Source organism: Enterobacter sp. PL_is514, from assembly GCF_055816715.1.
In genome coordinates this window covers 170,668-224,111 of the sequence record NZ_JBVPGN010000035.1, presented here as the reverse complement: position 1 = coordinate 224,111, position 53,444 = coordinate 170,668, and the positions used below count along the sequence as shown (strand labels likewise).

Here is a 53,444-nt window from a genome sequence, read left to right as displayed (position 1 = left end):
CTGCTGCGCCTGCCGAATGGCTGTCCGTTCCAGCCGCGCTGTCCGCACGCGATGGAAATCTGCAACAGCGCACCGCCGCTGGAAGAGTTTGCACCAGGCCGTCTGCGCGCCTGCTTTAAGCCGCAGGAGGAGCTGGTATGAACGCATTAGATGAAAAACGCAATGTGCTGCTCGAGATTGCTGACCTTAAGGTGCATTTCGACATCAAAGACGGCAAACAGTGGTTCTGGCAGCCGTCGAAGACCCTGAAAGCGGTGGACGGCGTCACGCTGCGCCTGTATGAAGGGGAAACCCTGGGCGTGGTGGGCGAGTCCGGCTGCGGTAAATCGACCTTTGCGCGCGCCATTATCGGTCTGGTGAAAGCCACCGACGGTAAAGTGGCCTGGCTGGGTAAAGATCTGCTGGGCATGAAACCCGACGAGTGGCGCGAGGTGCGCAGCGATATCCAGATGATTTTCCAGGATCCGCTGGCGTCACTTAACCCGCGTATGACCATCGGTGAGATTATTGCCGAGCCGCTGCGGACCTATCATCCGAAGATGTCCCGTCAGGAAGTGCGCGATCGCGTTAAGGCGATGATGCTGAAAGTCGGGCTGTTGCCTAACCTCATCAACCGCTATCCGCACGAGTTCTCAGGCGGTCAGTGTCAGCGTATTGGTATTGCGCGCGCCCTGATCCTCGAACCGAAGCTGATTATCTGTGATGAGCCGGTTTCCGCGCTGGACGTGTCCATTCAGGCGCAGGTGGTTAACCTGCTGCAGAAGCTGCAGCGCGAAATGGGGCTGTCGCTGATCTTCATCGCGCATGACCTGGCCGTGGTGAAACACATCTCTGACCGCGTGCTGGTGATGTACCTCGGTCACGCCGTGGAGCTGGGCACCTATGACGAGGTGTACCACAATCCATTGCACCCATACACCAGAGCGCTGATGTCCGCGGTACCGATCCCCGATCCCGATCTGGAAAAGAATAAGACTATCCAGCTTCTGGAAGGGGAATTACCCTCACCCATTAACCCGCCGTCGGGCTGCGTCTTCCGCACGCGCTGCCCAATGGCCGGGCCGGAATGTGCGAAAACGCGACCGGTTCTCGAAGGCAGTTTCCGACATGCGGTTTCCTGCCTGAAAGTAGACCCGTTATAATCGCAAGGGCTGACATGATGTCAGCCCTTATTTTTTGCGAGGTTACTGTGTCGCGTTTATTCACGTCAGCCCGTCGGCGGCTTTATCATGTTTTATTCGATCCTGAAACGGTATCCGGACGACGATTCGAAGGTCTTTGTGGGTTATTTGCGCTCCTCAGCGTGGTGGTCATTTTTATTGAATCGGGTGCCGGGACGCAATACCACCTGACGTTTGACGAATGGCATATCTTTGTCTGGCTTGAGCTGGCGATAACCCTGGTTTTTACCGCCGAATATCTGCTCAGAGTGATTGCCTGGCCCAACCCGGCCCGATATGTTTTCAGCTTCTGGGGATTTATTGATTTAGCCACTATTCTGCCTCTCTACGTCATGTGGCTGTGGCCGGAAATCAGCCTGAGCTATGTTTTTGCCTGGCGGGCGATGCGCGTGATTCGGGTATTACGTATTCTGAAATTACTGCGTTTTATGCCGTCATTACGCGTGTTCTGGAGTGCGATCGTCAGCGCACGGCATCAGCTTATTTTGTTCTACTCGTTTATTGCCATCGTCATGATTGTTTTTGGCGCGCTGATGTATTTAATAGAAGGGCCCAAATATGGCTTTACGACGCTCAATGCGTCCGTTTATTGGGCGATAGTAACCGTGACGACCGTGGGGTACGGTGATATCACGCCCCATACGCCGCTGGGCCGCATTGTGGCCTCAGTGCTGATTTTGATTGGCTATTCGGTCATTGCTATTCCGACCGGGCTTATTACCACGCACATGAGCAGCGCATTTCAGAGCCGCAAGCAGCAGCGCAAATGTCCGGCATGTCACCAGGGTGACCATGACCTTAACGCGCGGTTTTGTCACCGCTGCGGAAGTGCGTTGCCGGAGTAAATAAAAAAGGCTGCAATCGCAGCCTTTTTTATTATTCGCGCCAGAGTATATGGCACAGCTTATGGTCTTTCTCACGACAGAGCAGGACGCGGGCGAAAATATCGTTAATTTCGCCACCGTCTTCATCGGCCAGCCCGATGACAACTTCGGCAAAGAAGTCAGGATTCAGATCGAAATCCACATGTTCAGCCCAGTCTTCTGAAGGGTCGAACAGTTCGGCACCGCCGCGCTCTTCGAACTGCAGATTAAAGAGGATCACGTCTGCGGGATCGAGGTTATCAACCGCCAGTTCGAGAAAAATGTCATAGGCCTGCTCGAGCGTTTCGTCTTCGGTCAGGCGATTGTTCAGATCCATTTCCATGATGACTACCTGTTTAACATCGTTGGGCACGTTTTACAGCAACGGACTAAAGAAGTAAAACAGTCGTTCGGCAATTCTCTGCCACAGCGGACGTTTTACCCACAGTCTGGCATCCAGCAGCCGCGAGCGGGAGATATAATCATCCTGCACCGCGGCGAGATCGCCACCAAAGCCGGCATCATCAATAACCAGCGTGATTTCAAAGTTGAGCCACAGGCTGCGCATATCCAGGTTGACCGTTCCCACCAGGCTTAACTCGCCGTCGACAAGCACGCTTTTGGTGTGGAGCAATCCACCTTCAAACTGGTAGATCTTCACCCCTGCGGCCAGCAGTTCGCTAAAGAAGGCCCGGCTGGCCCAGCCCACCAGAAGGGAGTCATTTTTGCGCGGCAATATAATGCTCACATCGACGCCGCGCTGCGCCGCGGTACAGATCGCGTGAAGGAGGTCATCGCTGGGAACAAAGTAGGGCGTCGTCATGATCAGGTATTCACGCGCCGAGTACGTTGCCGTCAGCAGCGCCTGATGAATCAAATCCTCCGGGAAGCCCGGCCCGGAAGCAATGGTATGAATGGTGTGACCGCTGGCCTCTTCAAACGGCATAATATTGCCGTCCGGCGGTGGCGGCAGAATGCGTTTGCCGGTTTCTATCTCCCAGTCGCAGGAGTAAACGATGCCCATCGAGGTGGCAATCGGCCCCTCCATTCGCGCCATCAAATCCACCCACTGGCCCACGCCCGAGTCCTGCTTGAAGAAGCGCGGATCAACCATGTTCATGCTGCCGGTGTAGGCAATATAGTTATCGATCATGATCATCTTACGATGCTGGCGGAGATCCATCCGGCGCAGAAACACGCGCAGGAGATTGACCTTCAGCGCCTCGACCACCTCGATCCCAGCATTACGCATCATGCCCGCCCAGGGGCTACGGAAAAATGCCACGCTGCCTGCGGAGTCAAGCATCAGACGGCAGTGAATGCCGCGTCGCGCCGCGGCCATCAGCGATTCAGCGACCTGGTCAGCCATCCCGCCGGGCTGCCAGATATAAAAAACCATCTCGATATTATGACGCGCCAGCTGGATATCGCGGATTAATGCCTGCATGACGTCGTCGGACGAGGTCAGCAGCTGGAGCTGATTGCCCTTAACGCCACCAATCCCCTGACGGCGTTCGCACAGCTTAAACAGTGACGAGGCGACGCTGCTGTTCTCCTCGGCAAAGATATGTTTGCAGGCTTTAAGGTCGTTAAGCCACTTTGCGGTAGAGGGCCACATGGCACGGGCCCGCTCTGCGCGGCGTTTACCCAGATGAAGCTCACCGAAAGAGAGATAGGCAATAATTCCCACCAGCGGGAGGATGTAGATTATCAGAAGCCAGGCCATGGCAGAGGGAACGGCTCTGCGCTTCATCAGGATGCGTAATGTCACACCTGCGATTAACAGCCAGTATCCCAAAATGACCAGCCAACTCACCACGGTGTAGAAGGTTGTCATAGGTAAAAAAATCCTTTTGAAAGCGTATTGTTATGAGTGTACGCATCAGGATTCATCTGGCAAATAAAAACGCCAGGTAAAAGCGCTGGTTTGCCGCAGGGTTGGGTTTATAATGGCCTTTCTTTTAGAGAAAAAGTGTTAGAGAAAGAGTTGTAGACATGAAGCGCAGTAGAACAGAAGTAGGGCGCTGGCGCATGTTGCGACAGGTGAGTCGTCGCAAGGCTCGTTGGCTGGAAGCACAATCCCGCCGCAATATGCGTATTCACGCCATCAGAAAATGTGGAATGACCCGGCATCGCAACGCGTTGCTGTTCGCAGTCCAGGATATCTGAGTACCATGAGGGCACCGTAATGGTGCCCGCTGATTTTGTAGCGTCTGATTTTTAGGAGTAGCGTATTTGCAGCGCTATTCCTGCTGTATTGAGCAAAAGGAGGGAGAAGAAGTGTTTGCGGAGTTTGGCGTACTGAATTTCTGGACGTATGTTGTTGGCGCATTTTTTATCGTGCTGGTACCGGGGCCGAATACCCTGTTTGTGCTGAAAACCGGGATTGGTCACGGCGTTAAAAAAGGGTATCTCGCCGCCACAGGCGTGTTTATCGGTGATGCGGTTCTGATGTTTCTGGCCTGGGCGGGTGTCGCAGCATTAATCCAGACCACGCCGGTGCTGTTTAACATTGTGCGCTATCTCGGCGCCTTTTATCTGCTGTGGCTGGGGGGCAAAATGCTCTGGTCGGTGGTGAACCGTCAGAAAAACGCGCATGAGAGCGGCCCCGAACCTGCCAGTATGATCATGAAACGTTCGCTGGTATTGAGCCTGACCAATCCAAAAGCGATTCTGTTCTACGTATCGTTCTTCGTTCAGTTTATTGACGTGAACGCACAGAACACCGGCACCTCTTTCCTTATCCTCGCGACGACGCTTGAGTTGATAAGCTTCATGTACATGAGCTTCCTGATCTTCTCCGGTGCGTTTGTCACGCGTTATCTCAAAACGAAAAAGAAACTGGCAAAGCTGGGTAACGGGCTCATAGGGCTGCTGTTTGTTGGGTTTGCGGCGAGGTTAGCGTCGCTGCATTGATTGATGAAAGGCTCCTGCGGGAGCCTTTTTAATGTCTGACGTAACTGGAAAGCCGCGCCAGACAAGGCTTCACGTTTTACTACTAGCAGTCAAAAGCCATAAAAAGCGGCTAGGGTGTGGACACATTGTGGACACTCTGACCACCATTAGCACCCTTCAACGGGTTAAGCGAAATCGCGTCCTGCAGGTACTGAGGAGCGAAGTGCGCATAGACCATTGTCTGCGCAATTTTCGTATGACCTAAGATCCTCTGCAGTGTGATGATGTTGCCTCCGTTAATCATAAAGTGCGTCGCGAAAGAGTGTCGTAGCGCATGTGTTGCTTGTCCAGCCGGTAAATCGGGCTTAACCTCTTTGAGGGTTCGCCTGAAGTCAGCATAACTGGCCTCAGGAAACAGAAAACCTCGTGTTTTGCCGACTACGTAAGCCGCAACGTCATCAGAGATCGGGACCGTGCGCGGTGTGTTGGTTTTCGTCTTAACGAAAGACACCCGGTTATGAATCACATTCTCCGCCTTCAATCGCGCAGCTTCTCCCCATCTTGCTCCGGTACTCAAACACAAAACCGCAATTTTACGATTATCACCTGAGAGCGCAGCAAGTAAGGCGTCAATTTCCTCAAGAGTGAGATAGCCCGTTTCGGCTGTCTGCTCTTTCAGTTTTTTGAATCCCCTGAATGGATGCTCACCGTTATACAGTTCTGACTCAATCAGGGTTGTGAACATCCCACCTAGCGTGATCAGGTCGCGGTTGATGGTAGTTGGCTTAATACCTTCACTCCGACGTTGAGCACAATATTGCGTTATCAGGCTCTTGGTGATCTGGAAAGCGCACGGGTTTCCGGTCATCGTTTCGAAACGCTCAATTTTCCTGAGATACGATTGACCGTGCTCCTCATGTTTACCTTTCAGCTTCCACCATAACTCTTTCAGTTCCGACAATTGGCGTTTGTCCGTTGGTTTTGAAAGCCATTCCTTTGAGTGATGGTTATATTGAGTATGCTTTTCAAAAGCCATCGCCTCGCTTTTCTTGTCGAACTTCCGACGGATGCGTTTTCCGTTACGCCCGGTCGGTCTAATGTCCACTTCATATCGACCATCATCGAGCTTTTTAACAGACATAAAGCCTCCCGATGATGTTACTTCGTACTTCAATTTCCTGATTTAAATAGCAAAAACTCACTGTGCATTTACTGCACAAATAAGCGCCATAAATTGTTAGCCAGTTTTCTGGTCTGAGTGGGATGACGTTGTTGTCTGCTGCCCAAAGTGCGCGAGAGCCGGTGCAATCTGCCCAGCTTCAGGTGATATCGTCTCTGTCATGAACCACATAGTGTATTTTTTGAACTGAGGATGATTCAAAATCTTCATCACCGCCTGTATGCCCATATCTTTTACACCCTTCTCGTAACTCGAAAGAGAGCTGTATGGGACGCCTGTTAAGTCACTGAATTCTTTCCTATTCATACGTTCTGACTCACGCATGATCGCTAGCTTTTCATTTACGGGTATCATCGTAATTAACACTCCACTATTGATAGAAAAACGATAACGGAGTAATCTTCTATTCGTTATCGCAAACCAATGGCTCCAATATGGCAATTAATAGCCATTAGGAGCAATTAAAACACTAACGAGGAATACTCACAAATGAATAGGGTCATTGATAGTGTGAGCGACGCCGTTCCATACCAGGAATTCGCGCGCCTTATTGGTAAAACACCTGCAGCGGTTAAAGGCATGATTGAAAAGGGCAAGCTGCCTGTAGTCGAGATGACTGATCCACAGTCAACGAGTGGGCGCGCAGGGGAATATTGGGTCTACCTGCCAGCATGGAACAAAGGAATGAAGATGGCTTATGACAGCCGCCCTAAAGAGATTCGCGATGGTTGGTTGATGTGGCTCGGCTTAGGGCAACCTTCACGGTAATTAGATTCACCTATTTCATTCAAATTCAATCGAGAAATTGCATGTCAAAACCAATAAAACATGGCTGCATTCGTCATATCACTAATGGTATGCGGGTGCTGATCGACTTAAAAAGCGTGGCCGCTATCCGTGAGCGCACTGAAACAGCCGACAAAGTTGAGGTGCATCTTACGTCGGGAGAAGTTTTTGAACTTGATGTTGCCTATGAGGAGATTGCAGGTCTGTATCTAGAATTTTTAGCAAAAGAACGTGGGGTTATGGCAAACCCCACCAGTATTTGAGCTTAGTTGATATCTAAAAAGCTTTTATGCGTGACAGGCATTTTAGATTGAACTGCCTCTCTCAACTGGATTGACAGTTTGTTGATTTCCTCAGCCTTCTCACGATTAGAGATCGCATCAGAGGAAGAATTAACCAATGCAATGGCTGATTTTAGAGTGGCAATTAATTCATCATTTTGTTGATTAGTCATGAAATACCTCATGTGATTGGCTTGTTTTTGGCGATTCGATCCTATCACAAGGCCATGTGTCGGGCATGGTTAAAACCCGACTCCCTAAGGAGAATTTATGAAAGAGCCTCGCTGTATTGCACAGTTGCTTCGAAGAGAAAGCCCTAATCCGATCAACTTCACCATCACTCACGGTCGCGGCCGCAAGGGCATAATCATCCGAACCCGTAAGCCGGGCGTTATCGAGAAGGTTCGCCGTCTGGTCAAAAAGAGAGGACTGTGGTTATGACGGTAATGACACTGGACGTGATCCAGAAACAACCAACAGCGCTTCGCGGTCTGGTCTGCAAGTATCTGGCTCAGCCTCGCTGGCAGGACACTTGCGATTTTTACAATCAGATGATGGAGCGGGAGCGTCTTACGGTTTGTTTCCACGCTCAATTAAAACAGCGTCACTCTGTCATGCGCTTAGAGGAAATGACCGAAGCCGATCGTGAGCGTCTTGTTTGCGCGCTTGATGAATTGAGAAATGCATTCGCCCGGCACCGCCAACTTGGCGTGTCGAAAGCAACTTTCATCAGCCGCCTGACCGTTAGCCAAAGGCGATCACTGTTTCTTCATGCGGGACTGACAGAGCAGGAATTTATGATGCCGCACTGGCGTTTGAATGAAGAGGGCTGTTATTGGCGCGACAAACTTTTCCGCGCGCTGCGAGAGCTGTTTAGCCTTTTTGAGTACGCACCAACCATTTTAACCTCGGTAAAACCTGAGCAGTATTTACATTAATTAATCTGGATTCGATTTATTACGCGCCTTACAGCGTGGGGACTCCTTTTGTCCGGAGATAGGCAAATGCAAAAGCAAAATATAGCGCAGCGGGGGATGTATTCGGCACTTCTGGCGCAGGCAGTAAGCGAGGCACAGCGCGACGCGGCGACCCGTTTCTCTTCTCAGTTTGACGGGCTTATCGCGCACATCAGTAAGTCAGAACTTAATCGCACCGAGATTATCGAGTTATTAGGTCAGGAGTCGGAAAAGTTACACAACTCAATTTTCGGTAGAGCTGGCTAACCACTGTTAACTGGAAGCAAAAAATGAGTATACACATCGAGATTAATAACCAAAACGTCATCACCAGTGACCGCTATCAATTCATTTTGCAGGAAAAAAAGACCGCTACATCCGGGAAGAATGAAGGTAAGGAATGGTTGGACGTTGTGGGTTACTACCCAACTATCCCTAAGCTTTTCTCAGGCTTGGTATTGCATGATCTTTTGACCAGCGATCTTACTGGCTTCTCAGCTCTGGAAGCTCGGATTGAACGCTTGGGGAAGCTATGTCTGGACGCTTTTAAATAATATGTCCAACGAACCTCGGGGGCGTGTTGCCCCCTCGCCACCACCACCATTTTTGAAGGGCACCAGTGATTCATTCGTTGGTGCTTATCCCTGGAATAACGTCACCAAAGAGCCCGTTGGCCGCGACAGACTCCTTACACGTGCCGAACTCCGTCAGGTGCAAGGTGTTTTAAACCGGATTGACCGCCTGCCGTTTTTCCTGCAAACGCTGTTTACCTCGCGTTATAACTTCATCCGCCGCACAAAGAGCCCTTTGGGTGGGCTTTATTTCCTCAAAAACACGTTTGAGCGCAAGCTGCTGCCGCGTCTTGAGCGTGTTAATGAGCTGTGCGGGATGAATGAATCTGCCTCGATTGGGTTTCTGTCTGCGCGTGATGAATATGCACGCCTGCCGGATATGAACGACAAAGAGCTCAGGAAGTTTGCTGCCAGAATAGCCTCGCAGCTCTGGAGCAGATACGAGGAATTGAGCGACGCCTGGGCGCACGCGCACGGCGGTAAAGAAGCCCTTTTCACTGATGAGGCTCAGTCGCATCTATACGGGAAGGTTGCCGGCGTCGCGCGCGCTTTCAACTTCACCCCGATGTACTGGAAAAAATACCGTAAGGGTCAGATGACGATCCGCATGGCATTTTCCGCCATTTCACGTCTGATTAAGGATGAGTGGTGGGTTAACCAGCTCAAGGCGCAGCGGATGCGCTGGCGCGAGGCGCTGCTCATCGCTGCCGGTGAAGTCAATAAAGACCGTTCCCCCTACGCCAGCAAAATGGCGATCCGCGATGTTCACGCGCGCCGCCTGGCTAATCTCGAATACCTCAAATCATGCGAGCTGGAAAACAAAGTCACCGGTGAACGTATCGACCTCATCAGCAAGGTTATGGGGAGTATTTCTAACCCTGAAATACGTCGCATGGAGCTGATGAATACCATCGCCGGGATTGAGCGCTACGCGGCCAGCGCCGGGGACGTGGGGATGTTTATCACCCTGACTACACCATCCAAATACCATCCGACCAGACAGGTCGGCAAAGGCGAAAGCAAAACAGTGCAGCTCAATCACGGCTGGAACGACACCGCATTTACGCCAAAAGACGGCCAGCGCTATCTCTGCCGAATCTGGAGCCTGATGCGTACCGCGTTCAAAGATAACGATTTAGAGGTTTACGGGATGCGCGTTGTCGAACCGCACCACGACGGCACGCCTCACTGGCACATGATGCTGTTTTGCAAACCCGGTCAACGTAAAGCCATCAACGAAATTATGCGTCGTTATGCCCTCAAAGAGGACGGACACGAAAAGGGCGCGGCAAAACAGCGCTTTGAGTCCCGTCATCTTAATCAGGGCGGCGCGGCGGGTTATATCGCTAAATACATTGCCAAAAATATCGACGGCTACGCGCTCGACGGCCAGCTCGACCACGACACCGGCAAGCCCCTGAAAGATATGGCCGCAGCCGTCAACGCATGGGCGTCTACATGGCGCATCCCGCAGTTTAAACCGATTGGCCTCCCGACGATGGGCGCTTACCGCGAACTGCGCAAGCTCCCGCGCGGGGTGAGCATTGCCAGTGAGTTTGACGACAGGGTCGAGGCCGCGCGAGCGGCTGCAGATGCAGGGGAATTTGACCAGTACATCATCGCGCAGGGTGGCGCAAACATTAAGCGTGATGCTCAGGCCGTCAGGGTCGCCCGTAAGGTGACGGATGAGGTCAACGAGTACGAGGAAGATATCGAGAGGGTGGTCGGGATTTATGCCCCTCACCTCGGGGCTCATCGTGTCCATGTAACCCGAACAGCCGAATGGCGCATCGTTCCAAAGGTTTTGGCCGTTGAGCCTTTGACCTTGAAAAGCGGCTCTGCCGCGCCTCGGAGTCCTGTCAATAACTGTAGAAAGCTCACCGGCGGTAGCGATCCAGTTATGACCCCCACACCGTCTGAGCAAGCCGCAGCGGTGTTAAATCTGATTGAGCGCGGGGTTATCGGCTGGAATGAGCCGGACGTCGTGAAGGTGCTTAACGAGGCGTTAAAGGCTGGCGCACCGCGCAAACATCGGCAGCAAAGAAGCAATGCGCCGCTCAAAACCAGCGAGCAAGCGCCATCAGCCAGGATGACAAAACCCGAAAGGGATCGCATTGCAAAAATTCGTTTCGATTTAGCTCTGGAGGGCATTACCACGGAACGGTGGGATCTCGACGCGCTGGCGCGTGGGGCAACGGTGATTTATGGCGATAAAAAATTCAAATACGCGGCTGCTGATGGGTGGCTGGGATTTTCAATGCAAGAGGAGAGTAGTTAGAAACAACCATCGCCGATGTAGCTACATCAGTAATCCGAAATCATATGCGATCACATCGGTAAACATGGCGGCCACCACTGCGACTGTAAGAACAGCACCGGTGTTGAAACTCTCTTTCAGTGCCGGTGGTATTGAACAACGAGCCCGGCGAGGCGTTAGCATTTCGCCTGCATACTTGCTATAAACACTGTGTGTGTATACAGTGTTTATGCGGAGGGGCTATGGCGGGTCATGACTTGGATTTTCAGGTGGTCTATCGGGGTGAGACCTTAGAGCATTACTGTCCCGGAGGGTGGGTTTTCTTTCAGCGGCCTAAAGAGTGCGGCGGCGGGTACTGGCTGGGGCGCACTTTTGATGGTGTTTTTATGATTGAGTACGAGCGACCTGTATCGCTAAATGATGGTATGAATTTTCTGGCCTCAATGAAGAAAGTAGAGGCAAAAAGCGAGGAGTTTGACCCAAACTTTTCACTTTTCTAGTGGTGCACGCATCAGGTGCATGAGTTTGCATTCATTTTTGATTCCAGCGTTTGCGAGCCAGCGCCAGCGCAGGCGCGGCTCGGGGCTTCTGATGCACCTGCATGAAAAGCGACCCCTTAAGCGGGCAGGCGAGGCGGGGATAGCACTGCGCGCAACGTTATAAAACATTGCATATTTTTTATAAAATGGTATCCGTATATCTACTGCGCTCAATGCAATCAGATTGGGATGATTTTCTTATAAAAAAAGGGTTCTTATGTCTGTAAATTATGACGTTGTTATCAAAAGCGGGAATAGTTCGGTAGATATGGACTATGCTCTTGAGACTCTTTCGGGTGCTTCTGATGTGACATGCCTCTTGGCAGAAGCAATACTCAGAAAAAAGGTTATACAAAGACGCACTGCATCAAGTCCAGCCAGGGCCGTTTTGCATCAAAGTTTTAAAAGCTCGTATGGCCAAAATTTTGAATTGGTTATTGCCGACCCAAAGCTAAATGCTCGATTAACGGAAATGACGAATTCAGTCTTTACAGAGTTAATGAGTTTTTATATATCAGAAGCATTATATATACAAAACCCACCGTTAACTGCAAAAGCATTGGAGTATATTGAGGAGCTTGCAGACTTAGAGGATGACCTTGTTAGCAGGATTCGAAATCCACTTATTCAAATGCATAAGGTAAATTACCGATGCAAATGGGATGTTGAGTTTAACTACCATGGGGCGAACCAAAAAAGAAAGATTGTAAATTTAGATAATCGAACGGCATCTAATTTAACCTATACAGAAACAAAGCGCGAGCAAATTAATATTATTGCTGTTGTGACAAGGTTTAACTCCCGTACGGGGAATGGACGTTTAGTTCTTCAGGGTGAGGATGATACTGTTGCATTTGGGTTCTACGTTCCATTTGGAGTTGTACCTAGTGCTCAGAAAAAAATAATGTCACTAAATCTTCATAATAACAATGGAAGAAGAGATGATTTTACATTTCTTAGTATGGTGGTTAGTAGGGTTGTAATTAAAAGCGGTGACACTGTAAAATATTTAGTGCATTCAGCAAGAGTTCTGGAATAAGTATGAGTAGAATTAAGCAGTTATGTCTTGTGATACTCCTCATTACCTGGGGGGCATACTACTTCAATTTTGGTATTCACGGAGTACTTTCCGCCAAAACTGAGGTGTGGGGGCAATTCGGAGACTATGTTGGTGGGGTTGTCAACCCTATCCTTAGTTTTGTAACGATATATCTGCTTATTCAGTCGGTTAGCTTGCAGCGTGAGTCTAATGATAGCTTGATGAAGGAAATTAATCGCCAGGAAAAACTTGAGGAGTATAAAAAGTTTGAGTTGCGTTTCTTTCGCTTGTTAGAAACGCAGGAAGAGAGTTTTGACCGATTTAAAATAAGTATTGGTGAAACTGATGATGGCAATATTGAGGTGCTGCATGGCGTTGCTGCAGTTTCTTATATAGAAAATGAACTGTCTGTGCTTATTGATGCTAAGATTGAAAGGGAAAGGGTACAAGGTTGGCTCGATTCATTGGATGATGATGGGGCTTATTTTTCACTCACTAGAAGGTTTTATCTAATATTGAAACTGATTAATGATAATACTGCGTCTAGGAGTGAACGATTAGAATTGTATGAGATATTAATGAACTTGACTGATATCAAAGTGATTAGCATGATTGCTATTCTTAGTGTCTATTACGATTGGGATGTGATGAAGTATATCAAGTCTAGTGATATTTTAAATAGGGAAGGGTTGAAGGAGTTTGTGGAGCTTTATACTCCATAACTATTTTTAATCTCAGTTGATATATGTCGTAAAGCCGCCATTTGCGGCTTTTGATATTTTTTTAATCTTTATCGATACTGTAATCCTTAAAGCGGATCACCTCTATACCTAACCAGTCGTTTATCTCTTTGAAACGCTCCTGCAAAGGCGTCAGCTCGTTACGCACAAACACCCGCGCCACCTTCTCAATATCCCCCATCGAGCCAATATTTTCAGGCTTGCCGCCCATGAGCTGGAACGGCACGCGGTGCGCATCGAGCAGGTCAGCGGCGCTCACCTTCTTGATGTTAAAAAAATCATCCTTCGTGGCGACTTCACTCAACGGCACAATCTTGATGCCGTCTGGTTTCCCGTTCGGGGCGTAGAAAAACAGGTTTTTGAAATTCCCGAGCCCCTTCGAGTCGCGCATCGCGGAGCGCAGCGCCTCAACGTCGGTGCTGCTTTGCGCCGCATCGGTCACATACATGATGTAACCCGCGTGCGCGCCGTTCTGGTAATACTTGCGACGAAACAGCGTGGCAGATTCGTTCAGCCAGGCGGAATTAAGCGCGCTCAGATATTCTGGCATCCCGTAGAGCTCCTGATTGATATCGGGCTCAAGCAGATGGCACACCGAACCAGGGGCGAATTGGTGCGGGTTGGTAAAGCTCGAGACGTACCAGTAAATGCCATCCTCTACGCCACGGCGGGTGTATTTGGCCGGTGAGGTTTCCAGCTTCATGAGCTGGCCGGTCACGCTCATGCGCTTTTCGAGATAGCCGTTGGCAAACACCAGATAATCAAGCACAAGGCGGCTGAAGTCCTGACGGGACAGCAACGGGTGCGGGATAAAGGTGCTGGTCAGAATGTTGCGCTTTACATAAATCGGGGAGCTGTGGTGTACGGCGGCGCGCAGGCTTTTTGCCAGTCCCGAGAAGTTGACCGGCGGCTCGTACCATTTGCCGTTATTGATGCACTCGACATAGTCGAGGATGTCGCGGCGATCGAGTACAGGGGAAGGCTCGCCAAAGGTGAACGCCTCCATTTTCTGCGGAGCGCTGGCGGTCATGTTGATCGGTTGTGGCTGTTTCTTTTGGCGTTTTTTCATCTTAGTTAATATCCAGAATTGAACTTGATTGCATACCGCTACCGGCGGAAAGCGGCTCGTTTAACAGGGCGTGCATGGTCGCCCACGCGATATCCGCATGGCTGGCTTCCTCGCTGCGGCTGGCTTCATAGGTCGCGCTGCGGCCGCTGCTGGTCATGGTTTTGCGGATAGCCATAAATGACTGTGTGATGTCGGTTGCCCCGGCGTCGTATTCCAGACACCCGCGGCGAATGGTGTCTTTTGCTTTCAGCACCATTGCGGTTTTCATTTCCGGCGTGTAGCGGATGGCGCGCGCGGCCGGGAAGAATGAGCGCACGAGCTGGTAAACACCCTGACCGATACCGGTCGCATCGATGCCGATATAGTCGACGGTGTATTTCTCGGTCAGCGCCCGGATGGCCTCGGCCTGCGCGGCAAAGTCCATGCCTTTCCACTGGTGACGCTCAAGGATGCGGAACTTGCCACCGGCAACCAGCGGCGGAGCCAGAACCGCACAGCCTGCGCTGTCGCCGGTGTGTGACGGGTCATAGCCAATCCAGACCGGTCGCCAGTTAAACGGACGGTCGGCGAACGGCTCGCAGTCCTCCCATTCTTCCATCGCATCGACCATACAGCGCTGCAGCTCCTCGAACGGGAATACCGACGCCTTATCGTCAACGAACTCGCACATAAACAGGTTACGGAAGTCATCCGCGCTGTTTTCCTGCTTAAGCTGGTCGAGGTTAAACAGGGTGCAGCCACCGGCCAGCGCGTCCTCAATGGTGACAATCTGCCGCCACTGGCCGTCACCGCACAGCACGCCACCGGCGAGCGCCTGATGACTGATATCGATGTCGACACGTTCGTCGCGGTTGCTGCGGCCACGGTTAAACAGCTCGCCTGACCAGAACGGGTAAGCGCCGTGCGCCAGCGTCGACGGAGTCGAAAAATAGGTTGTGCGCAGGTGTGACTGCGAGGCCATGCCGGAGGCCACTTTGCGCAGCTTCTGAAAATTGGGGATCCAGAAAATTTCATCGACGTACAGGTCGCCGTTGTGGCTCTGCGCGGTGTTGGAATTGGTTCCGAGGAAAATCAGCTCAGCGCCATTGTTGCCGATGACGATCGGGTCGCCTGACAGGTCGACATCAACCAGACGGGCAAAGGCGATGATGTACTTACGGAACACGTAAGCCTGCGTTTTACTCGCCGACAAAAATATCTGGTTTTGCCCGGTCTTAAGCGCGCGCAGAAGTGACTCGCGCGCGAAGTAGAAGGTCGCGCCAATCTGTCGCGATTTCAGGATATGGCGGATTCGGTGCTCTAACCCCGCTTTATGCCAGCGGAGCTGATACTCAAACGACTGGTCGAAGAAAATCTCTTCCAGTTTTTCGATTGCCTCCTCGCTGAAATAATTACGTTTCGGCTTTTTGCGATCGCCTTTGTTGCGGCTCGCAATATTGGGGTTTAAATCCACCTCGTTTCCGGTCTGGCCGTAGCGGTTCACACGCGCGAGTCGCTCAATCTGGCGCGACAGGAAATCAGCGACTTTGAAGTCATGCGCGGTCAGGTCAGGCTTTGCGTAGAGCTGAATAAGCCGCGCCTCTAATGTCGATTCCACGCGGTTAATCGGCGCGGTTTCTTCCCATCCATCGCGCTGTTTCCAGCTCTGCACGGTCGGGCGCTTGAGCTGCAGCATCTCGCAGATTTGCGGGACGGCAAACCCCTGCCAGTACAACAGCCGCGCCTGTCGTCGCGGGTCATTTAACAGAGAAAGGTCAGTTGAAATGGTCATGCTTGCCTCGTTTTTGGTGTGACGTGGCAAGGCTAAGGAAATGGGGTGTTATTAGCGCTAAGTGCCTGTTGTATCAGATCTAACAGGAGCGCAAGCGGTGGCTGATAAGGGGCAGAGTCGGGAAACTAAACCCGACCCGAAAACCCAACATCAGGACACCTGAACAATGGCAAAGAAAGTTTCTAAATGGTTTCGTATCGGCGTCGAGGGTGACACCTGCGATGGCCGCGTCATCAGCGGCGATGATATTCAGGATATGGCCGACACGTTCGACCCGCGCGTCTACGGCTGTCGCATCAACCTCGAACACATCCGCGGTCTTATGCCTGACAGCCCGTTTAAACGCTATGGCGATGTAACCGAGCTTAAGGCGGAGATTATCAGCGATGGCTCTGCGCTCGATGGCAAAAAAGCGCTGTTTGGCAAAATCGCCCCGCTCGACGAGCTGGTCAGCATGGTTAAGGCCGGTCAGAAGGTTTACACCTCCATGGAGATCCGCCCGAACTTTGCTAACAGCGGTAAGTGCTATCTCATCGGGCTGGCCGTCACCGATGACCCGGCAAGCCTCGGCACGGAATACCTCGAATTCTGCAGCCGCGCCACGCAGAACCCGCTCGCCGGTAAAAAAGACCAGCCGGACGACGTTTTCTCTGTGGCCTCACTGGCTGAGCTGGAGTTTGAGGACGTCCCCGACACCATGCTCAACAGCCTGACCGATAAGGTCAAAGCCATTTTTAGCCGTAAGCAGGCCAGCGATGACGCCCGTTTCGCTGATGTGCATGAAGCGGTGACCACCGTCACCGAGCAGGTGCAAACCAATCTCAACGCTACCGACCAGCGCGTCACCGAGCTTGAGACCGCTTTTGCGCAGCTTAAGCACTACGTGACCAGCAAAGTCGATGAAAACGCGCAGGCGTTTACCTCCCTCAAAAGCTCCCTCGACAGCACCGAAAGTCAGCGCCAGCCGCGCCGCGAGCTTTCAAAAGGCGGTACGGGCGACGAGCTGCTTACCAACTGCTGATAACACGCCGGGCGTGCTGCCCGGCCTGAACTTTTTTACCCGAACAGGAAAAACCATGCGTAAAGATACCCGCTTCAAATTTAATGCCTACCTGTCCCGCGTTGCGGAGCTGAACGGCGTTTCAACCGACGACGTTGCGAAGAAATTCACCGTCGAGCCGTCGGTCACGCAAACCCTGATGAACACCCTGCAGATGTCATCCGCGTTTCTGACCAAAATCAACATCGTGCCGGTCGACGAGCTGAAAGGCGAAAAAGTCGGGGTAGGCGTTAACGGTACCATTGCGAGCACCGCCGACACCGCCGGTGATGATGAGCGTAAGACCGCTGACTTTACCGCGCTGGAGTCCAACAAATACGAGTGCGCGCAGATTAACTTTGACTTCCATATCCGCTACAAACAGCTAGACCTGTGGGCGCGATTCCAGGACTTCCAGACCCGTATCCGTGACGCCATTATCAAGCGCCAGTCCCTCGATTTCATCATGGCCGGTTTCAACGGTACTACCCGAGCGGAAACCTCGAACCGCCAAAACAATCCGCTGCTGCAGGATGTGGCCGTCGGCTGGCTGCAGAAGTACCGCAATGAAGCGCCCGCACGCGTGATGTCCAAAATCACCGACGAGGACGGCAAGGTCATTTCAGACGTGATCCGCGTGGGTAAAAACGGCGACTATGCGAACCTCGACGCGCTGGTCATGGATGCCACCGGCAACCTGATTGACGAGATTTATCAGGATGACCCGGAGCTGGTTGTCATCACCGGCCGTAAGCTGATGGCGGATAAGTATTTCCCGATCGTCAACAAAGACCAGGAAAACACCGAATCGCTGGCCGCTGACATCATCATCAGCCAGAAGCGAATCGGCAACCTGCCAGCCGTGCGCGTGCCTTACTTCCCGGCCAATGCCCTTATGGTGACGCGCCTCGATAACCTGTCTATCTATTTCATGGATGACGCACACCGCCGCGCCATCATTGAAGAGCCGAAAAAAGACCGCGTAGAAAACTACGAGTCGATGAATATTGACTATGTGGTCGAAGCTTACGCCGCCGGTTGCCTGATTGAAAACATCAAGCTCGGTGACTTCACTGCACCTGCAGCACCGGAAGGCGGAGAGTAAGCCATGACGAGTCCCGCAGCGCGTCACATGATGCGGGTCTCGGCCTCTGAAACAGCGCAGCGGGCTGCCGTCCCGCTGCGCAATGCAACTGCATATGAGCAGATGCTCGTTAAGCTGGCCGCAGACAACCGCACGCTGAAACAAATCCGATCCAATGAGCGAAAGGCAGACAAAAAGCGCGAGCTGCTGCCGTTCTATCTGCCGTGGGTCGCTGGCGTCCTCGCAAACGGCAAGGGCGCACAGGATGACATCGTCATGACGGTCATGCTCTGGCGTCTCGATGCTGACGATATCGCCGGGGCGCTGGAAATTGCCCGTTACGCGATGACCTATGGCCTGACCATGCCGACCGGGCGACGTCCGACGCCTTACCTGCTGGCCGAAGAGGTGGCACTGGCCGCGCAGCGCCTGCTTGCTGCTAAACAGCCAGTCGAGCTGGCGAACCTGCTCGACACCCTCGCGCTGACTGAGCGTGCGGATATGCCCGATATCGTGCGCGCGAAGCTGCACAAAATCACCGGCTACGTGCTGCGTGATGCGGAACAACTGCCGGAGGCGCTGGCGCACCTGCAGCGTGCGATCCAGTTAGAGAGCTCCATCGGCGTTCGAAAAGACATCGAACAGTTAGAGCGTCAGCTCAGGCCAAAACCCGAACCGGCACCGAAAATCCAAAAGACTAAACCGCGCACGCGCAAAGTCGCCGAAAAACCGGCGGCACGGCGCGGGCGTCCACCAAAGGCGGCAAAAGCCGCAGGTTAACCGAGCGCTCCCCGAGCCGGGCGGCACGCCGGTCAATGCGGGTATCAATTGCCCTGACTGCGACCGGCGTCCACCGCCCACCCATTACCCGAGGTTGTCATGACGACGCTGATTATTGAGCCAAAAAAAGAGCCGCAGGATGTGCCGGGCGTGGTGATACCGCCACCGGGCGTGAGCGAGCCGGTAATCAAAAACACCCCGTTTTTTCCTGACGTTGATCCAAAGCGCGTGCGGGAAGAAATGCGACTGGAGCAGACCGTTTCCCCCGTTCGCCTGCGCCGGGCGATTAAGACCGCCATTGCGGAGACTAACGCGGAGCTGAGCGACTGGCGCGAAATTCAGCTCGATGCCGGTTACGCCACGCTGGCGGATGTCCCGACCGACAAGCTCGACGGCGAGAGCGTGCGCGTTTTCCACTACTTCAACGCCGTGTGTTCGATGACGACGGCCACGCTTTATGAACGTTTTCGCGGCGTGGATGCGACCGCCAAAGGCGACAAAAAGGCTGACAGCATCGACAGCACTATCGATGAAATGTGGCGGGATATGCGCTGGTCTGTCGCGCGCATCCAGGACAAAGCGCGCTGCATCGTGGGGCAAATCTGATGAAAGCGTATGCGCTGCAGGGCGACACCCTCGACGCGATTTGCGCCCGGTACTACGGGCGCACTGAGGGCGTGGTCGAAACCGTCTTAGAGGCTAATCCCGGCCTGTCTGAGATCGGCGTTATCCTGCCGCACGGCACGGCAATTGAGCTGCCAGAGACCGAGAGCGCGGCCAGAACCGAAACGGTGAATCTATGGGACTGAGTATGGAAAAAATCACCACGTTTATCGCCTACTGGCTGGCCGTGGGGCTGGCGTATGTCGGGGCAATGTCCCCCGAAAAGATGGCGCTTTACGTGGGCGGCGGATGCGCCATTTTTACCGCGCTGACGAACTACTGGTTTAAGCGCAAGACGTACCTCTATCTGACATCGCTCGGACTCGATAAAGGGGCTATTCGTGAAATCAATCGTTAAAAAATGCAGTGTGGCCGCCGTGCTGGCGCTGGCAGCACTGATGCCTGACTTTCGTCTGCTTAACACCTCGCCGGAGGGGCTGGCGCTGATTGCCGACCTCGAAGGTTGTCGCCTGACGCCTTACCAGTGCAGCGCGGGAGTGTGGACGTCGGGCATTGGCCACACTGCAGGCGTCGTGCCGAAGGGAGAAATCACCGAACGTCAGGCGGCGGCGAATCTCGTTGCGGATGTGCTGAACGTCGAGAAACGTCTGGCCGTATGCGCGCCGGTGAAAATGCCGCAGCACGTTTACGACGCGCTGGTCAGTTTCTCATTCAACGTGGGAACCGGCGCGGCCTGCCGGTCGACGCTGGTCTCGTTTATAAAGCGCCAGCAATGGCCGCAGGCGTGCGACCAGCTCACCCGCTGGGTTTATGTGAATGGCGAAGTTAACAAGGGGCTGGAAAACCGCCGCGCGCGCGAGCGTGCTTACTGCCTGAGGGGGCTTCAATGAAAGTGATGTTGTTTTTACTGGCCGCACTGATGGCGGTTGTGCTCTGGCAACGTCATGAAAACGGCAACCTGACCCGCTCTTTTGAACGGGCGAACAGGGTCGCGGCCGAACAAAAAACCGCGATCGGAATGCTGAAAAATCAGCTTTCCGTTTCGCAGGGAATTGCCAGGCGAAATGAAACCGCGCAGGTCAGTTTACGCGGCGAACTGCTGGCCGCCGGTGCGATGGCCGTGCGGCGTGAAGAAACCATAACGAGGCTGATAAATGAGAATGAAACCTTACGCCGCTGGTATAGCGATAAGTTGCCTGATGTTGTGCGTCGGCTGCACACCCGCGCCGGTTGCGTCTCCGCCGGTCATTGTTTACAGCGCCTGCCCGAAGGTGAGCTATTGCCCGATGCCGGAAAGCGACCCGGTCACTAATGGCGACCTGAGCGCCGATATACGCAGGCTTGAGCACGCGCTCGCCGCCTGCGCGCTGCAGGTTGAAATCGTTAAAGACTGTCAGGATAAACTCGATGAAGAAAGCACGCAGCCTGCGCGAAGCACTGATTAAAGCCGTTCCGCAGCTTGAAACAAATCCGGAAATGATGCGCATCTTTGCCGATGAGGGCAATATCGATGCGCGTCTCGCGGCCTCGCTGTCGCATGAGAAAATTTATACACTGAATGTGATCGTGTGTGACTTTGTGGGCGACCCTGACCTGATTTTCGTGCCGGTGGCCGCATGGCTCAGGGAAAACCAGCCAGATATCTGCACGCTCGATGACGGCCGCAAAAAAGGCTACCGTTTCCAGATGGATTTAAACGACGGTGACAGCGTCGATATCAGCATCAGCCTGCAACTCACCGAGCGCACCCTCATCAAAGAGGAAAGCGGCGCACTGCATGTAAGCTATGCCCCTGAGCCGCCGCTGCCGGAGCCCGTCACCCGGCCAAAGGAGCTCTATATCAACGGCGAACTGGTGAGCAAATGGGATGAGTGAATTTAAGCCCTTTGACGACAGGCTCAATGGTCTGATTGCTGCCCTGTCACCGGCAGCGCGCAGGAAGCTGGCCGGGGAGATTGCAAAGGAGCTGCGCAAGGCGCAACAGCAGCGTATCAAACAGCAAAAAGCCCCGGACGGCTCACCGTATCAGGCGCGAAAGCGTCAGCCTCTCAGGGCTAAAACCGGGCGGATTAAACGGGCGATGTTCCAGAAGCTTCGCACGAGCCGCTACATGAAAGCCACTGGCCGTGAAAACAGCGCGGTGGTGGAATTTACCGGCAAAGTGCAGCGCATCGCACGAGTTCACCAGAACGGGCTGAAAGACCGTCCTAACCAGCACAGCCGCGACGTGCAGTATGCAGAGCGCCAGTTACTCGGATTCAGCCGGGAAGATAAACAGCTCGTCGAGACACTGATAATAAAACATCTTGACTGAAATATTGGCGATGACAGTCTTTACGTCATCGCCTTTGCAATAGTTAACTATGAACTCTGACCCATTTTCTTGATTTTCCAGAGGGTAATGCGTCTTTTAAACCAACTAAAAATGATTTGAGATACAACTTTCTTTTCTCGTATTTTTGTTTTTAACTGTTCTAATTCAGTAAAGGCAATGTATTGAAACTTCGATACTTCATTCCTACCGTTGTCTCGAAGTTTATCTATTAAATCAATGTCGCCACTTTTGTTGTAAAGGATGAAAGATGAAACGGCGCTCTGTAATTTGAAAGCATGTACTCGTATGAAATCATCAGATGTGATACTGATTTCATTATGCAGTCTTAAATAATCAAGGTAGTCGTCGCTACTACCATTACACTGTGTAAAAAGATATTTTTGCATCAACGATTGAGAAGTTGTTAAGAAATCAACGTACCTTTTTGTTTTGTCATCAATATCTTTATTAATTTGGGAAAAGATCTGTTTTTTATTTTCATGGTTCTGAGAGAGTTTAAGGGTGAGCCAGCTACTAGCAAGTGCGATCAGTGACCCTAGTCCAATTTTAACGGCATTATCTGTAACATCAATCCAAGTCAAAGCCATTTTCATATCCATTTTATGTCTGAGTTAGCGTGATTGTAAATCGAACTCTATATGTAAAAAAATGCGAGTCATTGGTACGGGCATGTTTCACAAGGTGCTTGTCGCAAGAGATACAAGGAAACCCCTTCTCATTGCTGCTGAACTTGTCAGGCGGCATCCTTTCCCCATGAGTAATCTCAACCCTCTGCAGGAAATCGCACACACGCTAGGAAACATTATCTTTCCTTCCTATGTGGCATCAGGATTGTTTATTATGCTTTCGGGGATATCATTGCTTTCGAGGGAGTTAAGAATATTCAAATGTGCATTACGTGTATCTCTCGCAAGATTAGCCGCAGCCTCAGTGTCTCTCATCATGTTACCAGCCCCGAGAAGTTCATTTCTGAGTTCATTCAAAATTTGTGTGTAAAAATACATGGTCAAATGAAAAACATGATTGTCGCCATATTGTTCAAAGCCCGCTAGAGATTGTGGGTGAAGTTCAATAATCATTGCTTTCATTTTTTCTTTATTAAATAGGTTGGGGTCAATTTTTAATCCGGGCAGTGACAGCACTTTCATGATTGTTACTGCATTGAGAATGATGGCCTCGTAAGCCTCAAAGGTTTTTATTGTGCGCTCGCTAAGGTATAAGTATGCGAGGGTTCTGTCGATTGCTTTAAAATTAACTAGTTTCTCGTCAATCTTAAATGGATCGATTAATGTTTTAATGAAGTTTGTTATCTTGGGGTCGGAGTTTCTTTTTATGATTTCATCGGTGTTAAGCATTATTAAATAATCAGCCAAACCTGAAAATTCTGCAATAAGTTGACGTGAGCGTAATAAACTTTCTGCCGCCTCGAAGCGTTTAGATTGTAGGGCTGAATCACGCTCTCTACGTGCAGAACTCATAAATGTTCTGATTTGTTCGAGCTCCTTTTCGTTGTCGCGTATCTCAGCCTTAAACTTTTCAAATTTTTTCTCGAAATGATGCTCCACTGACTTAGTGAAGAATTTAGCCAACGTTGAACGTGTTAGGAATGCAAGCAACGTAAGTGCCCCCGCAGATGTAATAATACTAATCATCCATCTAGAGATTTGTTCGGCCATTTTCTTTCCTGAATGTCTTTGATTTTATTCGAGAGGATTTGTGAGTTGCAGTAAAGATAATGTTTAACAATGAGAAATGCCAACAAAACTAGTAAGGTGAGCATTGGTTAAGCAGCGACGCTAGTGCATTTGTAGGTAAATATGTGTTGCTAAACAGCTCGTCGAGACGCTGATAATTAAACACCTCACTCTCTGAGCGTTGTCACAACAACCACAAAACACCGTTTCATTGCCGCTGGCCTTGCCCGGCGGCATCCTTTCCCCATGAATAACCTAAATTCTCTGCAGGAAATCGCACGCGCGATCCGCAACCTTATCCGCACCGGCATCGTGACCGACGTCGACCACGTCGAGGGGCTTTGTCGTGTCCAGACCGGCGGCATGGAAACCACCTGGCTGAACTGGCTTACCTGTCGCGCCGGTCGCTCGCGCGTATGGTGGGCTCCCTCCGTTGGTGAGCAGGTGCTTTTACTGGCTGTTGGCGGCGAGCTCGATACGGCGTTTGTGCTGCCCGGCATTTTCTCTGACGACCATCCCGCACCGTCTGCCTCCCCTGATGCGCTTCACGTGTCCTTTCCTGACGGGGCGGTTATCGAGTACGAGCCCGAAAACGGCGCGCTCACCGTATCCGGCATCAAAACCGCAGACGTCACCGCGTCGGATTCCATTACGGCCACTGTGCCGGTGGTGCTGGTGAAAGCGTCGAGCCGCATCACGCTCGATACGCCGGAGGTGGTTTGCACCAACAAGCTGACGACCGGCACGCTCGAAGTGCAGAAAGGCGGGAAAATGAGCGGGAACATCGAGCACACCGGCGGGACATTTAAATCAAACGGCGTGCAGGTGGATAACCACGCGCACGGCAACGTTCAGAGCGGCGGAAGCTGGACTAAGGGGACGCAATGACGGTGCGTTATCTGGGAATGAACAGTCAGACCGGCCTCAGTATCTCAGAGGTTGAGCATATCCGGCAAAGCGTGCGCGACATTCTGGTCACGCCGGTTGGCTCGCGCGTCATGCGTCGTGAATACGGCTCGCTCCTGTCGCAGATGATTGACCAGCCGCAGACCCCGGCGCTGCGCCTGCAGATTATGGCCGCGTGCTATTCCGCGATCCAGAAGTGGGAGCCCCGCGTCAGCCTGACGACCATCACCTTTGAACGGTCGGACACCGACGGCGGGCTGTATGTCGATATCACCGGCACGCGCTCAACCGGCGGCCAGCCTTTTTCCCTCACCATTCCACTGAGTTAAACGCTATGGCTATTGTTGACCTTAACCAGCTCGCCGCGCCCGACGTCGTGGAAGAACTGGACTATGAAACCATCCTGAGCGAACGAAAGGCGACACTCGTTTCGCTGTACCCGGAAGACCAGCAGGACGCTATCGCGCGCACGCTGGCGCTTGAGTCGGAGCCGCTGGTGAAGCTGCTGCAGGAAAACGCCTACCGGGAAGTTATCTGGCGACAGCGCGTTAACGAGTCCGCGCGCGCGGTCATGCTGGCCTATGCCGCCGGTGCTGACCTCGACCAGATAGGCGGAAATTACAACGTCCAGCGCCTTGTCATCACCCCTGCAGACGATACGACGTTACCGCCGACGCCTGCCGTGATGGAGTCGGACACCGACTACCGTCTGCGCATTCAGCAGGCATTCGAGGGGCTGAGTACCGCAGGCTCTACCGGCTCCTATCAGTTTCATGGTCGCAGCGCTGACGGGCGGGTCGCCGATATTTCGGTCATCAGCCCGGAGCCTGCGTGCGTCACGGTTACGGTGCTGTCACGCGAAAATAACGGCGTGGCGTCTGACGAGCTGCTCGCTGTCGTGCGCACCGCGCTCAACGATGAGGACGTCAGGCCGGTCGCTGACCGTGTGACCGTCCAGTCGGCGAACATAGTGGACTATAAAATCACCGCATCGCTTTACCTTTACCCAGGCCCCGAAAGCGAGCCGGTGCTCAGCGCTGCAAAAACTAAGCTGCAGGCGTATATCACCGCGCAGCACCGGCTCGGGCGCGATATCCGCAAATCGGCCATTTATGCCGCGCTCCACGTCGAGGGCGTGCAGCGCGTCGAGCTGGCCGAACCGGTGGCCGACATTGTGCTCGATGACACGCAGGCGTCATGGTGCAGCGACTACAGCGTCACCATAGGGGGTAACGATGAGTAATACCCGCCTGCTGCCGGTGGGCTCGTCACCGCTTGAGGTGGCGGCGGCGCGCGCCTGCGCAGAGATTGAAAATACCCCCGTCCCGCTGCGTCGCCTCTGGAGTCCTGACGACTGCCCGGCAAACCTGCTGCCGTGGCTGGCATGGGCGTTTTCCGTTGACCGCTGGGATGAGAACTGGCCGGAGGCCACAAAGCGGGATGTGATCCGCGCGGCGTGGTTTATCCATGCGCACAAAGGAACGATTGGGGCAGTGCGTCGCGTGGTGGAGCCGCTCGGCTATCTGATTAACGTGTCCGAGTGGTGGGAAACGAACGACCCACCCGGCACGTTTCGCCTCGATATCGGTGTGTTAGAGACCGGCATCACCGAGGAAATGTACTACGAAATGGAGCGGCTCATTGCGGATGCAAAGCCAGCCAGCCGCCATCTTATCGGCCTCAACATTATTCAGGATGTGCCGGGCTATCTCTACACCGGCGCGCTGACGTATGACGGCGACATCATCACGGTTTACCCGGATAAGTGAGAACATAATGACAGTAAAATATAAAACGGTCATCACCAAAGCCGGTGCGATTAAGCTTGCTGCAGCGACCGTCCCGAACGGGAAAAAAGTGAATTTTACGGCAATGGCCATCGGTGACGGTGGCGGCACATTGCCGGTGCCTGATGCCAGCCAGACAAAGCTCGTCAATGAAGTCTGGCGCTATGCACTGAACAAAATTAGCCTGGACAACAAGAATCAAAATTATGTGATCGCGGAGCTCGTCATTCCCCCTGAAACCGGCGGTTTCTGGATGCGCGAAATGGGGCTCTATGACGACACAGGCACGCTGATTGCTGTCGGCAACATGGCGGAAAGCTATAAGCCGGAGCTGGCTGAGGGGTCAGGACGTGCGCAGACCGTGCGTATGGTCATCATGGTAAGCGACATCGAGTCAGTCGAGCTGACGATTGACACCTCAACGGTGATGGCAACGCAGGACTATGTCGATGATAAGCTCGCGGAGCATGAGCAGTCCCGCCGTCATCCTGACGCCACGCTCACCGCAAAGGGTTTCACGCAGCTAAGCAGTGCGACAGACAGCGCGTCTGAGAGCGTCGCAGCGACGCCGAAAGCGGTCAAGGCGGCGTATGACCTTGCTAACGGTAAATACACGGCTCAGGACGCGACCACGGCGCAAAAGGGTATCGTCCAGCTGAGCAGCGCGACCGACAGCACGTCTGAGAGCGTCGCAGCGACGCCGAAAGCGGTCAAAGCGGCGTATGACCTTGCTAACGGGAAATATACGGCTCAGGACGCGACCACGGCGCAAAAGGGTATCGTCCAGCTCAGTAGCGCAACCGACAGCGCGTCTGAGTCGCTCGCGGCCACGCCAAAGGCCGTGAAGACGGTCAATGATGACGTTACAAAGCTCAAAAACAGCCTTGGTACCGCCGCGGGTAAAAATGTTCAGGAAAGCCGTGACGACATTACGCCGGGGCGCGTGCTGGTAAATGGCGGTGCGCTTGCGCTTCGGACTGTCGCAGCAGGAGCAGATAGAGAGATTAAAGACGCAAGCGGTCTGCCAGCTAACTCCGTGAGTTTTTGCTATGCCAGTGCGGCGTTTTCACCGGGCTATGAAGCCACCATTCTTGACGTGGGTGGTTTGGGCGGTGATGGCTATCGTGTGCAGTATGCCGCGTCCTATGCTGATGGCGGGAAGCGGCTTAAATTCCGCACCTTAAATGCTGATAACGGCTACTGGGGAGGCTGGACTAATGTTTTAACCCAATATGGCGGCAACGTCGATTATTTAGACGGCGCAAGTTACTACAAAACAAATCCAGCGGACTGGCCGGGTGTTGGCGCTTTTGCACATCAATACAGCAATCCGGTGGCACCGTTTACCATCCCGTTCGGTCGCTCAACGCCCAAGGGTGTATCTCAGTATCTTCCAATTATTAAAGGTATTTCCAGCACTCAGGAATATGGTTTTGGATCTGCTGTAAGCTTTGGAATTCTGCGCACAGGAAATAATGATTTCGGCTCTGCCGTCGTCCATATCATCGGTGACAATGGTTCCGGCGCTGTATATCAGTTTGATGCTAACGGTGTTTTTAATGCTCCGGGTCAGGTGTATAGCGGGGGGATTATTGGGGCTGCGGGGGATATTCGTTCTAACGGTGGCAGCCTGTATGCCGCCGGACAGGTTAGTGTGGGCGGGAATGTTGTCGCAGGTTCTGGCGTGTTTGAGTCAGGCGGCAATGTACGCGTTTATTCACCTAACAACCCCCCGCCGCGTGACCAGTACGCCGCGCCTAATACAGCCGGATTTAATGGTGCTGCCTTATGGTGGCGCTGCGGAAGTACAGGAAAAATGACGATGGCTGCTCAGGTCGGAGGGATACCAAACGGGGGGCGGGTTTACTTCCCAACCGCATTCCCGAATGTTTGTGCGTCAGTGGTTCCTACTCGTAATGAAGAGCCAGGAAACGGCGCTGCAATGCAGCCCTATAACGTTGACAGAACCGGGTTTAATTTGCGTATCTCTGGCGGTGGTACGGTCACACTGATGTATGTGGCGGAGGGATATTAAAAATGGGATATGTATATCGCGCCAGCACTGGCGGTTTTTATTGCGATGAACTGGAAGCCGTATATCGCAAGGCGGGAACGTGGCCGGGATTTTTCGTGCGTGTGTCGGATGAGGATTACCGCAACCTGATGGAAGGACTTTCACAGGGGAAAATGATTGTTCCGAACAAGCAGTGTTATCCGGTTCTACAGGAGCGTCCGGCTCCATCCCGTGACGAACTTATCGCAGAGGCGGAGGAAAAGCGCCGGGAGTTGATTGAGTCTGCGCTTCAGTCGATTTCCGTTATCCAGCTCAAGCAAATGAACGGGCGCAGTTTAACCGAAAAAGAAGTTACCAGGCTGAATGACGTGCTTGATTATATCGAAGCGCTTGAGGCGACCGAGACCGACCCCGCCCCGGATATTCACTGGCCTGAATTAGCCGCGTGACTTGAGCCCTCCACCCGGAGGGCTTTTGTTTGTTGTTTTATCCCTCCGCCAACGCCATTTCATCGCGCCTGCAGAATACACAACAGAAAATAGTCGCACCCCTTAACCACGGAGTTAAACAGATGGGCGACTATCATCACGGCGTCGAGGTCATCGAGATTAACGATGGCACGCGCACCATTTCCACCGTCTCAACGGCCATCATCGGCATGGTCTGCACGGCCAGCGATGCAGACGCAAAGACATTCCCCCTTAACGAGCCGGTGCTGATTACCAGCGTGCAAACGGCTATCGGTAAAGCCGGTAAAAAAGGCACGCTGGCAAAATCCCTGCAGGCCATCGCCGACCAGTGCAAACCGGTCATTGTGGTGGTGCGCGTTCCCGAAGGTATCGACGACCCGGACGACCCGGAAGCGGCGCAGAAAGAAACCATTTCCAACATCATCGGCACGACCGATGAGAACGGCAAATACACCGGGCTGAAAGCGCTGTTAACGGCGAAAACCGTCACCGGCGTTAAGCCGCGCATTCTCGGCGTGCCGGGGCTGGATACGCAGGAAGTGGCGACCGCACTTGCGTCAACCTGCCAGAGCCTGCGCGCGTTCGGCTATGTGAGCGCGTGGGGCTGCAAGACCATTTCCGATGCCATTAAATACCGTGAAAACTTCAGCCAGCGCGAGCTCATGGTCATTCACCCTGATTTTTTGGCATGGGACACCACGGCAAACGAAACCGATATTGCATGGGCGACCGCCCGCGCGCTCGGCCTGCGCGCCAAAATTGACCAGGAGACCGGCTGGCACAAAACGCTGTCCAACGTCGGCGTGAATGGCGTCACCGGCGTCAGTACCTCGGTCTCATGGGATTTGCAGGAGCAGGCCACCGACGCCAACCTGCTGAATCAGGCCGGGGTGACAACGCTCATCCGCAACGACGGCTTTAAATTCTGGGGCAACCGTACCTGCTCGGACGATCCGTTATTCGTATTTGAAAACTACACCCGCACGGCGCAGGTGCTGGCCGACACGATGGCGGAGGCGCACGCGTGGGCGATGGATAAGCCCGTTTCCGCAACGCTCATCCGCGACATCGTCGCCGGTATCAATGCCAAATTCCGCGAGTTGAAAAATAACGGTTATATCGTTGACGGCTCCTGCTGGTACGACCCGGAGTCAAACAGCGTGGAAACCCTCAAAGCCGGGAAGCTGTATATCGATTACGACTACACCCCCGTCCCGCCGCTGGAAAACCTGACCCTGCGCCAGCGCATCACCGATACCTATCTGGCCGACCTGTCAGACTCGGTCAACAGCTAAGGAGCTCAGAACATGGCGTTACCGCGCAAACTTAAATACCTGAACATGTTTAACGACGGACTCAGCTACATGGGCGTTGTTGAATCCGTCACCCTGCCAAAGCTGACCCGGAAGCTTGAGAAATATCGCGGCGGCGGGATGCCGGGCGCGGTGTCGATTGACCTCGGCCTCGACGACGACGCGCTGTCGCTTGAGTGGACGCTGGGCGGTCTGCCTGACGTTGAGCTGTGGGCGCAGTACGCGTCACCGGGCGCAGACAGCGTGCCGCTGCGCTTCACCGGCTCATTCCAGCGCGATGACACCGGCGCCATTTCTGCTGTTGAGGTGGTCATGCGTGGCCGTCACAAGGAGTACGACGGCGGCGAGAACAAACAGGGGGAAAGCGGCACGACCAAAATCGCGACCGAGTGCTCGTACTACCAGCTCACGATTGACGGCAAAGAGGTCATCGAGATTGACGTCATCAACATGGTGATGAAAGTCGACGGCGTCGACCGTCTGGCGGAGCACCGTAAGGCAATCGGCCTGTAACCCGTTAACCGGTCAGCCAGGCTGGCCGGTCACTTACTGAATTTCAGAGAGAGTAACATCATGGAAAACATCAACGAAACCGCCACCACCGAAACCGAAAACCCGAACATTGTGATCCTCGATAATCCAATCATGCGTGGTGAGCAAAAAATCGAACAGGTGACCGTGACCAAACCCAACGCCGGGACTCTGCGCGGTGTCAGTCTGGCCGCGCTGGCAAACTCTGACGTCGATGCGCTGATTAAGGTGCTGCCGCGAATGACGTACCCGGCGCTGACCGAGCCCGAGGTCATGCGTCTGGAAGCATCAGACCTGATTTTGTTCGCCGGTAAGGTGGTCGGTTTTTTGTCACCATCTTCGGCTCGCTGACTTTCCCGGATAACCTTTCGGTCGATGACCTGATGGCGGATATCGCGGTGATATTTCACTGGCCGCCATCAGAGCTGAATTCCCTGAGCGTGACCGAACTCATCACATGGCGCGAAAAGGCGCTGCAGCGAAGCGGACACCACCATGAGCAATAACGTCAGACTTGAGGTACTGCTGAACGCAGTTGACCGGGCAAGCAGACCGCTTAAAGCTATCCAGACTGCCAGCAAGACACTTGCTGGCGATATCCGCACTTCTCAAAACAGCCTGCGCGATCTGAATGCGCAGGCGTCCCGGATTGACGGATTCAGGAAAGCGAGCGCACAGCTTGCCGTGACAGGCCAGTCGCTTAACAAGGCCAAACAGGAAGCCGCCGCGCTGGCCGTGCAGTTTAAAAACACGCAGAACCCTACAACCGCGCAGACGCGGGCGATGGAAGCGGCGAAGAAATCCGCTGCTGACCTGCAGCTCAAATACAACAGCCTCAGGCAGTCGGTGCAGCGCCAGCGCACGGAGCTCGCGCAGGCTGGCATAAACACCAGAACGCTGTCCGCGGATGAGCGCCGCTTGAAAACCAGCATCAGTGAAACGAGTGCGCAACTAAACCGGCAACGTGATGCGCTGGCGCGCGTCAGCCAGCAACAGGCCAGACTCAGCGCGGTAAAAAGCCGCTATGGATCCGGGCAACAGCTCGCCGCCGGTGCGCGTAATGCCGGGATGGTGGGTGTCGGAGTGGCTACCGCCGGGCTTTATGGTGCGTCACGCTTTATTGCACCGGGCATCGGTTTTGACAAACAAATGTCAGGCACGCAGGCGATCCTTGGGCTCGATAAGGGCGACGACAAGCTCGCGGCCATTCGTCAACAGGCGCGCGATATCGGCGCGACTACGGCCTTTTCACCGGGTGATGTGGCGCGTACTCAGACCACGCTCGCGCGCTCGGGCTATAACGCCGATGACGTGCTGGCCGCGACCGGCTCGACCGTAAACCTGAGCCTTGCGGCCGACGTGGATATCGCAGAAGCCGCCGACATTATCACTAACATGCAGTCGGCATTTAACCTGCCTACCACTGAGATTGAGCGCGTCGCGGATGTGATGACGAAAGGTTTCACGTCATCAAATACCGGTCTCGTCGAGCTGGGCGAGGCGATGAAGTATGTCGCACCCATCGCAGAGGCTGCAGGGGGGAGCATTGAAGACACGACCGCCATGCTCGGCATTCTGGCGGATAACGGGATTAAAGGCTCGATGGCCGGTACGGGGGCTAGCGCCATTTTCAACCGCCTGCAAGCGCCAATGGGTAAGGCCGTTGAGGCTATTTCAGAATTAGGCGTGAAAACCCGCGACGGCAAAGGGAACATGCTGCCGGTCGAGAAAATCCTCAAAGATATTCATAAGTCCTTTGCTAAAAACAAGCTCGGTACGGCGGAGCAGGGCGAATATCTGAAAGTGATTTTCGGTGAAGAAGCCATGAAGGGCGCGATTAAACTTGTCGCCGCTGCCGGTGATGGCTCGCTCGATAACAAGCGCCAGCAAATCCGCGACTCAAAAGGCACGACAGAGCGCATTGCGACAATACAAACGGATAACCTCGACGGCGATCTGAAAAACCTGCAGTCAGCATGGGAAGACCTGCAGATTGAGGTTTTCGAAAAAGAAGACTCAGCACTGCGTCGCCTGACGGTTTCCGCGACAGACTGGCTCGGCAAGGTTGCCGCATGGGCGAAAGCAAACCCTGAACTGACGCAAACCCTGTTTAACCTTGTCGCCGGTGGGCTGGCGCTGGTCGGCGTGCTTGGCGGGATTGGGCTGATTGCATGGCCGGTCATTGCCGGGATAAACGGGATTATTGCTGCAGCCGGTCTGCTGAGTGTCGTTTTCACCACTGCCGGAAGTGCCATTGTCGCTGCAGTTAGCGCAATCAGTCTGCCGGTGGTGGCGGTGGTCGCTGCCGTGGTGGCCGGTGCGCTCCTGATTCGTAAATACTGGGAGCCAATAAGCGCATTCTTTTCCGGCGTGGTTGAGGGGCTTAAAGCGGCCTTTGCGCCGGTGGCGGAAATTTTCGCACCGCTCGCGCCGGTGTTTGATTCTTTCATGGAGAAATTGCGTGGAGTCTGGCAGTGGTTTAAAGACCTGATCGCACCGGTTAAGTCGACGCAGGAGACGCTCGACAGCTGCAAAAATGCGGGTGTGATGTTCGGTAAGGCGCTGGCCGATGCGCTGATGTTACCGCTCAAAAGCTTTAACACATTACGTACCGGCGTTATCTGGCTGCTGGAAAAGCTCGGGGTTATCAATAAAGAATCGACCGACCTCGACCAGAAGGCCACAAAAGCCAATGTTGCCACCGGCTCGCAAAATAAATCTTATATTCCGGCAACCTCAACATATGGCGGTTATCAGTATCAGCCAGTTACGGTGCCCACTGGTAAGACTTACGTCGACCAGAGTAAGCCAGAATATAACATCAACCTGAATGGTGGCATCGCGCCGGGCAGCGACCTCGACCGTCAGCTGCGTGAGGCTGTCGATAAACTCGACCGTGAAAACCGTGCGCGTCAGCGCTCAAGTATGCGTCATGACTGAGGGGGATAAAGCATGTTGATGGTTTTAGGTTTGTTTGTGTTTGAGCGCCGCACGCTGCCCTATCAGTCTATGCAGTATTCGAAGGATTACCGCTGGGCGTCAAACGACCGTATCGGAAAGCCACCGGCTTACCAGTATCTCGGGGAAGGGGAAACCACGCGCACGCTGTCGGGTGTGCTCTATCCCGAAATTACCGGCGGACGCCTGTCACTGACCGCCATCGAGCTGATGGCAGACGAGGGGCGCGCGTGGCCGCTGATTGACGGAACGGGCATGATCCACGGCATGTATGTCATCGACAAAGTGACGCACACGCACACCGAGCTATTCAGCGACGGAGCGGCGAGAAAAATCGAGTTTAGCCTGTCCCTTAAGCGGGTCGATAAATCGCTGGCGGCCATTTATGGCGACCTGAAAACGCAGGCCGGCAATCTGGTCACGTCTACCGGTGACTGGCTGGGAGGGCTGGCAGGATGATTACGGGAATGGATATTCAGGCCGGGGCGAAGATTGCCCCGGCGTTTATGCTCAAGCTGGATAACGACGATATCACGCAGGATTTTAGTGACCGCCTTATCAGCCTGACCATGACCGATAATCGCGGATTCGAGGCCGACCAGCTCGATATCGAGCTCGATGACACCGACGGCCAGATAGCAATGCCACCGCGCGGAGCAACCTTGACGCTGTGGTTAGGCTGGCAGGATTCAGCGCTGATAAAAAAAGGGACGTTCACGGTCGACGAAATCGAGCACAGGGGTGCGCCTGATATGCTGACCATCAGGGGACGCAGCGCCGATTTTCGTGGGACGCTGAACTCGCGCCGGGAACAGTCATGGCATGACACCACGCTCGGGCAAATTGTTGAGACGATTGCGGCACGCAATAAACTGACGGCCAGCGTGGCCGACACGCTGAAAGTCGTCGCAGTGCCTCACATTGACCAGTCGCAGGAATCCGACGCAGTGTTTCTGTCCCGCCTGGCTGACCGGAACGGGGCGTCGGTTTCGGTAAAAGCGGGGAAACTGTTATTCCTGAAAGCGGGGACCGGTAAGACGGCCAGCGGGAAGCCCATTCCGCAAATGACGCTTGAGCGCGGCGACGGCGATAGCCATCAGTTTGCCATTGCTGACCGGGAGGCGTACACCGGCGTGTCGGCAAAATGGCTGCACACCAAAGACCCGAAGCCGCAAAAGCAAAAGGTGAAGCTCAGGCGTAAGCCCAAAGAGAAGCACCTCCGCGCGCTGCAGCACCCGAAAGCGACCAAAGCCCCGGTAAAGGCCAAAGCCAAAAAAGAGCAGGAAGCGCGCGAGGGTGAGTATATGGCCGGTGAGGCTGACAACGTGCTGGAGCTTACAACCATCTACGCGACAAAGGCGCAGGCCATGCGCGCCGCTCAGGCGAAGTGGGACAAGCTGCAGCGAGGTGTCGCGGAGTTTTCAATCTCGCTGGCGATAGGCCGGGCAGATTTATTTCCTGAAACGCCAATCGCGGTGAGAGGGTTTAAGCGCGTCATAGACGATCAGGCGTGGATAATTAGTCGGGTGGTGCATAACCTCAACGGGAACGGCTACACGACGGGCTTAGAGCTTGAGGTTAAGGTTTCGGATGTGGAGTATGAAAGCGAAGAATTAACGCAATGATTTATAATTAACTATTTGTTATGTAAGGATAAAGTGAGTAAAATTAACGCATCGGAAATTAAATGAGGTGCTCGACATGTTTCACTGTCCAAAATGCCATTTCGCCGCTCACGCCCGCACAAGTCGCTATTTTACTGACACGACCAAAGAGCGGTATCACCAGTGCACAAACATCAACTGCAGCGCGACGTTTGTGACCACCGAAACGGTCGAGCGCTTTATCGTATCGCCGGGCGTTGTAGTACCTGCGGCACCGCACCCGACATCATCAGGACAGCAACAAATCCACTGGCAGTGAACAAAAGCTACCCCCGCGATTGCGGGGGTTTTTGAATCTTTTACATTTTTACTATTAAAAACGCTCGTCCGTAAAGTGCAAAGAACGGAGATTACTAAGACCGCACTATGCTGCTTTTTTGAGGAGCGCAACAAAAATCTGAATAAATGAAAAAGTATTTTTGAAGTTGGCTTCAGAAAACTGCATGATGTTCTTACGAAAACCGTTCTGGTTTAGGTTAAGTTTAACGGTTGCTAAAGTTTAAGATGATAGTCAATAAGGAAAACTGATGAATCTCGGTATTGTTATTGGTGTTGAAAAATATAAAATTGATCTTTACGACGATCTTAAAGCCTGCAAAAATGACGCTAAAATCTTCAAGGATGTTTTAGAAAACGTTAAGGCATTTGACGAAATACTCTATTTAAATAATGATGAATCCGGTACTTCGATAAAAAGAAGTATCGCAGATTTCATTGAGAAATATAAGGATAAGGATGTTGCAGAGTTTTTATTTTATTTTAGTGGTCATGGCGAAAGATTTGAAGAGGATTTTTTCTATTTACCTTCCGATTTTGATAATAAAAAAAGAGAAACAACAGGGTTACGAAATTCCGAACTTGATGAGTGGATGAAATCCATTTCTCCGAAACTATGTGTAAAAATTGTTGATGCTTGTTTCAGTGGGACTCAGTATATAAAAAGTGAGTCAAGCGCAGAGCAGAATTTAAGAAAGTCAGCAAAAAAATATGGTTTAAACGATATCTATTTCTGGTTTTCTTCTCGAGATGATGAAGTTTCCTATGCTGGAACAGAAATTAGTCGCTTTACAGAAAGTATTCTAACTTCATTGCTTGAAAGAGATGGAGACGTGCGCTATAGAGAAATAATGGATGCGGTTGCTGATGATTTTTCTAATTCTGGCAGTTCCTCACCTATTTTTGTCACTCAATCTAGTAATTTAGAAAAATTTGGATTGATTACAAATGATACACATCAACTAATTTATAAAGCTTTCGGCATCACTTCCGATGATGATATAAAAGGTAATGAAACTGGAGAGGATTTACTACCATTAGAAGCAAACACCCAACCCATCCTTAATGTTTATGATTTGGTATCAAAAAAATCAAAAGAAGTTTGTTTTGATGAAGATACGTTATCTTCTTTTATCAGTGATTTTAACTCACGACTATCATCGTGGAATGATGATATTAAAAAATTATATACAATTACTGTTGATGCTTCGGTTTCAACTTACAACATCCCAAATAAAATAAAATTGGGGGAATGGCTTGAAAAAAACAAAGAAAAAAAATATTTCGCAAGTGCAACTTTCGCTATAGAAGAATATCAGTCAGAAGAATATAAAGCGTTACCTAAAAAACCAAAATCAGGTTATTCGTCTATTATAGAGCGAATGGGGATATTCGGTGGGCTTGAAGATGAAATTGAATACAAATTAGAAAAAGTAACAAAAGAAAAAAGTTATGTTGACGGTTTTCAGTACAATCACTTTTTGGGGAATAGGATTTTGCAAATATCTTTTGAACCATTGTTTGAAATAATTGAGCCGATCTGTATATATGTGGTCCCATTCTACTCCAACAGGGATGTTACAATAAATTTCTCTTACGAGTTTCTGAAAAGACGGAGTTGGGGAGAGTATTTCAATCCGGAATGCAATAGGTGGAGAAACATTAAAGTCAATATTAATACAAAGGATGCAGCTAACACAGCAGCCGAACATATTCAAAAAGAAGTGAAAGGATGGTTAGAAGATAATATCAGCAAGACTATCGAGTATTGATACTATTAATCAACCCGCTTTGAGAACCGCTTATCGCTCATCAATTACGATAAAGAGCATTCCTGTTGCACATTATAAATGCTCTTTAACATAACTGGCAGTTCACAACAGAAGCCCCGCTTATACGGGGCTTTAGATTTGATGTGGTCGATATGTGGACGAAAACTGAAATAAATCCTTTTTTTTCAGTATGTTGAAGTTCTTAAAAAAGCTCCTGCGGGAGCTTTTTTCATTCTGTTTGACAACGCCTCACCATTTAGTTGTATAGTACAACTAAATGGTGAGGACAGAACATGCACAGCGAAACCCCGGTAGTCAGCGTTATTCGACGTTCCTCGCGCCTCATGGTGCGAGAGTTAGGTTTTATGGGTTCTACCCTGGCTTCAACGAGCTACTCACCTTCGGCCGTCCATACCCTGGTCGAAATCGCCTTACGCAAACAGATGACGGCGAGTCAGCTGGTGCAACTGCTGGGCCTGGAAAAGTCCAGCGTCAGCCGGATGCTTGCTCGCCTGATTGCCGCGGGCGAACTCGAGGAAGTTATTTCTGCTGAGGATGCGAGAGCAAAGAGCCTCAGGCTGACCGCGAAAGGTCACGAGACGGTCAGCAAAATTAATGCCTTCAGCAATGAGCGCGTGGTCTCAGCAATAAAATGTCTTGCTCCTGCCCAGCAGCAGACCATTTCGGAGGGGCTCACCCTTTATGCCAATGCGCTGCAGGCATGCCGTGAGTCGGGCAACGAGACGCACCCTGATGAGCTTACGATAGTGCAGGGGTATATCCCCGGCATGATTGGCCGTATAGCGGAAATGCACGGGAGTTATTACGCTCGTGAACATCATTTTGGCCGCTTTTTTGAGGCCAAAGTGGCGACGGGACTCGCAGAATTTAGTGAACGGTTGGATAAGCCGTGCAACCAGATCTGGCTGGCAATGATGAACGGCAGGATAGTGGGGTCAGTGGCGATCGATGGCGAGGATCTGGCGCCGGGTGAAGCCCATCTTCGCTGGTTTATTCTTGACGATGGCTGTCGGGGACACGGCGTGGGGAAAAAACTGCTGAATGAAGCGATGCGGTTCTGCGATAGCGCCGGTTTTTCAGCCGTGCACCTCTGGACATTCAATAAGCTTACCGCCGCCCGGCGTCTGTACGAGTCGTTTGGGTTTACGCTGGTAAAAGAGTGGGAAGGCGACCAGTGGGGAAGCCTGATTACAGAGCAGCAGTTTACCCGGTATAAAGACGCACAACCGGCGCTATAAAAAAGGCTCCTTGCGGAGCCGCTTTGGTATCAGAACACTTTCTTATACGGTCGAACCGTCACTTTCGCATATACACCTGCCGCAACATACGGATCTGCGTCAGCCCAGGCCTGAGCGGCTTCCTGAGATTCAAACTCAGCAATAACCGTAGAGCCGGCAAAACCGGCGGCGCCCGGATCGTTGCTGTCTACTGCAGGCATAGGGCCGGCGGTCAGTAATCGACCTTCATCCTGAAGCAACTGCAAACGTGCCAGATGCGCAGGGCGCACAGCCTGGCGTTTTTCGAGCGAATCAGCAACATCTTCAGAGTAAATCACGTAAAACACGGCGAAGCTCCTTAACCGGTAAAAGTGTCAGTTACGTTATGTGAAAGGGCAAACGACTGCAATGTAAAATAAAAACAATGTTAATACCCTGATCTGAATGCGCCTTTTTTGGCCTCTCATGCGCTAAAGTTGCGTCAGAACAAAGTGTCTTATTGAATATGATTGCTATTTGCATTTAAAATCAGTGTTCGGTTTTTTAACGTTGATGATTATGACTTCGATGACCCTTGATTTACCTCGCCGCTTTCCCTGGCCGACGCTGCTTTCTGTCGTGATTCACGGTGCCGTTGTGGCGGGTCTGCTGTATACCTCGGTTCATCAGGTTATTGAAATGCCAGCGCCCGCGCAGCCGATTTCGGTGACGATGGTATCGCCAGCGGATCTCGAACCGCCGCAGGTTGCCCCTCCGCCGCCACAGCCGGTGGCTGAACCGGAGCCAGAACCCGAGCCTGTTCCGGCGCCACCGAAGGAAGCCCCGGTGGTGATCCACAAGCCTGAACCGAAGCCAAAACCTAAGCCGAAGCCAAAACCGGTGAAGAAGGTCGAAGAGCGTCCGAAACGCGAGGAACGTCCGGTTGAACCGCGCGCGACCCAGCCGGTAGAAAATGCAGCGCCTTCACGTCCGGTGATGAACAATACGGCAACGACTTCAAAGCCAACGGTTACCGCGCCAGCGGGCCCGCGTGCCGTAAGCCGCAACCAGCCCCAGTACCCGGCGCGAGCTCAGGCCTTACGTATTGAAGGTCGCGTACGGGTGAAATTCGACGTGACCGCGGATGGGCGCGTGGATAACGTGGAAATCTTGTCCGCTCAGCCTTCTAATATGTTTGAGCGCGAAGTGAAATCTGCCATGCGCAGATGGCGCTATGAGCCTGGCAAGCCGGGCAGCGGATTGATTGTTAATATCGTTTTCCGCCTGAACGGCGGGGCGCAGATGGAATAAAAAAAGCCTCCGAAAGGAGGCTTTTTTTTTGCCTGTCGATCAGGCTTGTGGAAGTTGACGAGGTTTACCCTCGCTGTCCACTGCGACATAAATAAACAGCGCTTCAGTGGCCTTATAACGCTGCCCAATCGGCTCAGAAGAGACTTTCTTCACCCAGACTTCGATGTTGATGGAAATGGAGGTATTGCCGCGTTTCACGCAGCGCGCGTAGCAGCAAACCACATCCCCTACCGCAACCGGGCGCAGGAAGGTCATGCCGTCCACCCGCACCGTCACCACGCGCCCGTGGGCGATCTCTTTTGCCAGAATTGCGCCGCCCATATCCATCTGCGACATCAGCCAGCCGCCAAAAATATCGCCGTTGGCATTGGTGTCAGCGGGCATTGCCAGTGTGCGTAAAACCAGTTCGCCCTGAGGGGCGTTAGTTGTTGTCATTGTTTTAACTCGTAACGGAAGACTTCAGGCGGGATGCTACTATGATTTCAAAGCGGAGAGAATAGACCAGAACGCCTGTCGTTGACGTTCTGGTCAGTCATTAATCAGTGCTTGTCGTCCTGCGGCATGTGGCGATAGATATATACGCCGCTTAACAGCGTGAAGATAAGCGTCAGCGCAGTCAGACCAAAGACCTTAAAGTTGACCCAGATATCCTGCGGCAGCCAGAAGGCGATATAGATATTAGCGAGACCACAGAGAATAAAGAAGATTGCCCAGGCAGTATTCAGACGCGACCAGACTGCCTGCGGCAGCGTTAGTTCTTTACCTAACATGCTCTGGATAAGGGGCTTTTTCATGAACCATTGACTGAACAGTAATGCTGCTGCAAACAACGCATAAATAACAGTCACCTTCCACTTAATAAATTCAACATCATGCAAGGCAATGGTCAATCCACCGAACACCGCCACCAAGATGAACGTAATAAGCGCCATTTTTTCGACTTTGCGATAGCGAATCCAGCTATAGATCAGCACAACGGCGGTCACAACGATTAATGCTTTTGTTGCAGCAAAAATGTCGTACAACTTATAGACAGCGAAAAAAACCGCGAGCGGTAAAAAATCAAGAAACTGCTTCATTCTGTGATTCCATCTTCTGAGCGGGGCGGGAGACAGCGATGCCCCCCGCCTCGGGATTACTGACGAATTAACATATACAGGCGGAACAGATAGACCAGCAGTACCGCTGAAATCAGATTGCTCAGCGTATTCGCCACTACCGCGCCAACATTGGGCGTTAATACCGCAAAATTCGGCGCAAACAGTAACAGCAGCGTTTTGGCGAGCAGCCAGACGATCACGGCGGGCGCCACCAGACGCATATTAGCCCATGCCAGTCGGATGCTGCCGCGCATCGCGGTAAAAATCCCCATTTTATCCTGCACGACCATCACCGGCGCAAATGAGAGCACGATAGCCAGTAACACACCCGGCACCACGACCAGCATAATCCCCATCTGCACCAGCAGGGTGGTTAAAAAGATCAGGATAAACAGCTTAGGTAAGACCGGCGCGCTGGCACCAATCGCCCGCAAGGCGCTGACCCGGTGACCCGCCGATACCAGCTGAATCATCAGCAAAACGCCGCCCGCCAGAATTGCATTACCAATCAGGCCTGAGAACGTGGACGCGGCAGAAGCGCGCAGCAGAATTTGCTGCTGCTCAGGCGTCATGTTTTGCACCAGTTCAAACAACCCCACGCTACCCGCAAGGTGGTCGCCCTGGCTGAGGCTGGCAATCTGTTCTTCACTCGGTGAGAAGGCATGGCCCAGCACCACCGTGATAAAGGCACATAGCAACGCGATCAGTAAAAAGGTTATGAACTGATTGCGGAAAAAGTTTCCCGTGTCACGGTAGACAGACTTCGCCGTGATAGACATGCACTCTCCTTGAGTATTGCAGGTGTTAATTAGCCGGCAATTGTACACCGGATGCACCTGCTGTGGCAGCATCAAGGCTTGTATGGAAAAGCATATCTTTGTAAAGCGGCGGTAATCCAACGCGGGCGCGGGCGCGGTTACAGGCTTCGTTGACCTGCCCATCTTCCCCCGACATGGCAAATTCCCGGCACGGGCTGGGGCGATCCTCATAGATAGAACACCGGGTAGAGACCCCAGGCTCGCCTTGTAGCGCGACGCAGCGGACCTGCTTTTGGTTTGTGCCGCTCATGCAGCGCAGAAAGGGGGTTAACGGCTCAGTAAGATGAACCGGAACGGCACCGCCGCCATCGCTGGCTTCGGCCCAGTAGAAAGAGACTCGAAAATACGCACAACAGGCTCCGCACGTCATGCACGGGTTAATATCACTCATGGCACACCTGCAAAAGAAGAACGCATCAAATCAACTTGTGAAGCGATAAATTATCCAGCCGCCAGAGGAAGAGCAAGAGGGGGAAAAGGGAAAATTTTGTAACCGTGAAATGCCAAAAATTGACATGGAAACAACTTATTGGTTTTGGATGCGTAACAAAAAATTAATCCAGATCAATGAATGTTAAGTTACTGGTTTTAATGTGATCTGTGGCAGATCACTTATTACCCTTTTGTGAGTATATTCTCACCCGCGATTAAAACCACAACGATGGAGCGGATATGAAAAAATTAGCGGTGGCAGCCCTTGTATTAAGCAGTCTCTCTGGCGGCGCGTATGCGCATGAAGCAGGCGAATTCTTTATTCGTGCCGGTTCGGCTACGGTTCGCCCAACTGAAGGATCGGATAACGTGCTGGGTATGGGCGGTTTTAGCGTCAGTAATAACACCCAGTTAGGTTTAACGTTCACCTATATGGCGACGGATAATGTTGGTGTTGAGCTTCTGGCAGCAACGCCGTTCCGTCATCGCGTGGGTCTCGGGCCGACCGGTGATATCGCCACGGTTCACCATTTACCGCCAACGCTGATGGCGCAATGGTACTTTGGTGACTCAAGCAGCAAGGTGCGCCCTTATATTGGCGCCGGTGTGAACTACACCACCTTCTTTGATGAGAAATTCAACGATACCGGTAAAGAGGCGGGTCTGACGGATCTCAGCCTGAAAGATTCGTGGGGCATGGCGGGACAGGTCGGTCTGGATTACCTGATTAACCGCGACTGGCTGATCAACGCCTCGGTCTGGTACATGGATATTGATACGGACGTACGCTTCAAGGCGGGCGGTCAGCAGCAAAGTATCAATACTCGGCTGGATCCGTGGGTGTTCATGTTCTCTGCGGGTTATCGTTTCTGATCCGCCGTCAAACTGGCCACAGGGTGGCCAGTTTGATTTGCTCACTTCAAAACGACGGATAAACCGGCCGCTCATCAAGCTTTACGCAATGCCTCAGGATCGTTTCCCCATCATATAAATAGCTGAAAGCGTCGCTCGACAGGGAATGGAAGAGAATATCGCCGTTGGCAAACGGGATAATTTCGGTATCACCCGCACGTTTGTGCCCCGCGCCGGTTTCAAAATGACCGTGCCATCGTTCCTGGGTGTGGTCATAAACGTGAAGAATAACTTCGACAAGTCCTCTTTGCGGACAATTAAGGCGCAGGAAGGTAGAAGAGAAATTCAGGGACAGTGCATGGAAGGGAATCAATAAGGCGAAAACCAGTAAAGCTCGTAAATACATCAAACCGCGAAAACCTCCTTCAAAAGGGAAATGAGATTTTACTTAAGTCGAAAACTGCGTTTTTGCGGTGGATCAAGATGTCTTATAATTCAATACGATAAAGGCCCCTTACGAGGCCCTTAGCGATCATTTTTGAATCAGATAGCGAATGGTGGGGCCATCCTGCTGGATATCCAGCACCGTATAACCGTGGTTTTTCGCATCCAGCGGTATGTTGTTGATGGACTGCGGGCAGTCGCTGACCACCTCCAGAATTTCACCTTTCTTAAGCTGCGGTAGTGCTTCAAGCGTAGCAACCGCCGGATAAGGACAGGGCTCACCGACCATATCCAGACCGTAATCAGGCACGATCTCTTTCATGCGGCGTTCTCCTGCGTTTCAGGTTTGACAGTGGCACGGCGGAAGAAGCGTTTCTCCTGTGCGACGACCAGTAAAAAAGCGACCAGCAGCAGGGCGTAGGTGACCAACAGGCCGCCGAGAGGCCCGAAGGTATTCAGCAGGTTGACCTTGTCCCAGCTGGTGGCCAGGACGGGAGACAAGTCATCCCAGTAATACGCCAGGATCGTAGAACCAATCACATTTCCCAGACCCACCCACCAGTAATGCACCTGGCCTTCGACGGCGCGATACATCCAGCCGGTTTCACACCCGCCAGCCAGCACGATCCCGAAGCCGAACAGCAGGCCGCCAATGACCGCGTTAGGACCGGCCCACATGATTTTTGGTTCGACGCCCAGTTGAACATAGCTGAAGATGCCGATGGCGCTGACCGCCATCCCGGCGATAATCGCCTTCGCCATCATCGTGCGCCCGGTGATCCACATATCGCGAAACGCGGAGGTGAAGCAGATCTGCGCGCGTTCAATGAGCAGACCAAAACCCACACCGAACAGCATCGCCAGACCGAGTTTGGGCTGATTCAGAGCGGTGCAGAGCGCCCATGCGATCATGGCGAAAAAGACCAGCATTCCGAGGCGGAAACGGTGGCGTGCCTGAGAGGGCTTCTGGGTTAATGGAGACGCTGCGCTGACTTTTACCATTTTCACTGGAATGCGAAACAGCGGCAGTAGAGTGAATTTTGCACCAAAGTAAGAGCCAATGGCCGTGGCGACAGCAAAGAACCAGGCGTGAAGAGAAAACTGAGGGATCCCGGTAAAGAAGGCGGCAAGGTTGCACCCCATCGCCAGGCGCGCGCCGAATCCGGCAATTATGCCGCCGATAATCGCCTGCAGAATGCGGATACGGCTTTTGGGCATACGCAACTTAACGTTGTTTGCCCACAGCGCCGCCGCGAAACAGCCGCCGAACATGCCGATGATCATCATCCCGTCGATGCGGGTGAGCGGCGTACCGTCCAGATGAATGAGTTTAAAGTAGCCCCACTCTTCGGCATGTACGCCAGCGAGTTGCAGCAGTTGGCCACCCCAGCGGGTGAATTCGCCGGTTACGGCCCAGAAGGTACCGGTAATGCCAAAATAATAAGTAGAGAGAATGCCTGCCGCGATAACGGCCGGAACAGGTGACCAGAACTTAACCAGGTAAGTCTGTTTGAAGAATTGCCATGACATGAAGAAGCCTCTGAACTCAGAAGGAATATGTGGAATTAACGGACTGGAATATATAACTTTTTTCCTTACTCTAAAACCTCGCTGATGCCTTTCTCTAAAATACATCCCTTTTTCATGACTTTTATCATTAAACCGAGCGGCTTATTCAGCCACGCCTGGCTTCGGGAGGCGACAGCACAGGCGTTGAATAAATATTTAAATAGTTAATGTTATGTTAAGGCATGCTAAAGCTTGATGCAGGCGTTTTCAATGGCGAAAACTGATTCTATAACCACTGATGAATTCATGGTCATTCATCAGAAGTTGTACCGAATTTCAAAGACGTGGGGTGATTTATGGTTGACGTTATTTTTTTTACGTACTGAAAGCTGCCGGGTTGTAAACATAAAATACAGTGATATTAACGATGATCTGTTGTATCTCGCGGCAACACCAAAATTTGAGTCGCGGACAGTGAGACTGTGCAAGATACTGCGGCAATTATTTAATAAAAGAAAGCTGGCTAACCCCCTGGATATCTATGTTTTTCAGAGTAAATCAAATCGCGTAAAAGGCGTTGCAAAGCCAGTAACAACGGTGGCGATGAATATAGCCCTTAAAGAGGCCGCAAGAGAAATTGCAAACAAAAATGTCACCATGAAAAGTGCTCAGCAGATAATGGACTAAGAAGTTTGCAAAGATCCGAGTGGCCGTAGTCTTATTTTTTATAAGACGTACAGCTAAGGTACGTCATAAAATTTCATCAAAATACACGTCTCAGAGGAATGATATTACACCACTGTTTTTTATACTCCATTCCGGCGAAGTTTTTTCCCAATGAGAATATGATTTGTTTCTCATCCCGCGCACACAGCTCTCGGGCGCGATTATAATTTTCCCAGAGCAAGACGCTCCCCGCACCAATGTCATTATATTGGGGATCATATCCACCATTGATGTCATCGAAATAAATCCATTCGGGGCATTCAGTTTTGAATATTAAATCAATTGCTATGATTTTTTTATTGAATGCGAGCGCGGAGCCAAAAACCATATGCCTCAGATTTTCAATAGCATCCAGCAGGTTCTCTCTTGGATAGGGTGATATCTTACCGCGCCAGCGAGCATTAAATAAGTTTATGTAACTGTCGCAAATTTCCTCAGCAGAAAGAGTGTTCACATCCAGTATTTCCCCTCCAAGCTTGAGGAAGCGATTCCTTTCGCCATTTCTTTTCTTAATCGTTTTTGGAGAAAATACAGATTTCATATGACATATCTCATCATTCAGCATTTTACTGCTGAATGAATTGATGAACGCATTTTTCTGTAATGGCGAAAGTTTTTTTGTCCTGACGGGAAGGAAAAATTTTGAATGAGGGGCGCTGGGTAATATTATATCCTCAAAAACAAACGGGTGCGATTTTGAATAGAGATTCAGGGATCCACTGATGGAGTAAGTTGATGAGACAATAATACCATCTTTTTTTCTACAGAAAAAACGAATGTCTTTTTTTCGTTTGTTTGCCAGGTAAGTTAGCACATCCGGGTGTGTGCATACACTTCCGCCATAAACAGAATAAGCCTGACGGTAAATACTCAGGTCACACTCTTCCCATCCACAAATTAAACTTCTTAACATTTTGACCAAATATTTTTTTGCAATAACAGATATACGCATACTTTATACATTCTTTGCAGTATGTAAATCGACAAAGAGATATTGTTGACTACTTGTTTAGTGAAGGGATGAATTAAGTATTAGTGTGCTATTTATTGCAACTGATATGAATGCTGGAAATGAAGAGAGTGTGTAAAAAAAGAGGACCGTCTGGCTGGGATGCCAGACGGTCGAAGGGTTAGGCTTTACGCGTCGCCGCTTTCATTGCAGTCACAAACGCTTTCAGCTCGGCCAGCATCTGCTCGGGCTTGTCCACGTTCTTTTCGATGATCTTCACAATCGCAGAGCCGGAGATGGCACCTGCCGCTTTCGCCTCAATCGCTGCGGTGACCTGATCCGGGGATGAAATCCCGAAACCCTGCAGCGGAGGCGCGGCATGGTACTCGGCCAGCTTCTCCACAAGGTGATGCAGCGGCAGCGCGGCTTTATTCTCGGCACCGGTCACGCCTGCGCGGGAGAGCAGGTAGGTGTAACCGCGCCCGTAAGAGGCTATCTGGCGCAGCAGCTCATCGTCCGCGTTTGGCGGGCAGATAAAAATAGGGGCGACATTGTGACGCATCGCAGCCTGGCGGAATGGCGCAGACTCCTCAACCGGCACGTCGGCCACCAGAACGGAGTCGACGCCCACGCGCGCGCACTCGGCGTAAAACTCATCGATACCGCGGTTGAATACCAGGTTGGCGTACATCAGCAGGCCAATCGGGATAGTGGGGTGCTTCTGACGGATCGCCGCCAGCATCTCGAAGCACTGGGTCGGCGTGACGCCCGAGGCAAACGCGCGCAGCGTCGCATTTTGAATGGTCGGGCCATCCGCCAGCGGGTCAGAGAACGGGATCCCCAGCTCCAGCGCATCGGCACCGGCTTCAATCAGGGTGTCGATGATCTTCAGCGACTGTTCAGGGCCAGGGTCGCCCAGGGTGACGAAGGGAACGAACGCGCCTTCCTGGCGGGATTTCAGTTCTGCAAATACGTTATCGTAGCGTTCCATCAGATTTCCCCTCGTGCTTTCAGAATATCGTGAACGGTGAAGATATCTTTGTCACCGCGACCGGAAAGGTTCACCACCAGCAGCTGTTCTTTTTCCGGATTGTCTTTCATCATTTTCAGCGCATGGGCCAGAGCGTGTGAAGACTCCAGCGCCGGGATGATCCCTTCGCTGCGGCACAGCGTTTTGAACGCCTCCAGCGCTTCGTCATCGGTAATGGAGACATAGTCCGCGCGACCGGTACTGTTCAGATAGGCGTGCTGCGGCCCGACGGATGGGAAGTCGAGGCCGGCAGAGATAGAGTAAGACTCTTCAATCTGGCCTTCATCGGTCTGCATCATCGGGGATTTCATGCCGAAGTAGATCCCCACGCGGCCATGCTTCAGCGGCGCGCCGTGTTCACCCGATTCAATGCCGTGACCCGCAGGCTCGACGCCAATCAGACCCACGCTGGTGTCGTCGATAAAGTCTGCGAACATACCGATGGCGTTAGATCCGCCGCCGACGCAGGCGATGACCGCATCCGGCAGGCGACCCTCTTTTTCGAGGATCTGCGCTTTGGTCTCTTCCCCGATCATGCGCTGGAATTCACGCACGATGGTCGGGAACGGGTGCGGGCCCGCCGCGGTACCGAGCATATAGTGCGCGGTTTCGTAGCTGCCAGACCAGTCGCGCAGCGCTTCGTTACAGGCATCCTTCAGCGTCGCGGAGCCGCTGTGCACCGGGATCACTTCCGCACCCATCAGACGCATACGGAAAACGTTCGGAGACTGACGCTCAACGTCTTTCGCCCCCATATAGATGCGGCATTTCAGGCCGAGCAGGGCGCTGGCGAGCGCCGAGGCCACGCCGTGCTGGCCTGCGCCGGTTTCGGCGATGATTTCGGTTTTACCCATACGCTTCGCGAGCAGCGCCTGGCCCAGCACCTGGTTAGTCTTATGTGCGCCGCCGTGCAGCAGGTCTTCACGCTTCAGATACAGCGTGGTTTTGGTGCCTTCCGTCAGGTTGCGGCATTTGGTCAGGGCCGTTGGGCGGCCTGCATAGTTTTTCAGCAGGTCGGTAAATTCCGCCTGAAACGCCGGATCCTTCTGCGCGCTCACAAACGCTTCTTCCAGCTGGCGCAGCGCGGGCATCAGGATTTGCGGGACGTACATCCCGCCGAACTCACCAAAATACGGGTTAAGTAATGTCGTCATCTTCTCTTCCTTAATATGCACGCAGAGTTTTAAAAACCGAGGCCAGTTTGCTGGCATCTTTAATACCCGGCTGGGACTCTACGCCTGAATTGAAATCGAGGCCTGCGCAGCCGGTTTTCGCGGCTTCTACACAGTTGTCCGGGCTTAATCCGCCCGCCAGCAGAACGTTGTCCAGCTTTTCGCCGTTCAGCAGAGACCAGTCAAAACGCTGGCCGGTTCCGCCCTGGCCGTTATCGAGGACGTATTTATCCACGTGGTTCAGGTTACGCGGGGGCAACGTATCGTCAACGCGTTGCGCTTTCCAGATCTGTACCTGCGGTGCCAGCGTGGCGCGCAGGGCATCGATATAGGCCTGATCTTCTTCGCCGTGGAGCTGCACCGCGCTCAGGGATAACGCGTCGGCTTTTTCAACCACCTCTGCGATGTCTGCGTTGCGGAACACGCCAACATAGCTGAGCGGAGCCGCGGCGATGACCTTACGCGCCTGCTCTTCGCTGACCGAGCGAGGAGAGGAATCCACAAAAATCAGCCCGCCATAAATCGCTCCGGCTTCATACGCGGCCTGGGCGTCCTGTTCGCGGGTTAAGCCGCAGACTTTGTTTTCACCCAGCAGCACGCGACGTACTGCCGCATTGAGATCGTCATGTTCCATCATGGCGGAGCCAATCAGGAAACCGTTGGCGAAGTGGCTCAGCTCGCGCACCTGGGCGTAGCTGTTAATGCCGGATTCGCTGATGACCGTGACGCCAGCGCCCAGACGCGGCGCCAGCTGGCGCGTGCGGTTCAGGTCAATGGACAGGTCACGCAGATCGCGGTTGTTAATGCCAACCACTTTGGCTTCCAGCGCAATCGCGCGTTCCAGCTCTTCTTCATTACTCACTTCGGTCAGCACGCCCATGTTCAGGCTGTGCGCCACGGCGGAAAGCTGGCGGTACTGCTCGTCGTCAAGTACCGAGAGCATTAGCAGGCAGGCGTCGGCCTGGTAAAAGCGCGCCAGCCAGATCTGATACGGATCGATAATAAAGTCTTTGCACAGGATCGGCTGCGGCGCGATGCCGCTGACGATCGGCAGAAAATCGAAGCTGCCCTGGAAATATTTCTCATCCGTCAGCACGGAGATGGCTGACGCATGATGCTTATAAATGCCGGCAATACGTGCCGGGTCGAAATCGTCACGAATAACGCCTTTTGACGGGGAGGCTTTTTTGCACTCAAGAATAAACGCGGTGCGCGCACCCTGCAGGGCATCATAGAAACGACGTTGGCTTGGTACGACGTCGTTCTGGAAACTGGCAAGCGGCTGCTGTTGCTTGCGGGCTTCCACCCAGATGGCCTTATCGGCAACGATTTTCGCTAAAACGGTCTGCATTCTTTACCCTCTTGCCGCAAGTGCGGTAACGCGATCGTAAGCTGCACCGGAGCGCAGTACATCCAGAACTTTTTGAACGTTGGCCTTCAGGTCTTCCTCACCGTGCAAACGCATCAGCATGGCGACGTTGGCAGCAACGGCGGCCTCATGAGCGACCTCTCCCTTACCTTGTAATAAGCGCGTCAGAATGTCACGGTTTTCTTCCGGCGTACCGCCGGCCAGCGCTTCCTGGTGATACGGGGTTAAACCAAAGTCAGCGGCTTCCAGTTGGTAGCTCAGGATTTCACCGTCGCGCAGTTCGGCTACCAGCGTTGGCGCATGCAGTGACACTTCGTCCATACCACCGCTGTGCACCACGGCGGCACGCTGGTAACCCAGCACGCGCAGCGTCTCGGCAATCGGCAGTACCAGTTCCGGACTGTAGACACCGATCAGCGCCAGCGGCGGGTGCGCCGGGTTGATCAGCGGGCCGAGCACGTTAAACAGCGTGCGGGTTTTAAGCTGCTGACGAACCGGCATCGCGTGGCGGAAACCGGTGTGATACTTCGGCGCAAACAGGAAGCAGACGCCCAGGTCATCCAGCGCTTCACGGGAACGCTCGGCGTTCATATCGAGATTAATACCGAATGCGGCGAGCAAATCGGAAGAACCAGACCGGCTGGAAACGCTGCGGTTACCGTGTTTCGCGACCTTTAAACCACACGCCGCCGCCACGAAGGCGCTGGCGGTGGAGATATTGATGCTGTTACTGCCGTCTCCCCCGGTGCCAACAATATCGGCAAACTGATAGTCCGGCCGCGGGAACGGGGCGGCATTTTCCAGCAGGGCCGTAGCGGCACCGGCGATCTCCTGCGGACTTTCGCCGCGGACTTTCATGCTCACCAGCGCGGCCGCCAGCTGTTCCGGCTTCAGCTCACCGCGAACCACGGCGGAGAAGAGCTGGTGGCTCTCCTGCTGGCTCAGGGTTTGCGCCTGATACAGTTTTTCCAGAATCGGCTGCAGGGTGTTGGTCTGCTCCAGCTTCTGTAACGCCCAGTCGAGGGTCTGCTCCAGCAGGCGGGCACCGTGGGAGGTCAGGATGGATTCCGGATGGAACTGCATCCCGCAGACGCGATCCGCGTCGTGACGGACCGCCATCACCATCCCTTCAAACGAGGCGTTGATCGTCAGCCCGGCGGGAATGTTGCTGCCGACCAGCGAGTGGTAGCGCGCGACCGGGAGCGGGTTCGGCAGCCCGGCAAACATTGCCTGGCCGTCATGTTCGATGCTGGACGCTTTACCGTGAAGGATTTCACCTGCCTGGCCAACGTAGCCGCCATAGGCTTCAACAATCGCCTGATGACCGAGGCAGATGCCGATAATCGGCAGCTTGCCGCGCATACGGGTCAGCAGCTCCGGCATACAGCCCGCCTCGCTCGGTGCGCCTGGCCCCGGAGAGAGCATCAGCACCGGGTTTTGCATGGTGGCCAGACGGTCAATCAGGGTCTGCGCCGGGACGTGGTTGCGGTAGATAACAACGTTGTGGCCATTCGCACGCAGTTGATCTGCCAGGTTATAGGTAAAGGAGTCGATATTATCGAGCAGCAGAATGTCAGCCATCAGAAAATCTCCTGTGCATGGTGTGCGGTAGCAATGGCGCGAAGGACCGCACGGGCTTTGCTGCGCGTTTCGTCAGCTTCAGATTGCGGAACAGAATCAAGAACAATCCCGGCACCCGCCTGGACGGTGGCAATACCGTCTTCGACATAGGCGGAGCGGATCACGATGCAGGTATCGAGGTCACCATGGGCGGTGAAGTAACCCACCGCGCCGCCGTAGCTGCCGCGACGACGCCCTTCGGCGGCGGCAATCAGCTGCATGGCGCGCACTTTCGGCGCACCGCTCAGGGTGCCCATGTTCATGCAGGCGCGATAGGCGTGCAGCACGTCGAGGTCGTGGCGCAGCTCGCCCACTACGCGAGAGACCAGGTGCATCACGAACGAATAGCGGTCGACTTTAGTCAGGTCCGCCACGTAGCGGCTGCCCGGGGTACAAATACGGGCCAGATCGTTACGCGCCAGATCGACCAGCATCAGGTGCTCGGAGAGCTCTTTATGATCGGTACGCATTTCCAGTTCGATACGGCTGTCCAAATCGCGATCCAGAGAGCCATCGGCGCGACGTCCGCGCGGACGGGTCCCGGCAATCGGGTAGATCTCAATCTGACGGCTGGTGGCGTCGTACTTCAGCGAGCTTTCCGGCGAGGCGCCGAACAGCGTGAAGTCGTTGTCCTGCATAAAGAACATGTACGGGCTCGGGTTGCTTTTTTTCAGCACGTCGTAGGCTGCGAGCGGCGACGGGCAGGGCAGTGAGAAGCGACGGGACGGTACCACCTGGAAAATTTCCCCGGCGCGAATCGCCTTTTGCATCTGACGAACCACGGCGCCGTACTGATCGTCGGTCTGGTTCACATCGCAGGTCATTTTTTCCACGCGCTGCACCGGAAGTGCAGGGGGCGCTTCCGTCATCTGCTGCTGGAGCTGCGCGATGCGGTGCTCAAGACGGTTTTTCTCAGCTGTCGAAGGCGTGAACAGGCTGGCCTGGATACGGGTGTATTGTTTCTGATGGTCGATCACCAGCAGGGTTTCAGCCAGATAGAAACAATAGTCCGGGCAGCGATTACCCTGCTCGGTTTCCGGCAAATCTTCAAATCCGGCGACCAGGTCATAAGCAAACAACCCACCAAAGAACATCGCCTCACGCTCGTCTTCCGGCACGGTAACCAGGTTCTGCAGCAGGCGGAAGGCATCGAAAACGGACAGGGAGCAGAGGCGCGCGTCTTCGTCCAGCAGTTGGCTCACCGGCGGGAAATGCAGAATACGCATTTCTGGATGACGTTCGTTTTCAATGCCTGAAGGCAGGGCTGCATCCAGCAGCGGCAGCAGCGATGCGCCGTTATCTGACAGCGCCTTAATTGTGACAGTGTCACCTAAAGCGGTAATGCGCAGCGCGCTGTCGACCAGCAGCAGGCTCTTGAGATCGTCTTTGCTGTCGATGTCTGCAGATTCCAGTAGCAGCGTTGCCGGACGTGCCCCGCACACCTGATGAAACAGCGCGGTGGGGTTGTGGCGATAGGCCGCCTCGCAGGTCAGCAATTCGAGATGAGGTTTGGCTGTTT

General features: G+C 52.9%; 68 protein-coding genes (2 of these 68 only partly in view). 45 read left to right on the top strand and 23 right to left on the bottom strand.

The features are described 5' to 3' along the window. The 3 genes in view from oppD to AC0TNG_RS19925 are tightly spaced (at most 14 nt apart) and all read left to right on the top strand, a layout consistent with a single transcriptional unit that may run on beyond the window. Positions 1-141, top strand: the final stretch of a protein-coding gene (gene oppD / locus AC0TNG_RS19935; protein WP_407820457.1) for an ABC transporter ATP-binding protein. It extends 873 nt beyond the left edge of the window; the window shows 141 of its 1,014 coding nt (coding positions 874-1,014); its start codon lies beyond the left edge, outside the window; the stop codon is at positions 139-141. Beyond that, complete coding sequence (gene oppF, locus AC0TNG_RS19930; protein WP_024907098.1) at positions 138-1,142, top strand: murein tripeptide/oligopeptide ABC transporter ATP-binding protein OppF; 1,005 nt, start codon at positions 138-140, stop codon at positions 1,140-1,142. Before oppD ends, oppF begins: the two co-directional genes overlap by 4 nt. A 14-nt stretch (positions 1,143-1,156) precedes the next feature. Continuing rightward, a complete protein-coding gene (locus AC0TNG_RS19925) occupies positions 1,157-2,026 on the top strand; it encodes an ion transporter (protein ID WP_073961526.1) in 870 nt (289 codons plus the stop codon). 31 nt (positions 2,027-2,057) lie between these two features. Here AC0TNG_RS19925 and AC0TNG_RS19920 read toward each other — a convergent pair whose 3' ends face one another. Both AC0TNG_RS19920 and cls read right to left on the bottom strand, forming a co-directional pair. Then, complete coding sequence (locus AC0TNG_RS19920) at positions 2,058-2,387, bottom strand: HI1450 family dsDNA-mimic protein (protein ID WP_006810881.1); 330 nt, start codon at positions 2,385-2,387, stop codon at positions 2,058-2,060. 33 nt (positions 2,388-2,420) lie between these two features. After that, positions 2,421-3,881, bottom strand: a complete 1,461-nt coding sequence (gene cls / locus AC0TNG_RS19915) for a cardiolipin synthase (protein ID WP_008502791.1) — start codon at positions 3,879-3,881, stop codon at positions 2,421-2,423. Between the two features lie 158 nt (positions 3,882-4,039). On the opposite strand from cls, the gene AC0TNG_RS19910 reads away from it, so the two are divergent. Both AC0TNG_RS19910 and leuE read left to right on the top strand, forming a co-directional pair. Then, on the top strand, positions 4,040-4,213 hold the full coding sequence (locus AC0TNG_RS19910; protein WP_021240326.1) for a YciY family protein: 174 nt from the start codon (positions 4,040-4,042) through the stop codon (positions 4,211-4,213). A 111-nt stretch (positions 4,214-4,324) separates the two neighbouring features. After that, entirely contained in the window at positions 4,325-4,960 is a 636-nt protein-coding gene (gene leuE, locus AC0TNG_RS19905) for a leucine efflux protein LeuE (RefSeq protein WP_208763919.1), read from the top strand. A gap of 109 nt (positions 4,961-5,069) precedes the next feature. On the opposite strand, the gene AC0TNG_RS19900 is transcribed toward leuE, so the two are convergent. After that, positions 5,070-6,080, bottom strand: coding sequence for a phage integrase (locus tag AC0TNG_RS19900; protein ID WP_318155321.1), 1,011 nt, complete (start codon positions 6,078-6,080; stop codon positions 5,070-5,072). Between the two features lie 96 nt (positions 6,081-6,176). Next, positions 6,177-6,473 (bottom strand): helix-turn-helix domain-containing protein, encoded by a 297-nt coding sequence (locus AC0TNG_RS19895; protein ID WP_032658822.1) that lies wholly within the window; start codon positions 6,471-6,473, stop codon positions 6,177-6,179. A gap of 135 nt (positions 6,474-6,608) precedes the next feature. Here AC0TNG_RS19895 and AC0TNG_RS19890 point away from each other — a divergent pair, with 135 nt between their 5' ends. Together AC0TNG_RS19890 and AC0TNG_RS19885 are read left to right on the top strand one after the other, a co-directional pair. Next, positions 6,609-6,887, top strand: coding sequence for a regulatory phage cox family protein (locus AC0TNG_RS19890; RefSeq protein WP_104440014.1), 279 nt, complete (start codon positions 6,609-6,611; stop codon positions 6,885-6,887). Between the two features lie 41 nt (positions 6,888-6,928). Further along, the gene (locus tag AC0TNG_RS19885; protein WP_000042568.1) at positions 6,929-7,168 is read left to right on the top strand and encodes a hypothetical protein; all 240 of its coding nucleotides are present in this window, start codon (positions 6,929-6,931) and stop codon (positions 7,166-7,168) included. 2 nt (positions 7,169-7,170) lie between these two features. Here AC0TNG_RS19885 and AC0TNG_RS19880 read toward each other — a convergent pair whose 3' ends face one another. Then, positions 7,171-7,359: a hypothetical protein gene (locus AC0TNG_RS19880; protein ID WP_000184654.1), complete on the bottom strand. Its 189-nt coding sequence runs from the start codon at positions 7,357-7,359 to the stop codon at positions 7,171-7,173. A gap of 97 nt (positions 7,360-7,456) precedes the next feature. On the opposite strand from AC0TNG_RS19880, the gene AC0TNG_RS19875 reads away from it, so the two are divergent. The 8 genes from AC0TNG_RS19875 to AC0TNG_RS19840 all read left to right on the top strand — a co-directional run bounded on the left by AC0TNG_RS19875 (position 7,457) and on the right by AC0TNG_RS19840 (position 13,271). After that, positions 7,457-7,627, top strand: a complete 171-nt coding sequence (locus AC0TNG_RS19875; protein ID WP_000662667.1) for a hypothetical protein — start codon at positions 7,457-7,459, stop codon at positions 7,625-7,627. Next, a complete protein-coding gene (locus AC0TNG_RS19870; RefSeq protein ID WP_029883441.1) occupies positions 7,624-8,124 on the top strand; it encodes a hypothetical protein in 501 nt (166 codons plus the stop codon). Before AC0TNG_RS19875 ends, AC0TNG_RS19870 begins: the two co-directional genes overlap by 4 nt. 66 nt (positions 8,125-8,190) lie before the next feature. Further along, positions 8,191-8,409 (top strand): DUF2732 family protein, encoded by a 219-nt coding sequence (locus AC0TNG_RS19865; RefSeq protein WP_252076591.1) that lies wholly within the window; start codon positions 8,191-8,193, stop codon positions 8,407-8,409. A 23-nt stretch (positions 8,410-8,432) separates the two neighbouring features. Beyond that, positions 8,433-8,696: a DUF5405 family protein gene (locus AC0TNG_RS19860; protein WP_473712695.1), complete on the top strand. Its 264-nt coding sequence runs from the start codon at positions 8,433-8,435 to the stop codon at positions 8,694-8,696. A 1-nt stretch (position 8,697) separates the two neighbouring features. Continuing rightward, on the top strand, positions 8,698-10,992 hold the full coding sequence (locus tag AC0TNG_RS19855; RefSeq protein WP_473712710.1) for a replication endonuclease: 2,295 nt from the start codon (positions 8,698-8,700) through the stop codon (positions 10,990-10,992). Between the two features lie 221 nt (positions 10,993-11,213). Beyond that, entirely contained in the window at positions 11,214-11,471 is a 258-nt protein-coding gene (locus tag AC0TNG_RS19850; RefSeq protein WP_252050536.1) for a hypothetical protein, read from the top strand. A 256-nt stretch (positions 11,472-11,727) separates the two neighbouring features. Then, the gene (locus AC0TNG_RS19845) at positions 11,728-12,549 is read left to right on the top strand and encodes a hypothetical protein (RefSeq protein WP_473712694.1); all 822 of its coding nucleotides are present in this window, start codon (positions 11,728-11,730) and stop codon (positions 12,547-12,549) included. 2 nt (positions 12,550-12,551) lie between these two features. Then, positions 12,552-13,271 carry a hypothetical protein gene (locus AC0TNG_RS19840; protein ID WP_473712693.1) on the top strand — a complete coding sequence of 240 codons (720 nt, stop codon included), beginning with the start codon at positions 12,552-12,554 and terminating at the stop codon, positions 13,269-13,271. Positions 13,272-13,332: 61 nt separating this feature from the next. Here the strand turns inward: AC0TNG_RS19840 and AC0TNG_RS19835 are convergent, their stop codons facing one another. Continuing rightward, complete coding sequence (locus tag AC0TNG_RS19835) at positions 13,333-14,358, bottom strand: phage portal protein (RefSeq protein ID WP_473712692.1); 1,026 nt, start codon at positions 14,356-14,358, stop codon at positions 13,333-13,335. A 1-nt stretch (position 14,359) separates the two neighbouring features. After that, positions 14,360-16,129, bottom strand: coding sequence for a terminase ATPase subunit family protein (locus tag AC0TNG_RS19830; protein ID WP_473712691.1), 1,770 nt, complete (start codon positions 16,127-16,129; stop codon positions 14,360-14,362). 166 nt (positions 16,130-16,295) lie between these two features. On the opposite strand from AC0TNG_RS19830, the gene AC0TNG_RS19825 reads away from it, so the two are divergent. From AC0TNG_RS19825 to AC0TNG_RS19775, 11 genes are all read left to right on the top strand, one after another. Then, positions 16,296-17,150 (top strand): GPO family capsid scaffolding protein, encoded by an 855-nt coding sequence (locus AC0TNG_RS19825; RefSeq protein ID WP_473712690.1) that lies wholly within the window; start codon positions 16,296-16,298, stop codon positions 17,148-17,150. 55 nt (positions 17,151-17,205) lie between these two features. Further along, the gene (locus tag AC0TNG_RS19820) at positions 17,206-18,273 is read left to right on the top strand and encodes a phage major capsid protein, P2 family (RefSeq protein ID WP_473712689.1); all 1,068 of its coding nucleotides are present in this window, start codon (positions 17,206-17,208) and stop codon (positions 18,271-18,273) included. A 3-nt stretch (positions 18,274-18,276) separates the two neighbouring features. Next, positions 18,277-19,032: a phage terminase small subunit gene (locus tag AC0TNG_RS19815; RefSeq protein ID WP_473712688.1), complete on the top strand. Its 756-nt coding sequence runs from the start codon at positions 18,277-18,279 to the stop codon at positions 19,030-19,032. A gap of 99 nt (positions 19,033-19,131) precedes the next feature. Continuing rightward, positions 19,132-19,638 carry a head completion/stabilization protein gene (locus AC0TNG_RS19810; RefSeq protein WP_048957951.1) on the top strand — a complete coding sequence of 169 codons (507 nt, stop codon included), beginning with the start codon at positions 19,132-19,134 and terminating at the stop codon, positions 19,636-19,638. Then, on the top strand, positions 19,638-19,841 hold the full coding sequence (locus AC0TNG_RS19805; RefSeq protein WP_473712687.1) for a tail protein X: 204 nt from the start codon (positions 19,638-19,640) through the stop codon (positions 19,839-19,841). Before AC0TNG_RS19810 ends, AC0TNG_RS19805 begins: the two co-directional genes overlap by 1 nt. Further along, positions 19,832-20,053, top strand: coding sequence for a hypothetical protein (locus AC0TNG_RS19800; RefSeq protein ID WP_001354073.1), 222 nt, complete (start codon positions 19,832-19,834; stop codon positions 20,051-20,053). The genes AC0TNG_RS19805 and AC0TNG_RS19800 overlap by 10 nt, the downstream gene beginning before the upstream one ends. Further along, positions 20,037-20,546, top strand: coding sequence for a lysozyme (locus AC0TNG_RS19795; RefSeq protein ID WP_473712686.1), 510 nt, complete (start codon positions 20,037-20,039; stop codon positions 20,544-20,546). The genes AC0TNG_RS19800 and AC0TNG_RS19795 overlap by 17 nt, the downstream gene beginning before the upstream one ends. Continuing rightward, positions 20,543-20,968: an Rz-like lysis system protein LysB gene (gene lysB, locus AC0TNG_RS19790; RefSeq protein WP_473712685.1), complete on the top strand. Its 426-nt coding sequence runs from the start codon at positions 20,543-20,545 to the stop codon at positions 20,966-20,968. Before AC0TNG_RS19795 ends, lysB begins: the two co-directional genes overlap by 4 nt. Then, positions 20,856-21,101, top strand: coding sequence for an Rz1-like lysis system protein LysC (gene lysC, locus AC0TNG_RS19785; RefSeq protein ID WP_473712684.1), 246 nt, complete (start codon positions 20,856-20,858; stop codon positions 21,099-21,101). Before lysB ends, lysC begins: the two co-directional genes overlap by 113 nt. After that, positions 21,064-21,531 (top strand): phage tail protein, encoded by a 468-nt coding sequence (locus AC0TNG_RS19780; RefSeq protein ID WP_473712683.1) that lies wholly within the window; start codon positions 21,064-21,066, stop codon positions 21,529-21,531. Before lysC ends, AC0TNG_RS19780 begins: the two co-directional genes overlap by 38 nt. Continuing rightward, complete coding sequence (locus tag AC0TNG_RS19775; protein ID WP_473712682.1) at positions 21,524-21,970, top strand: phage virion morphogenesis protein; 447 nt, start codon at positions 21,524-21,526, stop codon at positions 21,968-21,970. The genes AC0TNG_RS19780 and AC0TNG_RS19775 overlap by 8 nt, the downstream gene beginning before the upstream one ends. A 47-nt stretch (positions 21,971-22,017) precedes the next feature. Here the strand turns inward: AC0TNG_RS19775 and AC0TNG_RS19770 are convergent, their stop codons facing one another. Further along, the gene (locus tag AC0TNG_RS19770; protein ID WP_473712681.1) at positions 22,018-22,578 is read right to left on the bottom strand and encodes a peptidase M14; all 561 of its coding nucleotides are present in this window, start codon (positions 22,576-22,578) and stop codon (positions 22,018-22,020) included. Positions 22,579-22,806: 228 nt separating this feature from the next. Then, positions 22,807-23,667 carry a hypothetical protein gene (locus AC0TNG_RS19765; protein ID WP_473712680.1) on the bottom strand — a complete coding sequence of 287 codons (861 nt, stop codon included), beginning with the start codon at positions 23,665-23,667 and terminating at the stop codon, positions 22,807-22,809. A 264-nt stretch (positions 23,668-23,931) separates the two neighbouring features. Between AC0TNG_RS19765 and AC0TNG_RS19760 the strand changes: the two genes are divergently transcribed. From AC0TNG_RS19760 to AC0TNG_RS19685, 16 genes are all read left to right on the top strand, one after another. After that, positions 23,932-24,573 carry a phage baseplate assembly protein V gene (locus AC0TNG_RS19760; protein WP_473712679.1) on the top strand — a complete coding sequence of 214 codons (642 nt, stop codon included), beginning with the start codon at positions 23,932-23,934 and terminating at the stop codon, positions 24,571-24,573. Next, positions 24,570-24,920, top strand: a complete 351-nt coding sequence (locus tag AC0TNG_RS19755; RefSeq protein ID WP_023209066.1) for a GPW/gp25 family protein — start codon at positions 24,570-24,572, stop codon at positions 24,918-24,920. The genes AC0TNG_RS19760 and AC0TNG_RS19755 overlap by 4 nt, the downstream gene beginning before the upstream one ends. Positions 24,921-24,925: 5 nt before the next feature. Continuing rightward, positions 24,926-25,834 (top strand): baseplate assembly protein, encoded by a 909-nt coding sequence (locus tag AC0TNG_RS19750; protein WP_473712678.1) that lies wholly within the window; start codon positions 24,926-24,928, stop codon positions 25,832-25,834. Next, on the top strand, positions 25,827-26,360 hold the full coding sequence (locus AC0TNG_RS19745) for a phage tail protein I (RefSeq protein WP_047749182.1): 534 nt from the start codon (positions 25,827-25,829) through the stop codon (positions 26,358-26,360). The genes AC0TNG_RS19750 and AC0TNG_RS19745 overlap by 8 nt, the downstream gene beginning before the upstream one ends. A gap of 7 nt (positions 26,361-26,367) precedes the next feature. After that, positions 26,368-28,413 carry a phage tail-collar fiber domain-containing protein gene (locus AC0TNG_RS19740; protein ID WP_473712709.1) on the top strand — a complete coding sequence of 682 codons (2,046 nt, stop codon included), beginning with the start codon at positions 26,368-26,370 and terminating at the stop codon, positions 28,411-28,413. A gap of 2 nt (positions 28,414-28,415) precedes the next feature. Beyond that, complete coding sequence (locus AC0TNG_RS19735) at positions 28,416-28,841, top strand: tail fiber assembly protein (RefSeq protein WP_473712677.1); 426 nt, start codon at positions 28,416-28,418, stop codon at positions 28,839-28,841. Positions 28,842-28,963: 122 nt separating this feature from the next. Then, the gene (locus AC0TNG_RS19730; RefSeq protein WP_473712676.1) at positions 28,964-30,157 is read left to right on the top strand and encodes a phage tail sheath protein; all 1,194 of its coding nucleotides are present in this window, start codon (positions 28,964-28,966) and stop codon (positions 30,155-30,157) included. A gap of 12 nt (positions 30,158-30,169) precedes the next feature. Next, complete coding sequence (locus AC0TNG_RS19725) at positions 30,170-30,688, top strand: phage major tail tube protein (RefSeq protein ID WP_323696422.1); 519 nt, start codon at positions 30,170-30,172, stop codon at positions 30,686-30,688. A 60-nt stretch (positions 30,689-30,748) separates the two neighbouring features. Then, a complete protein-coding gene (locus AC0TNG_RS19720; protein WP_473712675.1) occupies positions 30,749-31,057 on the top strand; it encodes a phage tail assembly protein in 309 nt (102 codons plus the stop codon). Continuing rightward, positions 31,054-31,212, top strand: coding sequence for a GpE family phage tail protein (locus AC0TNG_RS19715; RefSeq protein WP_240326290.1), 159 nt, complete (start codon positions 31,054-31,056; stop codon positions 31,210-31,212). Before AC0TNG_RS19720 ends, AC0TNG_RS19715 begins: the two co-directional genes overlap by 4 nt. Next, positions 31,202-33,646, top strand: a complete 2,445-nt coding sequence (locus AC0TNG_RS19710) for a phage tail tape measure protein (RefSeq protein WP_473712674.1) — start codon at positions 31,202-31,204, stop codon at positions 33,644-33,646. The genes AC0TNG_RS19715 and AC0TNG_RS19710 overlap by 11 nt, the downstream gene beginning before the upstream one ends. A 12-nt stretch (positions 33,647-33,658) precedes the next feature. After that, positions 33,659-34,123, top strand: a complete 465-nt coding sequence (locus tag AC0TNG_RS19705; RefSeq protein ID WP_473712673.1) for a phage tail protein — start codon at positions 33,659-33,661, stop codon at positions 34,121-34,123. Next, complete coding sequence (locus AC0TNG_RS19700) at positions 34,120-35,289, top strand: phage late control D family protein (RefSeq protein ID WP_473712672.1); 1,170 nt, start codon at positions 34,120-34,122, stop codon at positions 35,287-35,289. Before AC0TNG_RS19705 ends, AC0TNG_RS19700 begins: the two co-directional genes overlap by 4 nt. Before the next feature lie 76 nt (positions 35,290-35,365). Next, positions 35,366-35,587 carry a DNA-binding transcriptional regulator gene (locus AC0TNG_RS19695; RefSeq protein WP_014884122.1) on the top strand — a complete coding sequence of 74 codons (222 nt, stop codon included), beginning with the start codon at positions 35,366-35,368 and terminating at the stop codon, positions 35,585-35,587. 268 nt (positions 35,588-35,855) lie between these two features. Continuing rightward, positions 35,856-37,376: a caspase family protein gene (locus AC0TNG_RS19690; RefSeq protein ID WP_473712671.1), complete on the top strand. Its 1,521-nt coding sequence runs from the start codon at positions 35,856-35,858 to the stop codon at positions 37,374-37,376. A gap of 293 nt (positions 37,377-37,669) precedes the next feature. After that, positions 37,670-38,635 (top strand): bifunctional helix-turn-helix transcriptional regulator/GNAT family N-acetyltransferase, encoded by a 966-nt coding sequence (locus tag AC0TNG_RS19685; protein ID WP_473712670.1) that lies wholly within the window; start codon positions 37,670-37,672, stop codon positions 38,633-38,635. 29 nt (positions 38,636-38,664) lie between these two features. Here AC0TNG_RS19685 and AC0TNG_RS19680 read toward each other — a convergent pair whose 3' ends face one another. Continuing rightward, entirely contained in the window at positions 38,665-38,961 is a 297-nt protein-coding gene (locus AC0TNG_RS19680) for a YciI family protein (RefSeq protein WP_024907101.1), read from the bottom strand. 220 nt (positions 38,962-39,181) lie between these two features. On the opposite strand from AC0TNG_RS19680, the gene tonB reads away from it, so the two are divergent. Next, positions 39,182-39,904: a TonB system transport protein TonB gene (gene tonB / locus AC0TNG_RS19675; protein ID WP_024907102.1), complete on the top strand. Its 723-nt coding sequence runs from the start codon at positions 39,182-39,184 to the stop codon at positions 39,902-39,904. Positions 39,905-39,943: 39 nt separating this feature from the next. On the opposite strand, the gene yciA is transcribed toward tonB, so the two are convergent. The 4 genes from yciA to AC0TNG_RS19655 all read right to left on the bottom strand — a co-directional run bounded on the left by yciA (position 39,944) and on the right by AC0TNG_RS19655 (position 42,213). Beyond that, a complete protein-coding gene (yciA, locus tag AC0TNG_RS19670) occupies positions 39,944-40,339 on the bottom strand; it encodes an acyl-CoA thioester hydrolase YciA (protein WP_008502796.1) in 396 nt (131 codons plus the stop codon). 104 nt (positions 40,340-40,443) lie between these two features. Further along, positions 40,444-40,983: a septation protein A gene (locus tag AC0TNG_RS19665; RefSeq protein ID WP_473712669.1), complete on the bottom strand. Its 540-nt coding sequence runs from the start codon at positions 40,981-40,983 to the stop codon at positions 40,444-40,446. A 56-nt stretch (positions 40,984-41,039) separates the two neighbouring features. Continuing rightward, entirely contained in the window at positions 41,040-41,783 is a 744-nt protein-coding gene (locus AC0TNG_RS19660; protein ID WP_024907104.1) for a YciC family protein, read from the bottom strand. A gap of 25 nt (positions 41,784-41,808) precedes the next feature. Further along, positions 41,809-42,213 carry a YkgJ family cysteine cluster protein gene (locus AC0TNG_RS19655; RefSeq protein ID WP_032645143.1) on the bottom strand — a complete coding sequence of 135 codons (405 nt, stop codon included), beginning with the start codon at positions 42,211-42,213 and terminating at the stop codon, positions 41,809-41,811. A 281-nt stretch (positions 42,214-42,494) separates the two neighbouring features. Here AC0TNG_RS19655 and ompW point away from each other — a divergent pair, with 281 nt between their 5' ends. Beyond that, positions 42,495-43,127 carry an outer membrane protein OmpW gene (gene ompW / locus AC0TNG_RS19650; RefSeq protein WP_024907105.1) on the top strand — a complete coding sequence of 211 codons (633 nt, stop codon included), beginning with the start codon at positions 42,495-42,497 and terminating at the stop codon, positions 43,125-43,127. 46 nt (positions 43,128-43,173) lie between these two features. Here the strand turns inward: ompW and AC0TNG_RS19645 are convergent, their stop codons facing one another. From AC0TNG_RS19645 to yedE, 3 genes are all read right to left on the bottom strand, one after another. Then, on the bottom strand, positions 43,174-43,512 hold the full coding sequence (locus tag AC0TNG_RS19645; RefSeq protein WP_063621876.1) for a hypothetical protein: 339 nt from the start codon (positions 43,510-43,512) through the stop codon (positions 43,174-43,176). A gap of 126 nt (positions 43,513-43,638) precedes the next feature. Beyond that, entirely contained in the window at positions 43,639-43,872 is a 234-nt protein-coding gene (gene yedF / locus AC0TNG_RS19640; protein WP_473712668.1) for a sulfurtransferase-like selenium metabolism protein YedF, read from the bottom strand. Further along, positions 43,869-45,080, bottom strand: coding sequence for a selenium metabolism membrane protein YedE/FdhT (gene yedE, locus AC0TNG_RS19635; protein ID WP_267214956.1), 1,212 nt, complete (start codon positions 45,078-45,080; stop codon positions 43,869-43,871). The genes yedF and yedE overlap by 4 nt, the downstream gene beginning before the upstream one ends. Positions 45,081-45,329: 249 nt before the next feature. On the opposite strand from yedE, the gene AC0TNG_RS19630 reads away from it, so the two are divergent. Then, positions 45,330-45,746, top strand: a complete 417-nt coding sequence (locus tag AC0TNG_RS19630) for a hypothetical protein (RefSeq protein WP_024907108.1) — start codon at positions 45,330-45,332, stop codon at positions 45,744-45,746. A 76-nt stretch (positions 45,747-45,822) separates the two neighbouring features. Here AC0TNG_RS19630 and AC0TNG_RS19625 read toward each other — a convergent pair whose 3' ends face one another. The 6 genes from AC0TNG_RS19625 to AC0TNG_RS19600 all read right to left on the bottom strand — a co-directional run. Then, a complete protein-coding gene (locus tag AC0TNG_RS19625) occupies positions 45,823-46,737 on the bottom strand; it encodes a GNAT family protein (RefSeq protein WP_473712667.1) in 915 nt (304 codons plus the stop codon). Between the two features lie 178 nt (positions 46,738-46,915). Next, on the bottom strand, positions 46,916-47,725 hold the full coding sequence (trpA, locus tag AC0TNG_RS19620) for a tryptophan synthase subunit alpha (protein ID WP_048990761.1): 810 nt from the start codon (positions 47,723-47,725) through the stop codon (positions 46,916-46,918). Beyond that, positions 47,725-48,918 (bottom strand): tryptophan synthase subunit beta, encoded by a 1,194-nt coding sequence (gene trpB / locus AC0TNG_RS19615; protein ID WP_024907111.1) that lies wholly within the window; start codon positions 48,916-48,918, stop codon positions 47,725-47,727. The genes trpA and trpB overlap by 1 nt, the downstream gene beginning before the upstream one ends. Before the next feature lie 10 nt (positions 48,919-48,928). After that, positions 48,929-50,287 (bottom strand): bifunctional indole-3-glycerol-phosphate synthase TrpC/phosphoribosylanthranilate isomerase TrpF, encoded by a 1,359-nt coding sequence (trpCF, locus tag AC0TNG_RS19610; RefSeq protein ID WP_473712666.1) that lies wholly within the window; start codon positions 50,285-50,287, stop codon positions 48,929-48,931. A gap of 3 nt (positions 50,288-50,290) precedes the next feature. Then, entirely contained in the window at positions 50,291-51,886 is a 1,596-nt protein-coding gene (gene trpD, locus AC0TNG_RS19605; protein ID WP_126328721.1) for a bifunctional anthranilate synthase glutamate amidotransferase component TrpG/anthranilate phosphoribosyltransferase TrpD, read from the bottom strand. Further along, positions 51,886-53,444, bottom strand: partial view of an anthranilate synthase component 1 gene (locus AC0TNG_RS19600; protein WP_048990764.1) — the 3' portion only. It continues 4 nt past the right edge of the window; 1,559 of the gene's 1,563 nt are visible here — the last part of the coding sequence; its start codon lies beyond the right edge, outside the window; it ends in the stop codon at positions 51,886-51,888. The genes trpD and AC0TNG_RS19600 overlap by 1 nt, the downstream gene beginning before the upstream one ends.

What these genes read in the sequence shown, in the direction of transcription:
- oppF (WP_024907098.1), top strand. Translation starts at nt 138, where the DNA reads ATGAACGCATTAGATGAAAAACGCAATGTGCTGCTCGAGATTGCTGAC.
- AC0TNG_RS19925 (WP_073961526.1), top strand. Translation starts at nt 1,157, where the DNA reads ATGATGTCAGCCCTTATTTTTTGCGAGGTTACTGTGTCGCGTTTATTC.
- AC0TNG_RS19920 (WP_006810881.1), bottom strand. Translation starts at nt 2,387, where the DNA reads ATGGAAATGGATCTGAACAATCGCCTGACCGAAGACGAAACGCTCGAG.
- cls (WP_008502791.1), bottom strand. Translation starts at nt 3,881, where the DNA reads ATGACAACCTTCTACACCGTGGTGAGTTGGCTGGTCATTTTGGGATAC.
- AC0TNG_RS19910 (WP_021240326.1), top strand. Translation starts at nt 4,040, where the DNA reads ATGAAGCGCAGTAGAACAGAAGTAGGGCGCTGGCGCATGTTGCGACAG.
- AC0TNG_RS19900 (WP_318155321.1), bottom strand. Translation starts at nt 6,080, where the DNA reads ATGTCTGTTAAAAAGCTCGATGATGGTCGATATGAAGTGGACATTAGA.
- AC0TNG_RS19895 (WP_032658822.1), bottom strand. Translation starts at nt 6,473, where the DNA reads ATGATACCCGTAAATGAAAAGCTAGCGATCATGCGTGAGTCAGAACGT.
- AC0TNG_RS19890 (WP_104440014.1), top strand. Translation starts at nt 6,609, where the DNA reads ATGAATAGGGTCATTGATAGTGTGAGCGACGCCGTTCCATACCAGGAA.
- AC0TNG_RS19885 (WP_000042568.1), top strand. Translation starts at nt 6,929, where the DNA reads ATGTCAAAACCAATAAAACATGGCTGCATTCGTCATATCACTAATGGT.
- AC0TNG_RS19880 (WP_000184654.1), bottom strand. Translation starts at nt 7,359, where the DNA reads ATGACTAATCAACAAAATGATGAATTAATTGCCACTCTAAAATCAGCC.
- AC0TNG_RS19875 (WP_000662667.1), top strand. Translation starts at nt 7,457, where the DNA reads ATGAAAGAGCCTCGCTGTATTGCACAGTTGCTTCGAAGAGAAAGCCCT.
- AC0TNG_RS19870 (WP_029883441.1), top strand. Translation starts at nt 7,624, where the DNA reads ATGACGGTAATGACACTGGACGTGATCCAGAAACAACCAACAGCGCTT.
- AC0TNG_RS19865 (WP_252076591.1), top strand. Translation starts at nt 8,191, where the DNA reads ATGCAAAAGCAAAATATAGCGCAGCGGGGGATGTATTCGGCACTTCTG.
- AC0TNG_RS19860 (WP_473712695.1), top strand. Translation starts at nt 8,433, where the DNA reads ATGAGTATACACATCGAGATTAATAACCAAAACGTCATCACCAGTGAC.
- AC0TNG_RS19855 (WP_473712710.1), top strand. Translation starts at nt 8,698, where the DNA reads ATGTCCAACGAACCTCGGGGGCGTGTTGCCCCCTCGCCACCACCACCA.
- AC0TNG_RS19850 (WP_252050536.1), top strand. Translation starts at nt 11,214, where the DNA reads ATGGCGGGTCATGACTTGGATTTTCAGGTGGTCTATCGGGGTGAGACC.
- AC0TNG_RS19845 (WP_473712694.1), top strand. Translation starts at nt 11,728, where the DNA reads ATGTCTGTAAATTATGACGTTGTTATCAAAAGCGGGAATAGTTCGGTA.
- AC0TNG_RS19840 (WP_473712693.1), top strand. Translation starts at nt 12,552, where the DNA reads ATGAGTAGAATTAAGCAGTTATGTCTTGTGATACTCCTCATTACCTGG.
- AC0TNG_RS19835 (WP_473712692.1), bottom strand. Translation starts at nt 14,358, where the DNA reads ATGAAAAAACGCCAAAAGAAACAGCCACAACCGATCAACATGACCGCC.
- AC0TNG_RS19830 (WP_473712691.1), bottom strand. Translation starts at nt 16,129, where the DNA reads ATGACCATTTCAACTGACCTTTCTCTGTTAAATGACCCGCGACGACAG.
- AC0TNG_RS19825 (WP_473712690.1), top strand. Translation starts at nt 16,296, where the DNA reads ATGGCAAAGAAAGTTTCTAAATGGTTTCGTATCGGCGTCGAGGGTGAC.
- AC0TNG_RS19820 (WP_473712689.1), top strand. Translation starts at nt 17,206, where the DNA reads ATGCGTAAAGATACCCGCTTCAAATTTAATGCCTACCTGTCCCGCGTT.
- AC0TNG_RS19815 (WP_473712688.1), top strand. Translation starts at nt 18,277, where the DNA reads ATGACGAGTCCCGCAGCGCGTCACATGATGCGGGTCTCGGCCTCTGAA.
- AC0TNG_RS19810 (WP_048957951.1), top strand. Translation starts at nt 19,132, where the DNA reads ATGACGACGCTGATTATTGAGCCAAAAAAAGAGCCGCAGGATGTGCCG.
- AC0TNG_RS19805 (WP_473712687.1), top strand. Translation starts at nt 19,638, where the DNA reads ATGAAAGCGTATGCGCTGCAGGGCGACACCCTCGACGCGATTTGCGCC.
- AC0TNG_RS19800 (WP_001354073.1), top strand. Translation starts at nt 19,832, where the DNA reads ATGGGACTGAGTATGGAAAAAATCACCACGTTTATCGCCTACTGGCTG.
- lysB (WP_473712685.1), top strand. Translation starts at nt 20,543, where the DNA reads ATGAAAGTGATGTTGTTTTTACTGGCCGCACTGATGGCGGTTGTGCTC.
- lysC (WP_473712684.1), top strand. Translation starts at nt 20,856, where the DNA reads ATGTTGTGCGTCGGCTGCACACCCGCGCCGGTTGCGTCTCCGCCGGTC.
- AC0TNG_RS19780 (WP_473712683.1), top strand. Translation starts at nt 21,064, where the DNA reads ATGAAGAAAGCACGCAGCCTGCGCGAAGCACTGATTAAAGCCGTTCCG.
- AC0TNG_RS19775 (WP_473712682.1), top strand. Translation starts at nt 21,524, where the DNA reads ATGAGTGAATTTAAGCCCTTTGACGACAGGCTCAATGGTCTGATTGCT.
- AC0TNG_RS19770 (WP_473712681.1), bottom strand. Translation starts at nt 22,578, where the DNA reads ATGGCTTTGACTTGGATTGATGTTACAGATAATGCCGTTAAAATTGGA.
- AC0TNG_RS19765 (WP_473712680.1), bottom strand. Translation starts at nt 23,667, where the DNA reads ATGGCCGAACAAATCTCTAGATGGATGATTAGTATTATTACATCTGCG.
- AC0TNG_RS19760 (WP_473712679.1), top strand. Translation starts at nt 23,932, where the DNA reads ATGAATAACCTAAATTCTCTGCAGGAAATCGCACGCGCGATCCGCAAC.
- AC0TNG_RS19755 (WP_023209066.1), top strand. Translation starts at nt 24,570, where the DNA reads ATGACGGTGCGTTATCTGGGAATGAACAGTCAGACCGGCCTCAGTATC.
- AC0TNG_RS19750 (WP_473712678.1), top strand. Translation starts at nt 24,926, where the DNA reads ATGGCTATTGTTGACCTTAACCAGCTCGCCGCGCCCGACGTCGTGGAA.
- AC0TNG_RS19745 (WP_047749182.1), top strand. Translation starts at nt 25,827, where the DNA reads ATGAGTAATACCCGCCTGCTGCCGGTGGGCTCGTCACCGCTTGAGGTG.
- AC0TNG_RS19740 (WP_473712709.1), top strand. Translation starts at nt 26,368, where the DNA reads ATGACAGTAAAATATAAAACGGTCATCACCAAAGCCGGTGCGATTAAG.
- AC0TNG_RS19735 (WP_473712677.1), top strand. Translation starts at nt 28,416, where the DNA reads ATGGGATATGTATATCGCGCCAGCACTGGCGGTTTTTATTGCGATGAA.
- AC0TNG_RS19730 (WP_473712676.1), top strand. Translation starts at nt 28,964, where the DNA reads ATGGGCGACTATCATCACGGCGTCGAGGTCATCGAGATTAACGATGGC.
- AC0TNG_RS19725 (WP_323696422.1), top strand. Translation starts at nt 30,170, where the DNA reads ATGGCGTTACCGCGCAAACTTAAATACCTGAACATGTTTAACGACGGA.
- AC0TNG_RS19720 (WP_473712675.1), top strand. Translation starts at nt 30,749, where the DNA reads ATGGAAAACATCAACGAAACCGCCACCACCGAAACCGAAAACCCGAAC.
- AC0TNG_RS19710 (WP_473712674.1), top strand. Translation starts at nt 31,202, where the DNA reads ATGAGCAATAACGTCAGACTTGAGGTACTGCTGAACGCAGTTGACCGG.
- AC0TNG_RS19705 (WP_473712673.1), top strand. Translation starts at nt 33,659, where the DNA reads ATGTTGATGGTTTTAGGTTTGTTTGTGTTTGAGCGCCGCACGCTGCCC.
- AC0TNG_RS19700 (WP_473712672.1), top strand. Translation starts at nt 34,120, where the DNA reads ATGATTACGGGAATGGATATTCAGGCCGGGGCGAAGATTGCCCCGGCG.
- AC0TNG_RS19695 (WP_014884122.1), top strand. Translation starts at nt 35,366, where the DNA reads ATGTTTCACTGTCCAAAATGCCATTTCGCCGCTCACGCCCGCACAAGT.
- AC0TNG_RS19690 (WP_473712671.1), top strand. Translation starts at nt 35,856, where the DNA reads ATGAATCTCGGTATTGTTATTGGTGTTGAAAAATATAAAATTGATCTT.
- AC0TNG_RS19685 (WP_473712670.1), top strand. Translation starts at nt 37,670, where the DNA reads ATGCACAGCGAAACCCCGGTAGTCAGCGTTATTCGACGTTCCTCGCGC.
- tonB (WP_024907102.1), top strand. Translation starts at nt 39,182, where the DNA reads ATGACCCTTGATTTACCTCGCCGCTTTCCCTGGCCGACGCTGCTTTCT.
- yciA (WP_008502796.1), bottom strand. Translation starts at nt 40,339, where the DNA reads ATGACAACAACTAACGCCCCTCAGGGCGAACTGGTTTTACGCACACTG.
- AC0TNG_RS19665 (WP_473712669.1), bottom strand. Translation starts at nt 40,983, where the DNA reads ATGAAGCAGTTTCTTGATTTTTTACCGCTCGCGGTTTTTTTCGCTGTC.
- AC0TNG_RS19660 (WP_024907104.1), bottom strand. Translation starts at nt 41,783, where the DNA reads ATGTCTATCACGGCGAAGTCTGTCTACCGTGACACGGGAAACTTTTTC.
- AC0TNG_RS19655 (WP_032645143.1), bottom strand. Translation starts at nt 42,213, where the DNA reads ATGAGTGATATTAACCCGTGCATGACGTGCGGAGCCTGTTGTGCGTAT.
- ompW (WP_024907105.1), top strand. Translation starts at nt 42,495, where the DNA reads ATGAAAAAATTAGCGGTGGCAGCCCTTGTATTAAGCAGTCTCTCTGGC.
- AC0TNG_RS19645 (WP_063621876.1), bottom strand. Translation starts at nt 43,512, where the DNA reads ATGTATTTACGAGCTTTACTGGTTTTCGCCTTATTGATTCCCTTCCAT.
- yedF (WP_473712668.1), bottom strand. Translation starts at nt 43,872, where the DNA reads ATGAAAGAGATCGTGCCTGATTACGGTCTGGATATGGTCGGTGAGCCC.
- yedE (WP_267214956.1), bottom strand. Translation starts at nt 45,080, where the DNA reads ATGTCATGGCAATTCTTCAAACAGACTTACCTGGTTAAGTTCTGGTCA.
- AC0TNG_RS19630 (WP_024907108.1), top strand. Translation starts at nt 45,330, where the DNA reads ATGGCGAAAACTGATTCTATAACCACTGATGAATTCATGGTCATTCAT.
- AC0TNG_RS19625 (WP_473712667.1), bottom strand. Translation starts at nt 46,737, where the DNA reads ATGCGTATATCTGTTATTGCAAAAAAATATTTGGTCAAAATGTTAAGA.
- trpA (WP_048990761.1), bottom strand. Translation starts at nt 47,725, where the DNA reads ATGGAACGCTACGATAACGTATTTGCAGAACTGAAATCCCGCCAGGAA.
- trpB (WP_024907111.1), bottom strand. Translation starts at nt 48,918, where the DNA reads ATGACGACATTACTTAACCCGTATTTTGGTGAGTTCGGCGGGATGTAC.
- trpCF (WP_473712666.1), bottom strand. Translation starts at nt 50,287, where the DNA reads ATGCAGACCGTTTTAGCGAAAATCGTTGCCGATAAGGCCATCTGGGTG.
- trpD (WP_126328721.1), bottom strand. Translation starts at nt 51,886, where the DNA reads ATGGCTGACATTCTGCTGCTCGATAATATCGACTCCTTTACCTATAAC.